General features: G+C 66.9%; 55 protein-coding genes and 2 tRNA genes. 29 read left to right on the forward strand and 28 right to left on the reverse strand.

The features are described 5' to 3' along the window. Positions 1-108 precede the first annotated feature (108 nt). Complete coding sequence (gene tpiA, locus BM397_RS01090) at positions 109-849, reverse strand: triose-phosphate isomerase (protein ID WP_092426406.1); 741 nt, start codon at positions 847-849, stop codon at positions 109-111. A 118-nt stretch (positions 850-967) separates the two neighbouring features. Beyond that, positions 968-1351, reverse strand: a complete 384-nt coding sequence (locus BM397_RS01095) for a HesB/IscA family protein (protein ID WP_092426404.1) — start codon at positions 1349-1351, stop codon at positions 968-970. A gap of 142 nt (positions 1352-1493) precedes the next feature. Here BM397_RS01095 and BM397_RS01100 point away from each other — a divergent pair, with 142 nt between their 5' ends. After that, entirely contained in the window at positions 1494-2039 is a 546-nt protein-coding gene (locus BM397_RS01100; protein ID WP_092426401.1) for a GNAT family N-acetyltransferase, read from the forward strand. A 10-nt stretch (positions 2040-2049) separates the two neighbouring features. Here BM397_RS01100 and BM397_RS01105 read toward each other — a convergent pair whose 3' ends face one another. From BM397_RS01105 to BM397_RS01115, 3 genes are all read right to left on the reverse strand, one after another. Continuing rightward, positions 2050-3711 carry a mechanosensitive ion channel family protein gene (locus tag BM397_RS01105; protein WP_092426399.1) on the reverse strand — a complete coding sequence of 554 codons (1662 nt, stop codon included), beginning with the start codon at positions 3709-3711 and terminating at the stop codon, positions 2050-2052. A gap of 153 nt (positions 3712-3864) precedes the next feature. Then, the gene (locus BM397_RS01110; protein ID WP_092426397.1) at positions 3865-4221 is read right to left on the reverse strand and encodes an SUF system Fe-S cluster assembly protein; all 357 of its coding nucleotides are present in this window, start codon (positions 4219-4221) and stop codon (positions 3865-3867) included. A gap of 117 nt (positions 4222-4338) precedes the next feature. After that, positions 4339-5082 (reverse strand): LytTR family DNA-binding domain-containing protein, encoded by a 744-nt coding sequence (locus tag BM397_RS01115; RefSeq protein ID WP_176806708.1) that lies wholly within the window; start codon positions 5080-5082, stop codon positions 4339-4341. Positions 5083-5713: 631 nt separating this feature from the next. Between BM397_RS01115 and BM397_RS01120 the strand changes: the two genes are divergently transcribed. From BM397_RS01120 to BM397_RS01145, 6 genes are all read left to right on the forward strand, one after another. Continuing rightward, positions 5714-5950 carry a hypothetical protein gene (locus BM397_RS01120; RefSeq protein ID WP_092426393.1) on the forward strand — a complete coding sequence of 79 codons (237 nt, stop codon included), beginning with the start codon at positions 5714-5716 and terminating at the stop codon, positions 5948-5950. A gap of 225 nt (positions 5951-6175) precedes the next feature. Beyond that, a tRNA-Asp gene (locus BM397_RS01125) sits at positions 6176-6252 on the forward strand. A 33-nt stretch (positions 6253-6285) separates the two neighbouring features. After that, a tRNA-Asp gene (locus BM397_RS01130) sits at positions 6286-6362 on the forward strand. Between the two features lie 258 nt (positions 6363-6620). Beyond that, entirely contained in the window at positions 6621-7652 is a 1032-nt protein-coding gene (obgE, locus tag BM397_RS01135; protein ID WP_092426391.1) for a GTPase ObgE, read from the forward strand. Then, the gene (gene proB, locus BM397_RS01140; RefSeq protein WP_092426389.1) at positions 7640-8746 is read left to right on the forward strand and encodes a glutamate 5-kinase; all 1107 of its coding nucleotides are present in this window, start codon (positions 7640-7642) and stop codon (positions 8744-8746) included. The genes obgE and proB overlap by 13 nt, the downstream gene beginning before the upstream one ends. 220 nt (positions 8747-8966) lie before the next feature. Continuing rightward, the gene (locus BM397_RS01145; protein WP_092426387.1) at positions 8967-10232 is read left to right on the forward strand and encodes a glutamate-5-semialdehyde dehydrogenase; all 1266 of its coding nucleotides are present in this window, start codon (positions 8967-8969) and stop codon (positions 10230-10232) included. A gap of 2 nt (positions 10233-10234) precedes the next feature. Here the strand turns inward: BM397_RS01145 and BM397_RS01150 are convergent, their stop codons facing one another. Further along, entirely contained in the window at positions 10235-10840 is a 606-nt protein-coding gene (locus tag BM397_RS01150) for a histidine phosphotransferase family protein (RefSeq protein WP_092426385.1), read from the reverse strand. Positions 10841-10866: 26 nt separating this feature from the next. Here BM397_RS01150 and BM397_RS01155 point away from each other — a divergent pair, with 26 nt between their 5' ends. From BM397_RS01155 to olsA, 3 genes are all read left to right on the forward strand, one after another. Further along, positions 10867-11049, forward strand: coding sequence for a DUF3553 domain-containing protein (locus BM397_RS01155; protein ID WP_092426805.1), 183 nt, complete (start codon positions 10867-10869; stop codon positions 11047-11049). Positions 11050-11192: 143 nt separating this feature from the next. Beyond that, positions 11193-11951 (forward strand): L-ornithine N(alpha)-acyltransferase, encoded by a 759-nt coding sequence (gene olsB, locus BM397_RS01160; RefSeq protein WP_092426383.1) that lies wholly within the window; start codon positions 11193-11195, stop codon positions 11949-11951. Beyond that, positions 11948-12805, forward strand: a complete 858-nt coding sequence (gene olsA / locus BM397_RS01165) for a lyso-ornithine lipid O-acyltransferase (RefSeq protein ID WP_092426381.1) — start codon at positions 11948-11950, stop codon at positions 12803-12805. The genes olsB and olsA overlap by 4 nt, the downstream gene beginning before the upstream one ends. 26 nt (positions 12806-12831) lie before the next feature. Here the strand turns inward: olsA and BM397_RS01170 are convergent, their stop codons facing one another. The 3 genes from BM397_RS01170 to BM397_RS01180 form a co-directional block, all read right to left on the reverse strand. After that, positions 12832-13452 (reverse strand): thiamine phosphate synthase, encoded by a 621-nt coding sequence (locus BM397_RS01170; RefSeq protein ID WP_092426378.1) that lies wholly within the window; start codon positions 13450-13452, stop codon positions 12832-12834. A 68-nt stretch (positions 13453-13520) separates the two neighbouring features. Further along, complete coding sequence (locus tag BM397_RS01175) at positions 13521-13850, reverse strand: TfoX/Sxy family protein (RefSeq protein WP_092426376.1); 330 nt, start codon at positions 13848-13850, stop codon at positions 13521-13523. Between the two features lie 81 nt (positions 13851-13931). Further along, entirely contained in the window at positions 13932-14447 is a 516-nt protein-coding gene (locus BM397_RS01180; protein WP_092426374.1) for a GNAT family N-acetyltransferase, read from the reverse strand. Between the two features lie 157 nt (positions 14448-14604). On the opposite strand from BM397_RS01180, the gene BM397_RS01185 reads away from it, so the two are divergent. From BM397_RS01185 to BM397_RS01195, 3 genes are all read left to right on the forward strand, one after another. Continuing rightward, entirely contained in the window at positions 14605-15348 is a 744-nt protein-coding gene (locus BM397_RS01185; protein ID WP_092426372.1) for an RNA methyltransferase, read from the forward strand. An 80-nt stretch (positions 15349-15428) separates the two neighbouring features. Then, the gene (gene ctaA / locus BM397_RS01190; RefSeq protein ID WP_092426369.1) at positions 15429-16571 is read left to right on the forward strand and encodes a heme A synthase; all 1143 of its coding nucleotides are present in this window, start codon (positions 15429-15431) and stop codon (positions 16569-16571) included. A gap of 1 nt (position 16572) precedes the next feature. After that, entirely contained in the window at positions 16573-18045 is a 1473-nt protein-coding gene (locus BM397_RS01195; RefSeq protein WP_092426367.1) for a carboxypeptidase M32, read from the forward strand. A gap of 73 nt (positions 18046-18118) precedes the next feature. On the opposite strand, the gene BM397_RS01200 is transcribed toward BM397_RS01195, so the two are convergent. From BM397_RS01200 to BM397_RS01220, 5 genes are all read right to left on the reverse strand, one after another. After that, positions 18119-18508 carry a hypothetical protein gene (locus BM397_RS01200; RefSeq protein WP_092426365.1) on the reverse strand — a complete coding sequence of 130 codons (390 nt, stop codon included), beginning with the start codon at positions 18506-18508 and terminating at the stop codon, positions 18119-18121. Positions 18509-18626: 118 nt separating this feature from the next. After that, the gene (locus BM397_RS01205) at positions 18627-19487 is read right to left on the reverse strand and encodes a LysR family transcriptional regulator (RefSeq protein ID WP_092426363.1); all 861 of its coding nucleotides are present in this window, start codon (positions 19485-19487) and stop codon (positions 18627-18629) included. A gap of 287 nt (positions 19488-19774) precedes the next feature. Continuing rightward, a complete protein-coding gene (purL, locus tag BM397_RS01210) occupies positions 19775-21934 on the reverse strand; it encodes a phosphoribosylformylglycinamidine synthase subunit PurL (protein WP_092426361.1) in 2160 nt (719 codons plus the stop codon). 64 nt (positions 21935-21998) lie between these two features. Then, on the reverse strand, positions 21999-22859 hold the full coding sequence (locus BM397_RS01215) for a class I SAM-dependent methyltransferase (RefSeq protein WP_092426803.1): 861 nt from the start codon (positions 22857-22859) through the stop codon (positions 21999-22001). A gap of 259 nt (positions 22860-23118) precedes the next feature. Further along, complete coding sequence (locus BM397_RS01220; RefSeq protein WP_092426359.1) at positions 23119-24024, reverse strand: LysR family transcriptional regulator; 906 nt, start codon at positions 24022-24024, stop codon at positions 23119-23121. A 165-nt stretch (positions 24025-24189) separates the two neighbouring features. Between BM397_RS01220 and BM397_RS01225 the strand changes: the two genes are divergently transcribed. The 4 genes from BM397_RS01225 to map all read left to right on the forward strand — a co-directional run bounded on the left by BM397_RS01225 (position 24190) and on the right by map (position 30222). Beyond that, positions 24190-27609: an indolepyruvate ferredoxin oxidoreductase family protein gene (locus tag BM397_RS01225; protein WP_092426801.1), complete on the forward strand. Its 3420-nt coding sequence runs from the start codon at positions 24190-24192 to the stop codon at positions 27607-27609. A gap of 265 nt (positions 27610-27874) precedes the next feature. Next, positions 27875-28687, forward strand: a complete 813-nt coding sequence (gene murI / locus BM397_RS01230; protein ID WP_092426357.1) for a glutamate racemase — start codon at positions 27875-27877, stop codon at positions 28685-28687. A gap of 170 nt (positions 28688-28857) precedes the next feature. Next, positions 28858-29313 (forward strand): cytochrome c maturation protein CcmE, encoded by a 456-nt coding sequence (ccmE, locus tag BM397_RS01235; protein ID WP_092426355.1) that lies wholly within the window; start codon positions 28858-28860, stop codon positions 29311-29313. A 159-nt stretch (positions 29314-29472) separates the two neighbouring features. Beyond that, entirely contained in the window at positions 29473-30222 is a 750-nt protein-coding gene (gene map, locus BM397_RS01240; RefSeq protein ID WP_092426353.1) for a type I methionyl aminopeptidase, read from the forward strand. A gap of 9 nt (positions 30223-30231) precedes the next feature. Here map and BM397_RS01245 read toward each other — a convergent pair whose 3' ends face one another. The 4 genes from BM397_RS01245 to xth all read right to left on the reverse strand — a co-directional run bounded on the left by BM397_RS01245 (position 30232) and on the right by xth (position 32361). After that, positions 30232-30732: a GNAT family N-acetyltransferase gene (locus BM397_RS01245; protein ID WP_176806707.1), complete on the reverse strand. Its 501-nt coding sequence runs from the start codon at positions 30730-30732 to the stop codon at positions 30232-30234. 20 nt (positions 30733-30752) lie between these two features. Continuing rightward, complete coding sequence (grxD, locus tag BM397_RS01250; RefSeq protein ID WP_092426347.1) at positions 30753-31118, reverse strand: Grx4 family monothiol glutaredoxin; 366 nt, start codon at positions 31116-31118, stop codon at positions 30753-30755. Between the two features lie 76 nt (positions 31119-31194). Next, entirely contained in the window at positions 31195-31437 is a 243-nt protein-coding gene (locus BM397_RS01255; RefSeq protein ID WP_092426344.1) for a BolA/IbaG family iron-sulfur metabolism protein, read from the reverse strand. 114 nt (positions 31438-31551) lie between these two features. Then, positions 31552-32361 (reverse strand): exodeoxyribonuclease III, encoded by an 810-nt coding sequence (gene xth / locus BM397_RS01260; RefSeq protein WP_092426342.1) that lies wholly within the window; start codon positions 32359-32361, stop codon positions 31552-31554. 329 nt (positions 32362-32690) lie between these two features. On the opposite strand from xth, the gene BM397_RS01265 reads away from it, so the two are divergent. The 7 genes from BM397_RS01265 to BM397_RS01295 all read left to right on the forward strand — a co-directional run bounded on the left by BM397_RS01265 (position 32691) and on the right by BM397_RS01295 (position 39174). After that, positions 32691-33026, forward strand: a complete 336-nt coding sequence (locus tag BM397_RS01265) for a DUF6749 family protein (RefSeq protein ID WP_092567347.1) — start codon at positions 32691-32693, stop codon at positions 33024-33026. A 137-nt stretch (positions 33027-33163) separates the two neighbouring features. After that, entirely contained in the window at positions 33164-34237 is a 1074-nt protein-coding gene (locus BM397_RS01270; protein WP_092426337.1) for a DUF6902 family protein, read from the forward strand. After that, positions 34234-35112 (forward strand): DMT family transporter, encoded by an 879-nt coding sequence (locus BM397_RS01275; protein ID WP_092426334.1) that lies wholly within the window; start codon positions 34234-34236, stop codon positions 35110-35112. The genes BM397_RS01270 and BM397_RS01275 overlap by 4 nt, the downstream gene beginning before the upstream one ends. Before the next feature lie 310 nt (positions 35113-35422). Beyond that, positions 35423-38098 carry an alanine--tRNA ligase gene (gene alaS / locus BM397_RS01280; protein WP_092426331.1) on the forward strand — a complete coding sequence of 892 codons (2676 nt, stop codon included), beginning with the start codon at positions 35423-35425 and terminating at the stop codon, positions 38096-38098. Between the two features lie 22 nt (positions 38099-38120). Continuing rightward, complete coding sequence (locus tag BM397_RS01285; protein ID WP_092426329.1) at positions 38121-38405, forward strand: DUF1330 domain-containing protein; 285 nt, start codon at positions 38121-38123, stop codon at positions 38403-38405. Continuing rightward, positions 38405-38692: a DUF1330 domain-containing protein gene (locus BM397_RS01290; protein ID WP_092426326.1), complete on the forward strand. Its 288-nt coding sequence runs from the start codon at positions 38405-38407 to the stop codon at positions 38690-38692. The genes BM397_RS01285 and BM397_RS01290 overlap by 1 nt, the downstream gene beginning before the upstream one ends. Beyond that, a complete protein-coding gene (locus BM397_RS01295) occupies positions 38689-39174 on the forward strand; it encodes an MOSC domain-containing protein (RefSeq protein ID WP_245696114.1) in 486 nt (161 codons plus the stop codon). Before BM397_RS01290 ends, BM397_RS01295 begins: the two co-directional genes overlap by 4 nt. A gap of 169 nt (positions 39175-39343) precedes the next feature. Here the strand turns inward: BM397_RS01295 and typA are convergent, their stop codons facing one another. Both typA and BM397_RS01305 read right to left on the reverse strand, forming a co-directional pair. Continuing rightward, positions 39344-41161, reverse strand: coding sequence for a translational GTPase TypA (gene typA / locus BM397_RS01300; protein ID WP_092426323.1), 1818 nt, complete (start codon positions 41159-41161; stop codon positions 39344-39346). 63 nt (positions 41162-41224) lie between these two features. Continuing rightward, positions 41225-41554, reverse strand: a complete 330-nt coding sequence (locus BM397_RS01305) for an SMR family transporter (protein WP_092426321.1) — start codon at positions 41552-41554, stop codon at positions 41225-41227. Positions 41555-41723: 169 nt separating this feature from the next. Here BM397_RS01305 and BM397_RS01310 point away from each other — a divergent pair, with 169 nt between their 5' ends. Together BM397_RS01310 and BM397_RS29185 are read left to right on the forward strand one after the other, a co-directional pair. Next, positions 41724-42347, forward strand: a complete 624-nt coding sequence (locus BM397_RS01310) for a hypothetical protein (protein ID WP_245696113.1) — start codon at positions 41724-41726, stop codon at positions 42345-42347. A gap of 128 nt (positions 42348-42475) precedes the next feature. Then, entirely contained in the window at positions 42476-44137 is a 1662-nt protein-coding gene (locus BM397_RS29185; protein ID WP_256218704.1) for a methyl-accepting chemotaxis protein, read from the forward strand. Positions 44138-44265: 128 nt separating this feature from the next. Here the strand turns inward: BM397_RS29185 and BM397_RS01320 are convergent, their stop codons facing one another. From BM397_RS01320 to BM397_RS01345, 6 genes are all read right to left on the reverse strand, one after another. Continuing rightward, on the reverse strand, positions 44266-45129 hold the full coding sequence (locus tag BM397_RS01320; RefSeq protein ID WP_092426318.1) for an ATPase: 864 nt from the start codon (positions 45127-45129) through the stop codon (positions 44266-44268). 103 nt (positions 45130-45232) lie between these two features. Then, a complete protein-coding gene (locus tag BM397_RS01325; protein WP_092426793.1) occupies positions 45233-46078 on the reverse strand; it encodes a DMT family transporter in 846 nt (281 codons plus the stop codon). 56 nt (positions 46079-46134) lie between these two features. Then, positions 46135-46407: a putative quinol monooxygenase gene (locus BM397_RS01330; protein ID WP_092426315.1), complete on the reverse strand. Its 273-nt coding sequence runs from the start codon at positions 46405-46407 to the stop codon at positions 46135-46137. Between the two features lie 257 nt (positions 46408-46664). Next, complete coding sequence (guaA, locus tag BM397_RS01335; protein ID WP_092426313.1) at positions 46665-48230, reverse strand: glutamine-hydrolyzing GMP synthase; 1566 nt, start codon at positions 48228-48230, stop codon at positions 46665-46667. Between the two features lie 92 nt (positions 48231-48322). Next, complete coding sequence (locus BM397_RS01340; RefSeq protein ID WP_245696111.1) at positions 48323-49273, reverse strand: delta-class carbonic anhydrase; 951 nt, start codon at positions 49271-49273, stop codon at positions 48323-48325. Positions 49274-49455: 182 nt separating this feature from the next. Further along, the gene (locus BM397_RS01345) at positions 49456-50139 is read right to left on the reverse strand and encodes a DUF2270 domain-containing protein (RefSeq protein WP_092426310.1); all 684 of its coding nucleotides are present in this window, start codon (positions 50137-50139) and stop codon (positions 49456-49458) included. Between the two features lie 193 nt (positions 50140-50332). On the opposite strand from BM397_RS01345, the gene BM397_RS01350 reads away from it, so the two are divergent. Beyond that, the gene (locus tag BM397_RS01350; protein ID WP_092426308.1) at positions 50333-51877 is read left to right on the forward strand and encodes a trimethylamine methyltransferase family protein; all 1545 of its coding nucleotides are present in this window, start codon (positions 50333-50335) and stop codon (positions 51875-51877) included. A gap of 16 nt (positions 51878-51893) precedes the next feature. Here the strand turns inward: BM397_RS01350 and BM397_RS01355 are convergent, their stop codons facing one another. Then, positions 51894-52178 (reverse strand): DUF6477 family protein, encoded by a 285-nt coding sequence (locus tag BM397_RS01355; RefSeq protein WP_092426305.1) that lies wholly within the window; start codon positions 52176-52178, stop codon positions 51894-51896. Between the two features lie 228 nt (positions 52179-52406). Here BM397_RS01355 and BM397_RS01360 point away from each other — a divergent pair, with 228 nt between their 5' ends. Together BM397_RS01360 and BM397_RS01365 are read left to right on the forward strand one after the other, a co-directional pair. Further along, positions 52407-53528 (forward strand): DUF6456 domain-containing protein, encoded by a 1122-nt coding sequence (locus BM397_RS01360; RefSeq protein ID WP_092426302.1) that lies wholly within the window; start codon positions 52407-52409, stop codon positions 53526-53528. A gap of 154 nt (positions 53529-53682) precedes the next feature. Further along, entirely contained in the window at positions 53683-54330 is a 648-nt protein-coding gene (locus tag BM397_RS01365) for a hypothetical protein (protein WP_092567349.1), read from the forward strand. 68 nt (positions 54331-54398) lie between these two features. Here the strand turns inward: BM397_RS01365 and BM397_RS01370 are convergent, their stop codons facing one another. After that, on the reverse strand, positions 54399-55913 hold the full coding sequence (locus BM397_RS01370) for a catalase (RefSeq protein WP_092426298.1): 1515 nt from the start codon (positions 55911-55913) through the stop codon (positions 54399-54401). Positions 55914-55995 lie beyond the last annotated feature (82 nt).

The following is a 55995-nucleotide window of genomic DNA, read 5'->3' on the forward strand; positions in this document are numbered from 1 at the left end:
TTGAAGGTGGGACCGCCTCCGGCGGGCGTATTTGCCAAAGAGAAGAAGCAGGGAACGGCGCGCCACCCCCTGCTTCTTCTCTTTTAAAATACGCAATGTCGTGCCGGTTCAGCCTGCGCCAAGCGCCTCGATGATCGGGACGAAATCATCCGCCTTGAGGCTCGCGCCGCCGACCAGCGCCCCGTCGACGTTGGACACGGCGAAGATTTCCCCGGCATTGCCCGGCTTCACCGAGCCGCCGTAGAGCAGCCGGACCGAACGGCCGACGCCTTCGCCGAAGCGTCTCTCGAGCTTGGCGCGCATGAAGTCATGCACTTCGCCGATCTGGTCGGTGGTGGGCACCTTGCCGGTGCCGATGGCCCAGATCGGCTCGTAGGCGACCACGAGGTTGTGGCCGGTCGCGCCGTCGGGGATCGAGCCTGCGAGCTGGCCGGCGATGATGTCGAGCGTGTTGGAGGCCTCGCGCTCGGCGAGGCTCTCGCCGACGCAGACCACGGCGCTCAGCCCGGCATCCCAGGCGGCGCGGGTCTTGTTGCGCACGTCCTCGTCGGTCTCGCCATGGTCGGTGCGGCGCTCGGAATGGCCGAGGATCACGTAGCTGGCGCCGGCGTCCTTGAGCATCTCGGCCGAGATGTCGCCGGTATGGGCGCCGGACGCCTTGGCGTGGCAGTCCTGGCCGCCGATGGCGATGTCGCCGGCCGCGGCGACCGCCTGCGATACCAGCGTGGCGGGCGGACAGATCAGCACCTCGGCGGCGCCGCCGGCGGCGCCGGACATGGCCTCGAGCTCATCCAGCGCGGCGGCCAGCCCGTTCATCTTCCAGTTTCCGGCGGCAAGTTTCCTGCGCATCGTCGCTCCTCTCGTTGCTGTTCGCGCGTATCATCGCGGCGCAGCCGTCAGCGTCAAGCTTGGTTGCGCAATCAAGGAGATAGGGCGCGACTCCGCGTAGGGGAGACCCGGCCGCCGCTTATTCCGAGGTGCGGCGCTCGGCTTCGAGTTCTTCGATGTCCTTGAACTTGATCGACTCGCCGCAGCCGCAGGCGTCGGTGACATTGGGGTTGTTGAACTTGAACCCCGATTCCAGCAGCGAGGTGTGGTAGTCGATCTCTGTGCCGAAGAGGAACATCTGCGCCATCGGCGCGATCAGCACCCGCGCGCCGTCCTGCTCCACGACCTCGTCGTTGGCTTCCGCCTCGTCGACGAAGTCCATGGTGTACTCCATGCCGGCGCAGCCGCCCTTCTTGACGCCGATGCGCAGGCCTGCGCGACCGTCGCGCTCCATCAGCTTGCGCACCTGCGTGACCGCGGCGGGCGTGATGGTGACTGCCTGTTTTCCGGGAATGCCGAACATTCGCATCTCCTATGAGCTTTGTCAGGAATTTAAGGCTCTGCCGCGCGGGAAACAAGGGGTGGTCAGCGCCGGCGCTTGCTTGACAGCCCGGCGGGCGGAGAGGATAGCCGAAAGCCCCGGCGGCGGCAGACAGGCGAGGCCCATGATCGAAACCGAACGCACCCTGATCGGCCCGGTGGCCGAGAGCGACGCGGCTGCGCTGCGGGCCTACTACCTGCGCAACGCGGCGCATCTGGCACCCTGGGAGCCGCGCCGCCCCGAGGGCTATCACGAGGCCGCGGAGTGGCAGGCGCGCGTGCAGGGCTACGTCACCGAGGCCGTCGAGGGGCGGGCCTACCGCTTCGTCGCGCGGCTGCGTGGCGATTCGGCGATTCTCGCTGTGGCGAATTTCACCAATGTCGTGCGCGGGCCATTCCTCGCCTGCATGCTGGGCTACTCGCTGGATGGTGCGCATGAGGGCAGGGGGCTGATGCACGAGGTGCTCTCGGCGGTGATCCCCTGGCTGGAGGAAGAGGCCGGGCTGCACCGGATCATGGCCAACCACCTGCCCGAGAACACCCGCAGCGCGGCGCTTCTGGCGCGACTGGGGTTCGAGGTCGAGGGGCGGGCGCGCGACTACCTGCAGATCGGCGGACGCTGGCGCGACCACGTGCTGACGGCGCGGATCAACGACACGCCGGCACCCTGAGCGGCTCTGTTCAGGCGGCCTCGGCCGGCGGCTGCTCGGGGAAGATCGGCTGGGCCGCACTGTCGAGTTCCTGCGCCGCTGCGAGCAGGCGCTCGCGCGCCTCGCATTCCAGCGACCAGGCGACATTGGGATCGGGGCAGGGGATGAGAAACAGCACTTCCTGCCCGAAGACGTCGTGCTGCGACACGTAGACCCCGCGCGATTCGGGGCGGTCTGCGAGCCCCTCCATGTCGTCGAGAATTTCCTCGTAGCGCTGGCGCAGCTTTTCGATCTTCGCGCTGTGCGACAGGCGCAGGACCACTTCTCGGATCAGGAAATGCTCCTGCATGGTCCAGTTCTCGAAGGGCTCGGCGACAAAGTCGACCACCGGCACCACCAGCCTTTGCCCGGTCCAGACGCGCAGCTGCACGTAGGTGAAATGGATGCGCTCGACCGAACAGAGGTAGCCCTTGAACATCACCTTGTCGCCGATCCGCGCCGACTGGTTCAGGGCGATCTGCATCGAGGCCATGATGTTGGTCAGCACGTTGCGCCCGGCATAGGCGAGAATGATCGTCGCGGTACCGGCCGAGGCGATCAGCGAGATGCCAAGCGAGCGCATCACGCTGGCCTCGCTGATCACGATGCCAGCGCCCACCAGCACCACCAGCACGATCACCGCGCGGCGCGCCGCCGAGACGCGCGTCGCGATGTTGCGCCGCTGCTCCTGGCCCTCGCCCATCTCGGCCAGCTCGTCACCGTCGAATTTCACCAGCCGGTTGAGGATCACGTCGGCGACGTTGATCACCAGCCAGAGAACGGTCGCGACGAAGCCGAGGATGATCAGCGGCGAGAGAATCGTATCGATCCGCCCGGAGAAGACGAAGACGTGCCTCGTGAGCAGCGACATGGAGGCGCTGACCACCGCCAGCGTTGCCGGCCCGCGCAGCGCCACCAGCATCGAGTAGGGCGCATCGCGCAGGGTGCGGTTCAGGCCGCGCGACATCAGGCCGTTCACGAGTATGCCGATCACGCCGGTGAGAATCAGCACCATCGGCAGCGCCACCACCTCCCACCAGCGCAGCCCCCAGAAGGCGCGTTCGCGCAGCGGCGCGGGCAGGGCTTCTTCGAGTTTCGTCGGGCCGAAGGCATCGGCGAGCGCGGGCAGCGCCTGCACGGTCTGGCGGGAAACCAGCCAGACCGGCTCGCCGGTGGCAGGTTTCACGCGGTTGATGCGGATCGGCACCGGGCGGTCGCCGAGCTTCACGTACCAGAGAAGCAGCGAGCGGCGCGGCTCGCCGGCCATGGGCGAATCCTTCGTCCGGGCATCGACGCCGTCGGGCCGGTCGCGCAGGTCGTACCAGTCGATCATGATCTTGCGATCCATGAGCGTGGCGAACTGGCGCGCCCGCTCGGGGCCCAGCTCGGCCTGCTCGCCGGGTTCGATGCTGGACAAATCGAGCAGATGCGCCGCGCCTTCCCAGTCCTCGGCATCGGCGCGGAAGAGGAAGCTCTCCAGCGCGGCCCTAGGTGTGGTCCGGTCGATGTTCTGCGGAGCGGAGCCGAGACCCGGGTTGACCATCTCGACCTCGTACCAGCGGTCGAGCGCCTCGTTCTGTGCGCGCGCTGAAACGGGCAGCGACAGCAGCACTGCAAGCAACGTCAGCGACAGGAGGCGGGTCAGCAGGATCATCGCCGCTCAACTCCCGGTGCCGCGTGCGGGTTCCCTCGCGCAGGGAGACGAGGCCACCGTGCGCGAACAAGGGCCGGACGCGGAGGGGCGCGGCAAAAAAAAGCGCGCCACGAGGGCGCGCCTTGCGTCGGTCGGGGTCGGTAGTCGGCGTGTTTACATGAAGCCCAACTCGAGCCGCGCCTCGTCGGACATCATGTCCATGCCCCAGGGCGGATCGAAGACCATGTCCACGTCCACGTCCTTGACACCCGGCACGGAGGCGATGGCGTCCTGCACCCAGCCCGGCATCTCGCCGGCCACGGGGCAGCCGGGGGCGGTCAGGGTCATGATCACCTTCACCTCGCCCTCACCGGCGATCTCGACGGTATAGATCAGGCCGAGGTCGTAGATGTTCACCGGGATCTCCGGGTCGAACACGGTGCGGCAGGCCTCGACGACCGAATCGTAGAGCGGGTGATCGGTGCTGGAGGGCGCGATCAGCGGGGCGCCTTCGAGCGGTGCGTCGGTCATGGCGGGTCCTTCCTCGGGGTTCCTGAGCGAAGATATAGGAAAAGCGCGCGCCGGGGTAAAGGGCAGCGCTGCGTCGCGCGTGCGCTCAATTCGCAGCGCGTCCGACCGTTGGTCCTGTCACTGCGGCCCGCCCAGATGTCCGGCGCACCACCGCTCTACCTCGTCGAGCCGGCCTCGCGCCACGGGCACCGCGACGCCGCCCTTCAGCAGCACGACCGGCTTGCCGCCGTGGTGCCCGAGGCCCTCGATGGCCCGGCGTGCGACCCACCAGGATCTGTGGGTTTGGACGCCATCTTCGGGCGCAGTCTGGGCCAGCACATCCGCCAGCCGGCTGCGCAGCGTCAGGGAGCCGCTGGCCAGTGCGGCGCAGACATGGTGCTGGCGGGCCTCGAGGTAGATCAGCTCGTCGAGCGGCACGGGGTGCGCTCCGATGTGCAGGACGCGCCTCTCCGGAGCGGGGGCGCCCGGGGTGTCCGGGGTGTCCAGGGCGTCTAGGGCGTCCTCGGGGTCCCGAGGGTGCTCCGGGCCCTCATCCGGGATGAACACGAACCTCATGAAGATGGTCTCGAACACCGCCGCGATGATCAGCAGGTAGAAGATGTTCGACAGCAGCTGTGGCGAGATCGAGGAGCCGAGGCCACGCCGCAGGACATGGTCGAGCAAAAGCAAAGTGGGGCCAAGCGCGAAGAAGGAGACGACCGGCCAGTAGACAGGCATACGCGGCAGGCTGCGGCGCAGCGCTGCGACGCCAAGCATCAGCAAGAACTGGCTGCCGAAATAGCTGCCAAGCCCGAACACCCAGGCGGAGAAGTAGGCGGCACGTGGCACGCGGTCCGAGACCGCCACCGGATCCGCGGCCAAAAGCACAATCAGGACCAGGGCAAGGTATCGCCAAGTCTGCCTTTGAGTGCATTGTGAGGCGAAAAGCGCCACGCATATGTGGATCCGCCGACCGGTCAAATCGATCAGACCGAGATCCTGATACAGAAGTGCCTTCAAACCGTACCGTTTGCGTATGTTGCTGCAATAACGTGATCTTTCTGTCGGTTCGGCGCGGGATGTACAAGGGGACATCGGCCGTGCAGACGTGCGCTCTCACCCGGTTGCAACGACGCGGCGCGCGGATCATCGGCAAAATAAGTCTTTTTCTGGGCGCGTATCATGCTATCCTGACGCTGACCCGCGTCAGGCGTTCTGCTGCCGCGGTCGCAGGAGCCGCTCCGGCGAATTCAGGTGCGGGCCGCATTTCGAGACACTGGACGGGGCAGGAGAGAGGACTTGCCCCTGAAGATCGGCAGGTCGGGTAGGGGAGCCCGAAAGAAAGATGCGAAGGTTTCGGGGCGCCATGCGATAATGAGCAATGCGACAATGAGCCATGCCACGAGCATGTACCACCCGAAGGTGGTGCTAGGTCGTGCCCGATGGCGGTGCCATCTGCCGAAACCTTTCGTTGCCGGACAGACGCGAGATTGTGTGAACAGGGGGTTGGGTAATGATTAATTCAGCGGGGGACACCGTTGTCGACGGCAACGCATTCCGGGAAGTGATCGAAATCGCGCATCAGATGCAGGGCAGCAGCGCCGTTTCGGAGCTGCTTCGCCTGTCCGCGGCGCTGCTCGAACATTGTGCCTACGAATTGGCGCGCAGCGACACCCGTGGGCAGGTCTCGCGGATCATTCTTATTTCGGCGGAATTGGAGCGCATGGCGCGCGACGCGGCGGTGCAGTGACTCCCGCACTGTCTAAGCCGCGCGCGCGAGATTCTGCGTAAGTCTTTGAAAAGCACATGCAAAGACCTGACGCCCCCCATCGTTTCGGGCCTGAGATCCATTCTGTCAGGGGAATTTTCGGGTCCCGCAGAAAAATCCGCAACTGCCCCTAGGAAAGCGCTTGACGGGGTCCGGCCCCCCGCCTAAAAGCGCCCCACGTTCGGGACACAGTCCAGACGGTAGCGAGCGGTTGTAGCTCAGTTGGTTAGAGTACCGGCCTGTCACGCCGGGGGTCGCGGGTTCGAGCCCCGTCAACCGCGCCACCGCTACCGTGAATAAAAGACCGGCAGAAAAGCGCGGTTGTAGCTCAGTTGGTTAGAGTACCGGCCTGTCACGCCGGGGGTCGCGGGTTCGAGCCCCGTCAACCGCGCCACTTTCTTCGGAACGCAGACGCCTCGCAGCCCTCGGGCCGCGCGGCGTTTCTGCTTTCTGGGGACCCGCCATGGGCACTGCGCCGTCGCTTGCGTTTCCACATGGCTGAAATATCCCGGGGGAGTCGCGCGCTGCGCGGCGGGGGCAGCGCCCCCATGACGCCCGGCCCGCAACTTGAGCCGCGCGTCGAGTCGCGCTAAACCGCGCCGCAACCGCACCGATTGCGGGTCGCGACGTCACCCAGCCGGAAAGCCCGACCATGAAATTCCTCGATCTTTGCAAGGTCTACATCCGATCCGGTCAGGGCGGCAAAGGCTGCACTTCCTTCCGGCGCGAGAAGTTCATCGAATACGGCGGGCCCGACGGCGGCGACGGCGGCCGGGGCGGTGACGTCTGGGCCGAGGCGGTGGACGGGCTCAACACGCTCATCGACTTCCGCTACCAGCAGCACTTCTTCGCCGGCAACGGCGTGCCCGGCATGGGTCGCCAGCGCACCGGCGCCGACGGCGACGACATCGTGCTGCGCGTGCCGGTGGGCACCGAGATCCTCGACGAGGACGAGGAGACGGTGATCGCCGATCTCACCGAGCTCGGCCAGCGGGTCCTGCTTGCCAAGGGCGGCAACGGCGGCTGGGGCAACCTGCACTTCAAGACCTCGACCAACCAGGCCCCGCGCCGCGCCAACCCCGGCCAGCCGGGGATCGAGCGCACCATCTGGCTGCGGCTGAAGCTGATCGCCGACGTCGGTCTGCTGGGCCTGCCCAATGCTGGCAAGTCGACCTTCCTCGCGGCGACCTCGAACGCGCGGCCGAAGATCGCCGACTACCCGTTCACCACGCTGCACCCGAACCTCGGCGTCGTCGGCGTGGACGGCAAGGAATTCGTCGTCGCCGACATCCCCGGCCTGATCGAGGGCGCGCACGAAGGCCGCGGTCTCGGCGATCTCTTCCTCGGCCACGTCGAGCGCTGCGCCGTGCTGCTGCACCTCGTCGACGGCACCTCGGGCACGCTGCTCGAGGATTGGCAGACGATCATCACCGAGATCGAGGCTTACGGCGAGGGCCTTGCCGACAAGCCGCGGGTCACCGTGCTCAACAAGATCGATGCGCTGGACGACGAGGAGCGGGCCTTCCTGAAAGAAGAACTCGAAGCCACGACCGGCGGCAAGGTCATGCTCATGTCCGGCGCGGCGGGCGAGGGGGTGACCGAGGTCCTGCGCGCGCTGCGCGCCCATATCGACGACAAGCGCCTGCGCGAGGCGCCCGAGGAAGACACCACATGGCGACCCTGAGCGAGGCGCGCCGCCTCGTCGTAAAGATCGGCTCGGCCCTGCTGGTCGACAAGCAGACCGGCGCGCTGCGCCAGGACTGGCTGAACTCCATGGCCGCCGACGTGGCCCGGGTAAAGGCCCGCGGTGCCGACGTGGTGCTGGTCTCTTCCGGTTCGATCGCGCTGGGGCGCGGCATCCTCAAGCTGCCGCCGGTGGCATTGCCGCTCGAGCAGAGCCAGGCCGCCGCCGCTGTCGGACAGATCCGCCTTGCCCGGGCCTGGGAAGAGGCGCTGGCGCCGCATGGGATCACCACCGCGCAGGTGCTGGTGACGCTGGAGGACTCCGCCTCGCGCCGCCGCTATCTCAATTCTCGGGCCACGATGGAAACGCTGCTCGGCTTCGGCGCCGTGCCCATCGTGAACGAGAACGACACCGTCGCCACCGATGAGATCCGCTACGGCGACAACGACCGGCTGGCGGCGCAGGTCGCCGTCACCGTTGGGGCAGACCAGCTGATCCTGCTGTCCGATGTCGACGGGTTCTATACCGCCAACCCGGGGCAGGACCCGAAGGCGCGGCGCTACGACGTCATCCACCAGATCACGCCGGAGATCGAGGCCATGGCTGGCGACGCCGGCTCGGGCCTGTCGAAGGGCGGGATGAAGACCAAGCTCATGGCCGCCAAGACCGCCACCGGTGCGGGCTGTGCCATGGCGATCACCGAAGGTTCGGTGCTGACCCCGCTCACTGCGCTCGAAGAGGGGGCGAACGCCACCTGGTTCACGCCGCAGATGGACCCGCACGCGGCGCGCAAGGGCTGGATCCTTGCGATGAAGCCCTGCGGCGTGCTGACCGTCGATGCCGGTGCCGCCGCCGCGCTGGCGCAGGGCCGCTCGCTGCTGCCGGTCGGCGTGACCCGCGCCGAGGGCGCCTTCGGACGCGGCGATCCGGTGATGATCCGTGACGCCGAGGGTCGCGCGTTGGGGCAGGGGCTGACCCGCTATACTGCCGAGGAAGCACAGGCGATCATCGGCCACCACAGCTCGGAGATCGAACAGGTTCTGGGCTATCCGGGCCGCGCCGTGCTGATCCACCGCGACGACATGGCGCTCTGAGCGCGCCTGCCCGGCGCCGCGGGTGCGGCGGGCGAAAAGGGCGTATTTGGAAAGAGAAGAGGGGCGCAGAATCGCCCGCCGCTTCTTCTCTTTGAAAATACGCATGGCCCGCCTCCGGCCATCCCTGCGATCCATCGGGACAGCGCGCAATCGGCTCTGTATCCCCCAAGGTCACGGCGCTATAAGAAGGCTCCAAACCCCAAACCTAGGGTAAAGAGCGATGAAAGACGTTACAGACATCCACGCGACCATGATCGACCTCGGCCAGCGCGCCAAGGCCGCTGCCGCGGAGCTCGCCTTTACCCCGCCAGAGCGCAAGACCGAGGCGCTGGAGGCGGCGGCGGACGCTGTCTGGGCGCGCCGCGCCGAGATCCTCGCCGCCAATGAACAGGACATGCAGTTCGGCCGCGACAAGGGCCTCAGCGAGGCGATGATGGATCGCCTGCTGCTCACCGAGGAGCGCCTGCAGGGCGTGGTCGACGGGCTGCGCGCGATCGCCGCGCAACGCGACCCGGTGGGCGAGGTGATCACCGAGTGGGACCGGCCCAGTGGCCTGCAGATCAAGCGCGTGCGCACGCCGCTCGGCGTCATCGGGGTGATCTACGAATCCCGTCCGAACGTCACCGCCGACGCCGGGGCGCTCTGCCTCAAGTCGGGCAATGCGGTGATCCTGCGCGGCGGGTCGGAGAGCTTCCACAGTTCCTCGGCGATCCACGCCTGTCTCGTCGACGGCCTGCGCAAGGCAGGCCTGCCGGAAGATGCGATCCAGCTGGTGCCGACGCGCGAGCGCGCGGCGGTGCAGGAGCTGCTGACCATGACCGACTATGTCGACGTCATCGTGCCGCGTGGCGGCAAGGGGCTGGTCGGCCTGGTGCAGCGCGAGGCGCGGGTGCCGGTCTTTGCCCATCTCGAAGGCATCGTACATATCTACATCGACCGCGCTGCCGACCCGGTGACCGCGCTGAAGGTGGTGCTCAATGCCAAGACCCGGCGCACCGGCATCTGCGGTGCCGCCGAATGCCTGCTCATCCACCGCGAGGCGGTGGAGACGATCGGGCAGGGCGTGGTCCGCGCGCTGCTCGATGCCGGGGTCGAGGTGCGCGGCGACGCGGGCCTGCAGCAGATCGACGGCGTCGTGCCGGCCACCGAGGACGACTGGGGCCGCGAGTATCTCGACAAGATCATCGCCGCCAAGGTCGTCGCCGACGAGGATGACGCCATCGCGCATATTCGTCGCTACGGCTCGCAGCACACCGATTGCATCCTGTCGCAGGACGAGGCGGCGGTCGACAAGTTCATCCAGCGCGTGGACAGCGCCATCGTCATGGTCAATTCCTCGACCCAGTTTGCCGATGGCGGTGAGTTCGGCATGGGGGCGGAGATCGGCATCGCCACCGGCAAGATGCACGCCCGCGGCCCCGTTGGCGCCGAGCAGCTGACCAGTTTCAAGTACGTGGTGCGCTCGGACGGTGCGGTGCGCGGCTGAGCTCAGCTGATCTCGATCGTGACCGCGGCCTCGCCCGTGGTCGCGGCGATGCTGCGCCCGCGCGCCTCTGCGAGGGCGGCGAAAATCGGAAAATGCACCTGCGCGCCCGAGAGGGCGGGCAGCTTGCCGGGCCGCGCCAATAGGGCCCAGACCGCCGTATCGCAGGCGACGCGCTTGCCGGTCCCGGTGACCCGCCAGCCATTGTCCAGCTCCTCGACGATGACCTGGCCGCCCATCGGCAACGCGCTTTCGCAGCAGAGCACCGCGAGCAGCGCGAGCTGCACCTCGGGGCGCGGGGCCTCGCTCTGGCGCCGCCAGTCGCAGCTCAGCCGTCCGCCCTGGCAATAGTCGCGCAGCAGGCGGCCAGCTTCGGAGGCGCCGATCATCTGTTCGCCCTCGGCATGGCCGAAGGCGACCCGGAACAGGCTGATGCGCGCCCGCGCCGCGGTGCAACTCTCGTTGATCAGGGCGAGCTCCGGCGTGTCCAGTGGGCTGCCGGAGAGCGTCAGAAGCTCGAGCCCGTTGGCAATGGCGCCGATCGGGCTGACAAGGTCGTGGCAGAGGCGCGAGGCTACCAGCGTCGCGAGTTTGGCGTTAAGCTGTTGCATCAAAGCCTCGTGGAAAGGGGATGGATATGAGCGATATCAACGCCTTGCTGGAGCCGGGAATGCTGGTGGAGCATCCCGACAGACCGGATTGGGGGATCGGGCAGGTGCAATCCAATATCGGCGGCCGTGTCACTGTCAACTTCAGGGAGCAGGGCAAGGTCGTGGTCGATGGTGAACGCGTGACCCTCCTGCCGGTGTTCGACGTATAGGCTTAGGGTGCAGTCGTTTACGAATGGTTAACCAAGCTTTCGGAAATCACCGCGACCGGGCGGGGGCGGGCCCTGAGCGGGGAAAAGCTGTTTTCCTTTGCGCCATGCCGCATTAGAACCTCGGCAAGCAGCAGAGGGCGGCCATGGCGCTGGACGACAGGAACTTGACAGTGCGATTGGCGCGCACGGAGGAGGAGATCGCGGCGGCGCAGCGCCTGCGCTACGAGGTCTTCGTTGACGAGCTCGGCGGCGGCGGCGCGCTGGTGGATCACGAGAACCGGCTCGAGCGGGACCGCTTCGATCCATTTTTCGATCACCTGCTTCTGACCGATGCCCGCAAGGGCGGCGCGGTCGTGGGGGTTTACCGGCTATTGCGCGACGACCAGGCGCAGGCCGCGGGGCAGTTTTACTCAGAGGACGAATATGACCTCGAGCTGCTGCGCGCCAGCGGTCGCCGGCTGCTGGAACTGGGGCGCTCCTGTCTGCATCCCGAGTATCGCGGCGGGCCGGGGGTCATGCTGATGTGGCAGGCGCTGTCGGATTACGTGGCCGAGCACGGCGTGGAGATCCTCTTCGGTACCGCCTCCTTCCACGGCACCGATGTGCAGGCGCTGGCGCATCCGCTGTCGCAGCTGCATGCCCGCCATCTCGCACCCGAGGAGCTGCGCGTGCGCAGCCGGGCGTTCCAGCCGATGGATCTGCTGCCCGAGGACCAGATCGACCGCCGCCGCGCCATGGTCGAGACGCCGGCGCTGATCAAGGGTTACCTGCGGCTCGGCGGCATGGTGGGGGATGGCGCCTTTGTCGATCATGCCTTCAACACCACTGACGTCTGCCTCGTCATGGACACCCGGCGGCTGAACGAACAGGCGGCGGCGCGGGTCCGGCGGGGGCGCGGGTGAGAGAGCCGACCGGCGGCGCTGGTCCGGCGGGCCCGACCTGGCGTGGGGCCGAGCCGCCGGAGATCGCGCTCGGCTGGGCGGATTACCTGCGGGCGACGGTGCGAGGGCTACTCATCGTGCTCCTGCTACTTTGCGGGATCGTGGTGAAACTCTTGGTGCTTCTGGTCGAACGGCTGTTCAGGGGCGGGCGCCGGGTCTGGTCTCCGGCCGTGACGCAGATCGTCTGCCGGCTGGTCTTTGTCATTCTGGGCATGCGCCACGCAGCGCGGGGCGCACGCATGTCCGGGCCGGGGGCCTATGTGGCCAACCACTCGTCTTGGCTCGACATCTTCACGCTCAACGCGCGGCGGAACGTGCTCTTCGTGTCGAAGGCCGAGGTAGCGGGCTGGCCGGGCATCGGCCTGCTGGCGAAACTCACAGGCACGGTTTTCATCAACCGCGATCGGCGCGAGGCAAGGGCGCAGCCCAAGGTCATCGAGGCGCGGCTTCTCGCGGGCGACCGTCTGCTGTTCTTTCCGGAAGGGACATCAACGGACGGACTGAGAGTTCTCCCTTTTAAAACAACACTTTTTGAGGCGTTCCTGTCAGATGGTCTGAGGGTGCATATGCAGGTTCAGCCGGTCACCGTCAGCTACCACGCGCCGCGTGGCGCGGATCCAGCCTTCTATGGATGGTGGGGCGACATGGCGCTGGGGCCGCATCTGCTGCGGGTTCTGGGCGCGCGCCGCCAGGGGTATGTGGAGGTGGTCTACCACGATCCGCTGCGGGTCGCGGAGTTCGCCAACCGCAAGGCGCTGGCGCGGGCGGCGGAAGCGCGGCTCAGGTCCGCGCATCCGTCCGAAGGTGTTGCCTGAGTATTCGTCCGTAACGCGCTGAAAGATCAGCCCATTGCGGCGATCAGGGACTTCAGCGTGGCGGCGGGATCTTCGGTGTTCCAGATCTCCTCACCGATGGAGATGAAGTCGGACACCGGGGCAAGCTTCGCCATCAGCTCCGGGGTCAGCCCGCCCTCGGCCACGACCGGCACCTCGATCATCTGCGACCACCATTCGAAGATCTCGAAATCGGCCAGCGTGCCGTCGCCGAGCGCCTCGCCGCTGAGCGGGCCGAAGGCGACGTAGTCCGCCCCCGCCTCGCCGGCGACCATGCCGTCATGGCGCGAGCTGCCGCAGAAGGCGCCGACGATGGCGTCGGGGCCGAGGTCCTTGCGCGCGGCGCGCACCGAGCGCGAGCCGTCGGTCAGATGCACGCCGTCGAGCCCAAGGCGCTGCGCCAGCACCACATGGGTGTCGATCACCAGCGCGATGTCGTAGCGATGTGCCAGCTCACGCACCACGTCCGCGGCGCGCAGCAACCGGTCCTCGTCGCGGGTGGCGAGCGAGAGCCGCATGCAGGCGATCTCGGCAGCATCGAGCACCGAGGAGAGCTTGTCCGGGAAGCTCGAGAGGTCGAACTCCGGCGGGGTGACAAGATAGAGCTGAGGCTGGTCTGCTTCGGCCATGGCGCGGCTCCTGACGTGAGAATTGCGCTCCTATATCGTGCCTTTAGGGCGCACGGAAGGGGGCAGCGTCATTTCGGTGGCAGGCTTCGAACGAAGCTCAGGGCAAGTGCGGTGAGCCGGGCGCGGGTGGCATCGTCGGCCATGGCCTCGGGGCTGGCCTCGACGTAGCCGCCCATGCGCCTGCCGCCCATGATCGCGGGGCCGACATCCGCGAGCGCGGCCGCCGCGTCCTGTGCCTCCTTGCCCACCCGGTAGAGCCCGCCCTCGGCCCGCACGCCGCAGATCATGTTGCCGTCGAGCAGGAAACACAGGGCACCGAACATGCGTTTCTCGCTCAGGCCGGGCAATGGGCCGAGGTCATCACGGACGATCTCGGCGAGGCCTTCATCGTAGCTCATACGTCCCTCCGATGCTGCGCCCAGCTTAGCCCTCGGAGGCCTCCGGCGGGGATATTTTTGCCATGTGGAAGCGCAGGGCGTTCAGTGCCGGGGGAAGGCGTAGCGGAAGACGTCGTTGGGATAGGCTTCTTCGCCGATGCGGAAGTAGGTCCGGCCGATCCGCTCGAAACCCTGCGCCTGGTAAAAGGCGATGGCGGGGGTGTTCTCGGAGTTGGTTGCCAGCCAGACGGAGGGTGCATCGAGCGCCAGCGCCGCGCCGAGACCGGCCTGCAGCAGGTTGCGGCCGATGCCGTGGCCCTTGTGGCGGGGCTGCACGTAGAGCGTGGTGATCTCGGTATCAGAGCAGCCGGGCAGCGGCCCGGGCGCGCCCTGCGAGAGCCGCAGGAAGCCGTCGATTCCCTCCTCGTTCTGGCTGACGATGAAACGCTCGGCGGGCAGCGCCAGCCAGCGCTCGAAGTTCGCCCGGGTGAAGGTATCCAGCGCATAGTCGGCGAATTCCGCCGTCACGCCGCGGCGGATATAGGTGCCGAGCCAGACCTCGATCGAGAGGGCGGCAAGGGCGGAGGCATCTTCGGGGCGGGCGTCTCTGAGGGTCATCGGGGCTCCGGTTATCGGCTCTCGTCCCTCTTGGCAGTCGCGGCGGTGCGCAGCAAGCTCTTGGGGCGAGGCGAGACAAATCGGGGCGGGGACCTGTCGCTTTCTTGCTCTTCGCGCCGCACGGGACTATGCGGAAGCCGGATTTACGGAGTTTGTCATGCCGAGCGAGACGAGGCAGCCCGCATTCGTGCTGGTGCGGCCGCAGATGGGCGAGAATATCGGGGCCGCGTCGCGGGCCATGTGGAATTTCGGGCTGGACCGGATGCGTCTGGTGAGCCCGCGCGACGGCTGGCCGAACCCGTCGGCCGTGGCCATGGCCTCGGGGGCCGGGCGTTTGCTGGACGAGGCGCAGCTGGTCGAGACCACGGCGCAGGCGGTCGAGGATTGCGACCTGGTGTTTGCCACCACCGCACGGATGCGCGGGCTCACCAAGCCGGTCTATTCGCCCGAGCAGGCGATGAAGGAGGCGGCGGAGCGCATCGCGCAGGGCGGCAAGGTCGCGGTGATGTTCGGCCCCGAGCGCGCCGGTCTGGAAAACTCCGACGTGGCTCTGGCCAATGCGCTGATCAACGTTCCGGTGAACCCCGAGTTCCCCTCGCTCAACCTCGCGCAATGCGTGCTGCTCTGCGCCTATGAATGGCAGCGGGCGTCCTCGGAGATCGAGGCGCTGCGGGTCGAGATGGCGGGGGCCGAATGGGCCAGCGGCATCGAGGTCGAGAAGCTGGCCGAGCACTACGAGGAGCGGCTCACCGAGGCGGGGTTCTTCTTCCCCGAGCACAAGGCCGAGAGCATGAAGCTCACGCTTCGGAATCTCTGGAGCCGCATGCCGCTGACCCGCGAGGACGTGAAGACCCTGCACGGGGTGATGCGCCAGATGGTGCGCTGGAAAGAGCGCGGCTGACCCGCGCAGGTTGCTTGAAGGCGGCTTGATGGGGCGCAGGCGCCCCCCTATCGTCGCCGCGACGGATGTAGGAGAAGACCATGGCCGGAAACCGCAAGCTCTTTGAAGAGGTTGGGGCGGAGACCCCGAAGGCCGCCCCGGCGGGCGGCATGATCGACAAGGGGCGCGGCGGCGCGCGCGGCGCGATCCGGGTCTGGTTGATGCTGCTCTTCGTACTGGTGATGGCGATGATCGTGGTCGGCGGGCTGACCCGGCTGACCGACAGCGGCCTGTCGATCACCGAATGGAAGCCGCTGCACGGCGCCATCCCGCCGCTGAACGAGGCCGAGTGGCAGGAGGAATTCACCCTCTACCAGCAGATCCCGCAATACGAGCTGATCAACAAGGGCATGACCCTGGCGGAGTTCAAGGGCATCTACTGGTGGGAATGGGGCCACCGGCAGCTCGGCCGGGTGATCGGCCTGGTCTGGGCGCTCGGCTTCCTCGTCTTCCTCGTGGCACGGCAAATTCCGACAGGCTGGACCGGCCGGCTGCTGCTTCTGGGCGCGCTCGGTGGGCTGCAGGGAGCCGTGGGCTGGTGGATGGTCTCCTCGGGGCTCGTGGGCGACATGATCGCCGTGGCCTCCTACCGGCTGGCGACACACCTTGGTCTCGCCTTCATCATCCTCGGTTTCATCGCTTGGGACATCTTCCTGCTGGGTCGGCAGGAGCGGGACCTGATGCAGGCGCGCCGCCTGCGCGAGCCGAAGCTCTTTTCCATGTCGACCGGCCTGCTGCACGCCGCCTTCCTGCAAATCCTTCTGGGTGCGCTGGTGGCCGGGATCGACGCGGGCCGCTCGTTCACCGACTGGCCGCTGATGGCGGGCGGCTTCTTCCCGCCGCAGCCCTTCGACCTGGTGCCGGTCTGGCGCAACTTCTTCGAGGACCCGGGCCTCGTGCAGTTCATGCACCGGATGATGGGTTATCTGGTGTTCATCTTCGGCGTGGTGGTCTGGCTGCGGGGCCGCAAGTCGGCCAATGCCGACACCCGCTTCCGCTTCAATGCGGTCATGGCGATGCTCTGCGTGCAGGTGGTGCTGGGCATCGCCACGGTGCTCTACATCGCGCCCTGGCACATCGCGATCACCCACCAGCTCGGGGCCGTGGTGCTCTGGGTGCTGATCCTGCGCGCGCGGTTCGGCGCGCAATTCCCGAAAACCCAATCGATCCGCGAGGCCCGCTGAGATGAGTGCATTTGATGATCTGATGGCGTTCCAGCGCGAGACCGGGGCGCTGGCGCAGGTGGCCGGACGCCTTGGCTGGGACCAGGAGACCACCATGCCGCATGGCGCGGCGGAGCAGAGATCCGAGGAAACCGCGGCGCTGGAGAGCGTGCTGCACGCCCGCCGGACCGATCCGCGCGTCGGCGAGTGGCTGGCGGCGATCGACGCCGGGGCGCTCGACGAAGTGGGGCAGGCGCAGCTGCGGCACATCACGCGCAGCTTCACACGCGCGGGCCGCGTGCCGGGCAAGCTGGCGGCGGATCTGGCGCGGCTGACCAGCCGGGCGCATCGCATCTGGGCCGAGGCGCGGGCTGATGACAATTTCGCCGCCTTTGCGCCGGTGCTTCGGGATGTCGTTGCACTGAAGCGCGAAGAGGGCGCGGCGCTGGCGGCGGGCGGTGATGTCTATGACGCGCTGCTCGACGACTACGAGCCCGGCGCCACGGCGCAACAGCTGTCGGACATGTTCGGCGCGTTGCGTCCGCGTCTCGTGGCGCTGCGGCAGGCAATCCTCGAGCGGCCCGCGCCGAAGCCGCTCAGCGGTACCTATGACGACGCCGCGCAGATGGCTCTGGCGCAGAAGCTGGCCGAGACTTTCGGCTACGACATGTCCCGGGGGCGGCTCGACAAGGCGGTGCACCCGTTCAGCTCGGGCAGCGGCGACGACGTGCGGATCACCACGCGGACCAATCCGCTCGATCCCTTCAACTGCATCTACTCGACCATCCACGAGACCGGCCACGCCGCCTACGAACAGGCGATTGCTCCGGCCTACCGCTTCACGCCGCTCGGCGAGGGCGTGTCGATGGGCGTGCATGAAAGCCAGAGCCGCATCTATGAGAACCAGCTTGGCCGCTCGCGCGCCTTCACCGGCTGGTTGCACGGGCAGATGCGGGCGCAGTTCGGCGACCTGGGGCTCGATCCCGAAGCGTTCTACGCGAGCGTCAATTCGGTGCAGAACAATTACATCCGAACCGAGTCCGACGAGGTTCAGTACAATCTCCATGTGTTGCTGCGTTTCGATCTCGAGCGCGCGCTGATCTCAGGTGATCTGGCCGTCGACGATCTCGAGGCGGCGTGGAACGAGCGCTTCGCGGCGGACTTCGGCTTTGCCGTGGACAAGGCCTCGGACGGGGTGCTGCAGGATGTGCACTGGTCGGCCGGGCTGTTCGGCTACTTCCCGACATATAGCCTTGGCAATGTCTACGCCGGCTGCCTGAACAAGGCGCTGCGGCAGGCCGTGCCGGACCTTGACGCGCAGATGGCGGCTGGTGATCTCGGCGCGGCGACGGGCTGGTTGCGCGAGAACGTGCAGCGCCACGGTGGGCTCTATACCCCGCGCGAGGTGATCGAGCGGGCCTGCGGCTTCGCTCCTTCGGAGGCCCCGCTGCTGGAGTACCTGGAAGCCAAGTTCGGCGATCTCTACGCGCTTTGACAGGCATCCGGACAGGACGGAAAAAGCGGCCCCTCGGGGCCGCTTTTGGTTTTCCGTGAGTGGTAGTTTGTTCTCAGGCGGGCTCCGGCGGGAGAGCCGCGTTGAGACTGAACCTGCCGCCGCCGAAAATGATCAGCGGAAGGGCCAGGAAGACGACGATGAACGACCCGTGCATGGCTGTGATCTGCGGCACGCCGGGAGCTGCGAGCAGCATGTCATGGGCCAGGTAAAGAGCTGTCCCAGAAAGCGCCACGGTCCGCGTGCCGACGCCGAGGATCAGCCAGATCGCGATGGAGGCCAGCAGGATGCACATGATCGACGCCGCGAGGCCGGGCAATCTGACCGCGAAAGCGTCTGACAGGGCCGGGTCACTGACAAAGATATCGAGCGCGACAGTGTGGCCGAGAATTGCCGCAAGCATCACACGCAATGCGCACTGAAAAGAAGGAATTAAGCCAACCATAGTCCTGCTCTCGTAGACCGGAATCAAATGGTCCGGTTCTTTACACATTCACAGTGTTACATTCGATCATCACAAAACCAAGCAGGAATTGTTCAATGCTAACTTTGCGTAAACCAACCTAGAAGTCTTCTCCCCCCTGTTCTGGTTGAGCTTCAAAGCGTTCAAAACATTGAATAATCCAGTCTACGGCCCGGCGCATCCCGGAGTCGGAGCGACGGCTCTCGTGATAGAACAGCCAACATTCCAGAGTCTCGGGAGCGATGTCGGGGTGCAGCGGTTCTAGACCGGGGGTCTTGCGCGCAAGGAGATCCGGAAGCGGCCCGGCCATTTGCGTGCTCTGCATGAGCGCGTGCAGGGCGATGAAGTTGTCCACCCGGATTTTCGGGTCCTTGCCGAAGGCGTCGTAGGCTTGCCGCAGGATGCGCGAGCGGCTCGGGGTGACGTTCAGCCCGGCCCATTCTCCGTCCGGCTGGGAGTTGACGAACCGATAGGGGCGAAATCTCATCTTGCCGGCCTTGCGGGCCACGATGCGGCCCTGGTCGGGGCGGCCGAACTGAACCACCAGATCGTTCTCGCCCAGGCCTTCGCGCTGCCGGCGTTCGGTCACGGTCAGCTGGACACCGGGCAACAACTCTGCCTGAGCTCCGAGGCTGGGAAACAGCACCAGAGAGGCGATGATCGGCGACGCACCCAGGCTCAGTGTGACCGTGTCGACGTCGAGCCCGACACCATGGTTGTTCAGGGTGGACTTGAGCTGACCGTCGAAGTTTTGCGCGACATTGATCAATTCGCGCACCGCCTCCGAGGGGCGCCAGCCGTCTGCGGTTTTCACGAAGGCCGGGACGCCGAGCGTCTCCGACAGGCGCTCGATCCGGCGGGAAACGGTCGCGGTGTTGGTCCCGAGGAGCTTGGCTGCAGCGGTCATCGTGCCGGTCTTGGACAGTGCGACAAGGAACCGGAGGTCGTCCCAATTGTTCATGGTATCTTATGTAACTCGGAATTCTGGGTCGGCTGAGCACGCGGCCGTCTACCTGTGATTGTGAAGACGTTGGTTTGCGCTCTTATTGGTGGTGCATGATTAATCTAGGACATTGCTTCAAGCGTGCAAGGTTGGGAGCTTGAGAGATTTGTCGTGTTTTGTGTCAGATTGACGTTTGGGAAAGAAAAACGCCGCGTCCCAATGGAAACGCGGCGTCTGAGGGGCGAGAACCCGCCGAAAGCGACGGCACCAATGAGCCGGACCCCGCCGAAGCGGAGCCGTCGGTCTCAGCCGAAGAACTCGGCGAAGCTGCCACGGTAGGCGGCGGCAAGCTCCGAGAGCGGCGCTTCGCTGCTGCCGAAGCGCACCGTGTCGCCGGTGAACTTGCCGACCGTGGTCAGTGTCACGCCAGCGGCGGAAGCTGCGGTCATCAGCGCCTCGGCGGCGTCGAAGTTGCAGGCGATCAGGTAGCGGCCCTGATCCTCGCCGAAGAGAGTCGGAGTGTCCGCCACGTCGAGCTGAACGCCGACGCCCGAGGCCTCGGCCATCTCGAAGGCCGCCATGGCAAGCCCGCCGTCCGACAGGTCGCAGCAGCTGCGGATCCAGTCACGGTTGGCTAGGATGAACTCGCCGTTCCGGCGCTCGGCCTCGAGGTCGACCGCCGGGGCGTCGCCTTCCTCGCGGTTGAAGACCTCTGCGAGCAGGGCCGACTGACCGAGGTGGCCGGCGGTATCGCCGACCAGCAGTGCGACGTGGCCTTCGCGGGCATAGCCGAGGATCGGCTCTTCGCCGGCGGCGATCAGGCCCACGGCGCCGATGGTCGGCGTCGGCAGGATCGGCTCGCCGTCGGTCTCGTTGTAGAGCGAGACGTTGCCCGAGACGATCGGCGTGTCGAGCGCGAGGCAGGCCGCGCCGATGCCGTCGATGGCGCCGACGAACTGACCCATGATCTCGGGCTTCTCGGGGTTGCCGAAGTTCATGTTGTCGGTGGTCGCCAGCGGGCGCGCGCCCACGGAGACGAGGTTGCGGTACGCTTCCGCCACCGCCTGCTTGCCGCCCTCGACCGGGTTGGCGCGCACGTAGCGCGGCGTCACGTCCGAGGAGAAGGCCAGCTTCTTGTCGGTGCCATGCACGCGGATCACGCCGGCACCGAAGCCGGGGATGCGCACGGTGTCGGCCATGACCTGGCTGTCGTACTGCTCGTAGACCCATTCGCGCGAGCAGTAGTTCGGCGAGGAGACCAGCGCCTTCAGACCGTCGATCGGATCGACACCCGGCACATCGGCCAGCGGTTCGGCGGCGGGGGTGGGGACCCAGGGGCGGTCATACTCGGGCGCGGTGCCCGAGAGCGCCTTGAGCGGCAGATCGGCTTTCACTTCACCGTTCAGCACGATGAGGAAACGGTCCTCGGCGATGGTCTCGCCGACGATGGCGAAGTCGAGGTCCCATTTGTCGAAGACCGCCTTGGCCTCGGCTTCCTTCGCCGGGTCGAGCACCATGAGCATGCGCTCCTGGCTCTCCGAGAGCATCATCTCGTAGGCGGTCATGTTCTTTTCGCGCACCGGCACCTTCTCGAGGTCGAGGCGCACGCCGAGGTTGCCCTTGTCGCCCATTTCCACGGCCGAGCAGGTCAGGCCCGCAGCGCCCATGTCCTGGATCGAGATTACCGCGCCGGTCTGCATCAGTTCGAGCGTGGCTTCCATCAGGCGCTTTTCGGTGAACGGGTCGCCGACCTGAACGGTGGGGCGCTTCTCCTCGATGGTCTCGTCGAATTCTGCCGAGGCCATGGTCGCGCCGCCAACGCCGTCACGGCCGGTCTTGGCGCCGAGGTAAACCACCGGGCGGCCGACGCCCGAGGCCGCGGAGTAGAAGATGGCGTCGGTGTCCGCGAGGCCCGCCGCGAAGGCGTTGACCAGGCAGTTGCCGTTATAGGCGGGGTGGAAACGGACTTCGCCGCCGACGGTCGGAACGCCGAAGCAGTTGCCGTAGCCGCCGACACCCTCGACCACGCCGTGCACCAGCTGACGGGTCTTGTGGTGGTCCTTCTCGCCGAAGGACAGGGCGTTCATCGCCGCGATCGGGCGCGCACCCATGGTGAAGACGTCGCGCAGGATGCCGCCCACGCCCGTCGCCGCGCCCTGGTAGGGCTCGATGTAGGAGGGATGGTTGTGGCTTTCCATCTTGAAGATGACGGCCTGACCATCGCCGATGTCGACGACGCCGGCGTTCTCGCCCGGGCCGCAGATGACCTGCGGGCCCTTGGTCGGCAGCTTGCGCAGGTGGATCTTCGAGCTCTTGTAGGAGCAGTGCTCGTTCCACATGGCCGAGAAGATCCCCAGCTCCGTGAACGTCGGCTCGCGGCCGATGATCTGCAGGATCCGCTCGTATTCATCGGGTTTGATCCCGTGGGCGGCAATGAGCTCTTCGGTGATGGACGGTTCCTGCATCCTGACTCCCCTTAGCGTGGTTGGTGCGCTCTTTAAGGCAAGGGCGGCAAAGGGGGAAGAGGGGTCAAGGCCTTCGGGCGGTCACAAGGTTCATTCTTGCGGGCACTTTGGCCCCTTCGGGCGTCTCATAGGGGGCAAAGGCCTCATGAATGTCATTCTGAATGGCCTGCGCCTGCGCTTCGGTGGCGCCCTTGTCGCGCATGTGCCGCACGGCGGGGCCGATGCGCGTGGCGAGATCGGCGGCCTTCATGCCCTGCGGCAGACGCAGTTCGGCTTCCACCGTCTCTATAGAGATGTCGGAAAACCCCGCGCGGGAGAGAATGCCGCGCACCCGCTCCGGATCGCGAAAGGCCATGGGGCCGGGAGCATCGGGATCGCCGGGGGCGGGCGGGCCGAGGTGTTCCACTGCAGCCTTCATCGGAAGGTCGAACCACGGGTTCTCGTCGATTCCGCGCCAGCAGATGAACGCGAGACGTCCGCCGGGCTTCAGGAACTGCAGGATATTGGCGAAGGCCGCACCCGGATCGTCGAAGAACATCACGCCCATGCGGGACAGGCACAGGTCCACGGGGGCCTGCGGCCGCCAGACCTGCGCGTCGGCATGGATGAAATCGGGACGGATGCCGTCCAGCGCCTCGGCGCGGGCGCGGGCCACCTCGAGCAGCGAGGTCGAGACGTCGATGCCGGTTACATGTCCCTCGGGGGCCACCGCCTCGGCGAGCGCCAGCGTCGTCGCGCCCGCGCCGCAGCCAAGATCGAGGACCAGCTCGCCGGGCTGCGGCGCGGCGCGGGTGAGGACCAATTCGGAGAGATGTGAATGCAGCGTGTCGAGCTCCTCCCGCATGGCGACCCAGTTGAGGCCGGGTCCTTCGGTCCAGAAGGCCTGCTGCGCCGTGTTGCCCGGGGAAATCTCATCCGCTGCCATCTCGTCCTCCCTGTTCATGCGGAAGGGTAGCGCAAGACGCGGTCCCGCCGAAGCAACCTGTTGCGATTCGGCAAAAAAAAGGCCGAGCACAAAGCTCGGCCGAAGTCCAACAGGGAGGTTGAAGATGATGCGCACTAGGGCGCTTCAAGCTTCGTGTGCTGAATATGTGATCAGTCTTGAGTCGATCAAGGGAAGAAACGGCCTCAATCGGACATTGCTGCCATGCATTGTTTGCATGGCGCCTGATTTTTGGGCGCCGTCAGTCGGCGCCCATCGCTTTCAACTGCCGCCGATGGGCGAAGATCTCGTCCTGCACGAAGTCGCGGAAGGCGGTTACCCGCTTGGAATGACGCAGTTCTTCGGGGTAGGCGAGGAAAACGGGCACCTCGTTGCTCTCCACGTCGGGGAGCACCCGGACCACATGCGGGAAATCCTCGATGATGTAGTCGGGCAGCACGCCGATGCCGAGATTGGCGATCACCGCCTGCAGAACCCCGAAGTAGTTGTTCACCGTGAGACCCGTGCGGATGTCATAGGTGAGCAGCTTCTGCACCAGCGCCTTGCCCGAGAGCACCTGCGCGGAGTTGGGATTCTGGCAGATCAGCCGGTGCGACGAGAGATCCTCGAGCGACTCGGGCAGGCCATTCGCCTCGAGGTATGCTGGCGAGGCATACATGCGCATGCGGATCGACATCAGCCGCTTGCGGATCAGGTCCGCCTGGCTGGGTTCCTTCATGCGGATCGCCACGTCGGCCTCGCGCATCGGTAGGTCGAGCACGCGCTCTTCGAGCATGAGGTCGATCTTCAGGTCCGGGTACTTCTCGTAGAGCTTGGTCAGGCGCGGAGCCAGCCAGAGCACACCGAAGCCGTGGGTCGTTGTGACCTTCAGTTCGCCGAAGACCTCTTCCTCGCTGTCACGGATCCGCGCGGTGGCGCTGTCGATGCGCTTCACCATCGAGGCGGTGGCGTCGAACAGCAACTCCCCCTGCTCGGTGAGAATCAGTCCCCGGGCGTGACGGTGGAAAAGAGTGGTATCGAGCGCCTCCTCCAGCGCACGAATCTGCCGCGAGACCGCGGATTGCGACAGATGCAGCGCATCTCCCGCATGAGTCAGGCTGCCCGCATCTGCGACAGCGTGAAAGATCCTGAGCTTATCCCAATCCATGGCGGCATCTTATTCAACTTTGGCGCCCTGTATACGACAGGAACGATTAACGGAAACACATCTTACCCGAGTGTGGGAAAATAACGAAAATTTCCCTATCCGGGTCAGCATGTGTGACCTATCATGGGGCACGGCTGCAAGCACTATGAGCGATGGGAGGCGCGCATGAGCAAGCAAGCAATTTCCCTGCAGGACAGGTTCGATCTAAGCAAGAGTCCGGTCCTTTTGAATGGGACACAGGCGCTGGTTCGCCTGATGCTGATGCAAAAAGAGCGCGATCGCGCCGCCGGGCTGAACACGGCCGGCTATGTGACAGGCTACCGCGGCTCGCCGCTGGGCGCCGTCGACATCCAGATGAAGCGCGCTGGAAAGCTGCTCGTCGAGAACGATATCCGTTTCCAGGAAGGTCTGAACGAGGACCTGGCCGCGACCGCCCTCTGGGGTGCGCAGCAGGCCGAGCTGCGCGGCGAGGGCAGGTACGACGGGGTCTTCGGCCTCTGGTACGGCAAGGGCCCCGGCGTCGACCGCTCGGGCGACGTGATGCGCCACGCCAATATGGCGGGCACCTCGACCCACGGCGGCGTGCTGATGGCCATGGGGGACGATCACACCGGCGAAAGCTCGACGGTGCTGCACCAGTCCGAATGGGCGCTGGTTGATGCCTACATGCCGGTGGTCTCGCCCGCGGGCGTGCAGGAGGTGCTGGACTTCGGCATCTACGGCTTCGCCCTGTCGCGCTTCTCCGGCCTCTGGGTCGGCCTTAAGACCATGAAGGACACGGTCGAGGCCACCGCCGTCGTCGACGGCCGCCCGGACCGCATGTCGCTGGTCACCCCGGAGTTCCTGATGCCCGAAGGCGGGCTGAACATCCGGCTCGGCGACACGCCGCACCTTCAGGAAGCGCGGATGATCGACTTCAAGCGCTTCGCGGCCGAGGAGTTCTCCCACGCCAACAGGATGGACAGGCGCGTCTGGGGCAAGCCCGGCGCCAAGATCGGTCTCGTCGCGGCGGGCAAGAACTGGCTCGACCTGCAGCACGCGATGTCGCTGCTCAACATTGACGAGGCCGAGGCCGAGCGTCTGGGGATCACCACCTACAAGGTGGGTCAGACCTTCCCGCTGGACATGAAGGGTTTCCATGACTGGGCCGAGGGGCTCGATCTGATCGTCATCGTCGAGGAAAAGCGCAAGCTGATCGAGGTCCAGGTCAAGGAAGCGATCTTCGACGACCGTCGCGGCCGCCGCGTCTACGGCTGGTACAAGGGCGGGGCAGGTGGCATGCACCGCGAAGAGCTTTTCCCCACCCGCGGCGCGCTCGATCCGGTGTGGATCGCCCAGAAGCTCGGCGAGATCTTCGTCGAGGAAGGCCGCGGCACCGACGGCATCAAGGCCGGGCTGACCGCGCTCGACGAGGCGCGCAAGGCCGACAATGCCCCCGACCTCGCGGCACGGCTGCCCTACTTCTGTTCGGGCTGTCCGCACAACACCTCCACCAAGCTGCCCGAGGGCTCGCGCGCCTACGCCGGGATCGGCTGCCATTACATGGTGCAGTGGATGGACCGCGAAACCACCGGCTTCACCCACATGGGCGGCGAAGGGGTGAACTGGGTCGGCGAGGCGCCCTTCTCCAAGCGCAGCCACGTCTTCCAGAACCTCGGCGACGGCACCTACAACCACTCCGGCTCGCTGGCGATCCGCGCCGCGCTCGCCGCGGGCACCAATATCACCTACAAGCTTCTCTATAATGACGCCGTCGCCATGACCGGCGGCCAGCCCAACGAGGGCGGGCTGACGGCGGATCGCATCGCGCGCGAGCTGAAGGCCATGGGCGTCGAGCATCTGGCGGTGGTCTACGACGAGAAGGAAGAGGTGAACTTCGACCTTTTCCCCGGTGGCATCGAGACCTTCGAGCGCTCCGAGATGGAGGCCGTGCAGAAGCGCTTCGAGAAGATCGGCGGCGTCTCGGTCATCCTCTATATCCAGACCTGCGCCGCTGAAAAACGCCGCCGCCGCAAGAAGGGCGCCTTCCCGGACCCGGACAAGCGGGTGTTCATCAACACCGACGTCTGCGAGGGTTGCGGCGATTGCGGCGTGCAGTCGAACTGCGTGTCCATCGTGCCCGCCGAAACGGAGCTTGGCCGCAAGCGCGCCATCGACCAGTCGAGCTGCAACAAGGACTACTCCTGCCTCAAGGGCTTTTGCCCTTCCTTCGTCACGCTCAAGGGCGCGAAGATGCGCAAGGGCGAAACCACCGACCTCGACCTGCCGCATCTGCCACAGCCGCAGCTGCCCGTGATCGACAAGACCCACAACGTGGTGATCACCGGCGTCGGCGGCACGGGTGTCGTCACGGTCGGCGCGGTGCTGGCGCAGGCGGCGCAGATCGCCGGCATGGGCGCGGGCATGATGGAGATGGCCGGGCTCGCGCAGAAGGGCGGCGCGGTGCACATCCACCTGCGACTGGCCAAGCGCCCCGAGGACATTTCGGCGGTGCGCGTGGCCACCGGCGAGGCCGACGCGCTGATCGGCGGCGACTTGGTGGTCAGCGCCGGGGCCAAGACCCTCGGCCTCACCAAGCGCGGTCGCACTGGGGCGGTGGTCAACGGCCATGAGATCATCACCGGCGAGTTCACCCGCGACACCGAATTCCAGCTGCCCTTCGACCAGCTGCGCGTGGCGCTCGAGGCGCGGATGCAGGACCGGCTGGCGATCTTCGACGCCACCGAACTGGCGCGGATCACCATGGGCGACTCGATCTTCTCGAACATGATGATCCTCGGCGCGGCATGGCAGCAGGGACTCCTTCCGCTGCCGCATGATGCCATCGAGGAGGCGATCCGCCTCAACGGCGCGGCGGTCGAGCGCAACCTGCGCGCCTTCGAGATCGGCCGCTGGGCGGTGCTCCATCCCGCCGAGGCGGCAGCCCTGAGTGCGCCGAAGGTGGTCGAGAAGCCGAAGTCGCTCGACGAGAAGGTCACCTTCCGCGCCGATCACTTGGCGGTCTACCAGAACAAGCGGCTGGCAAAGAAATACCGCGGTTTGGTCGAACCGATCGCCGACCCGCGCCTGCGCGAGGCGTTGGCGAAGGGCTATCACAAGCTGCTCGCCTACAAGGACGAGTACGAGGTGGCCCGCATGCATCTCGAGACGCGGAAGAAGGCCGAAGAGACCTTCGAACCCGGCTTCGAGATGAGCTTCCACCTCGCCCCGCCGATGCTGGCCAAAGAGGGCTCGGACGGGCGGCCGGTCAAGAAGACCTACGGCGAGTCGATGCTGAAGACCTTCGGCCTGCTGGCGCGGCTCAAGTGGCTGCGCGGCACGGCGCTCGATCCCTTCGGCCGCACGGCAGAGCGCAGGATGGAACGCGCCCTCATCGCGCAATACGAGCGCGACATGGCCGAGGTGCTGCCCAAGGTGACGCCCGAGACCCTCGATGCGATCGTGGCGCTGGCCGAACTGCCGCTGCGCATCCGTGGCTACGGCCCGGTGAAGGAAGCCAACGAGCGCGAGGCGGCCAAGCGCCGCGAGGAACTGCTCGCGGTCATCCGCGCCGGTGGCGCTCCTCTGGCGCAGGCTGCGGAATGACCCTCCCGGGCGAGGCGGAAAAAGCGCTGCCTCGCCCCTTCCTCTAGACCCAAATATCCCGGGGGCGCGGGGAAAGCGCCCGCGTCTCTTTGCGGCCTCTTCGCCGCAATCTGGGAACGGCGAACGATGTCGTGAGCCCGCGGCAAGGCGCAATGGACCTCCAAAGCAAAGCGCCGTAAGACCTTTGCCCAAGGCTTCCGCGGCGTGAGTCGCTGCGGTGCCAGCGCGAAAGACCGGGCAGAGATCCCGGCAAGGAGGGCAGAGAATGGCGGTTGGTGTGTTCGATTCCGGGCTTGGCGGGCTCACGGTCCTCGACGCCGTGGCCAAGCGGCTGCCCGAGGTTCCCTTTGTCTATTACGCCGACAGCAGCCACGCACCCTATGGCGTGCGCGACGCAGATGACATCTACAAGCTGACCGTCGATGCGGTGAATGCGCTGTGGGATGCCGGCTGCGACCTCGTGATCCTCGCCTGCAACACGGCCTCGGCGGCGGCGCTGCGGCGCATGCAGGAGGGCGGGCTGCCCAAGGGCAAGCGCGTGCTCGGCGTCTTCGTGCCGCTGATCGAGGCGCTGACCGAACGGCAATGGGGCGATAACTCGCCGCCGCGCGAGGTGGCTGTGCAGCACGTGGCACTCTTTGCCACGCCGGCCACCGTGCGCTCCCGCGCCTTCCAGCGCGAGCTGGCTTTCCGGGCCATCGGCGTCGATGTCGAGGCGCAGGCCTGCGGCGGGCTGGTGGATGCCATCGAGGAAGGCGACATGATCCTCGCCGAGGCACTGGTGCGCAGCCATGTCGAGGCGCTGAAGCGCAAGATGCCCGAGCCGCAGGCGGCTATCCTCGGCTGTACCCATTACCCGCTGATGCAGGAAGTCTTCCAGGACGCGCTGGGGCCCGAGGTGAAGGTCTATTCGCAGGCCAACCTCGTCGCCTCCTCGCTCGCCGACTACCTCGAGCGCCATCCCGACATGTACGGGCCGGGCAAGGACAGCCGCTTCCTGACCACGGGCGATCCGCGCAAGGTCTCGGTCCATGCCACGCAGTTCCTGAAACGGTCCCTGACCTTCGAAGCGGCCTGACATCGCTGCAAGCGCGTCGGGCGGGGGTGCTGCCCCCGCACCCCGGGGATATTTTCCTCTAGACGAAGGAGGAAGGCCGCGGCGCGGTGACGCAATTTGATTTGGTGCGGTTCTTTCGGGCACGTAAGATGCCATATAGGGAGAACGGCATTCGTGCTTGGGAGAGCAAGATGGGTCTTAAATCGCTGAAGAAGCAGCGGCGCATCCAGATCGTGGCGCTCGCCGCGGTGGCGCTGGTCGTGTCGACCGGGCTGATCGGCTACGCCATGCGCGACGGCATCAACTTCTTCCGCTCGCCGAGCCAGGTGGTCGAGGCGCCGCCCTCGCCGAGTGAGACCTTCCGCATTGGCGGGCTGGTCGAGGAAGGATCGCTGGTGCGCGGCCAGGGGCACGAGATCAGCTTCTCGGTAACCGACGGCGGCGCTTCGGTGCCGGTGGTCTTCGAGGGGGTGCTGCCCGATCTCTTCGACGAGAACCAGGGCATGGTCGGCACCGGCCGCTATGTCGACGGCGTGTTCCGTGCCAGCGAGATCCTTGCCAAGCACGACGAGACCTACATGCCCAAGGAGGTCATCGACGCGCTGAAGGAGCAGGGCGTCTACGAGGACCCCAACGCCGGGAGCTGACCTGTGCAAGGGCCGCAGACGCAGGGCGTGCCGCTGGCGCGCCCTTTCTGTTGGCGGTTTGCAGCGGGTGCAACCGGGCTGCTCACATCTGGCGGGGGACAGCGCCGCCGGTCCCCGCTAGTCTGGGCCATCGAACCGCGCGAGAGCTGAGGGCCGAATATGACGATCAACGACATGGACGATCTTGCCGGGTTGAAGGACATCGGCCGCATCGTCGCCAATACCCTGCAGGGCATGGCAAAGGCGATCGAGCCGGGAATGACCACGCGTGAGCTCGACGCGATCGGGCGCGAGATGCTCGAGCGCGAAGGCGCCGAATCCGCGCCGGAGGCGACTTACAGCTTCCCCGGGGCCACCTGTATCAGCATCAACGAAGAGATCGCCCATGGCATCCCGGGCCCTCGGGTCATCAAGCGCGGCGATCTGGTGAACATCGACGTCTCGGCGTCGAAGAACGGCATCTTCGCCGATACCGGTGCGACCTTCCGGGTCGATCCGGTGAAATCGCCACTCGACCGGCTTTGCCGGGACGGCAAGAAGGCGATGCAGATCGGTATCTCGCAGGTCGGCGCCGACCGTCCACTCGCGGGCATCGGCAATGCCATCGGGCGTTTCGCCGGCGAGAAGGGCTATACGCTGATCCGCAATCTCGCGAGCCATGGCGTCGGCCATTCGTTGCACGAGTATCCCGAGGAAATTCCCACCTGGCCGGTGCGTGGCGAGCGCCGCCGGATCACCAAGGGGCTGGTGCTGACCGTCGAGCCCTTCCTGTCCATGGGCGGGCTCTGGGCCAGCGAGGGCGAAGATGGCTGGACGCTCTACAGCGAGCCCTGCGCGCCGGTGGTGCAATACGAGCATACTGTGGTGGCGACCGAGAGCGGCGCCCTCGTGGTCACGCTTCCGGGGTGATCCTGCCGCTCAGGGACGGCGTTCGAAGAAGCGCAGATGCGGCAGCGCCTGCTCGGGGATCGGCTGGTAGGGGCCGCGCTCGACGAACCCGAGCTTGGCATAGAGGTGGCAGGCGGCGCCCAGCGTCTTCATCGTGTCGAGCCGCATCTGCGGCACGCCGACAGCGCGGGCACGGGTTGCCAGCTCTTCCACCAGCAGCCCGGCGAGCCCGTGGCCGCGCGCTTCGGGGGCGACATAGACCCGCTTGATCTCGGTGCTGCCGTCGGGCAGCCGCTGCGACATGGCGCAGCCGACGGGCGCGCCGCCAAGGTCTGCCAGCAGCACGGCGTCATGCTTGCCGGGCAGGGCGTCCAGCAGGTCAGAATAGGCGGGATCGGGATAGAAGAGATCCACCAGCGCCGGGGCGGCGGGATGGTGGCTGCGCAGGTCCTCGCGGTAGGCGAGGCAGAGCCTGCGCACGGCGGCGAAGTCGTCGGGACTCGCCGCCGTGCGGATGGTGATCTCGGCCACGGTCGGCATCGCCGACCGGATCAGGCGTTGGCTTCGCGGATCTTCTCGGCGGCGTCCTTGTCGTAGGTCACGCCGCTGGTCTCGAACAGCGTGTCGAGCTCGCCCGAGAGGGTCATCTCGGTGACGATGTCGCAGCCGCCGACGAATTCGCCCTTGATGTAGAGCTGCGGGATCGTCGGCCAGTCCGAGTAATCCTTGATGCCCTGGCGGATGGCGTCATCGGCCAGCACGTTCACGTCGAGGTAGTCGACGCCCATGTAGTTGAGCACACCCGCGACGCGGCTGGAGAAGCCACATTGCGGCATGGTCTTGGTGCCCTTCATGAAGAGCACCACGTCGTTCGCCTTCACCGTTTCTTCGATCTGGGTGGTCGCGTCGGTCGTCATCTCTGTCTCCTGTCTGCGCGCGCCCCTTGCGTGTTGGCCGGGCGCGGCGTGGATGTCTGTGTCTGGTCCGGTGGTCTTACTCGGGGGCCTTGGTGGTGAGCGCCAGCGCGTGCAGCTCGCCATGGTTGCCGTCCATCTTGCCCTTCAGCGCGGCGTAGACGGCGCGCTGCTGCTGGACGCGGTTCTGGCCGCGGAAGCTTTCGTCGATGACCTCTGCGGCGTAGTGATTGCCGTCTCCGGCAAGGTCGGTGATGGTGATCTTGGCCTCGGGGAAGGCGGCGCGGATGAGCTGTTCGATCTCCGTCGCTTCTATTGCCATGTGGGCGGACTCCGCTGTCAGACTGTTCTACTCAGATGTAAGACGGGCGCCGCGCGGGTGCAAGCGCGGGCCTGTGGCTTGGCATGGGGGCGTGGCGGTTCGAGGCGGGGCGGCTCAGATATCCAGCTCGACCCAGACCGGCACGTGGTCCGACGGCTTGTCGCGGCCGCGGATGTCGCGGTCGATGCCGCAATCCACCATCAGATCGGCGCAGGAAGGGGTCATCAGCACGTGGTCGATGCGGATGCCGTTGTTCCGTTGCCACGCCCCGGCCTGGTAATCCCAGAAGGAATAGTGCCCCGGCCCCTGCACGCGGGCGCGGAAGGCCTCGGTGAATCCGAGGTTGAGGATGCGGCGGAAGGCGTCGCGGCTCTGCTGAAGATAGAGCGCGTCCTTCTCCCAGGCCTGCGGCTTGGCAGCATCCTCGGCCTGCGGGATGATGTTGTAGTCGCCCGCCATCAGGGCGGGGGTCTCATCGGCCAGAAGCTGCTGCGCGCGGGCGTGCAGCCGGTCCATCCAGTCCAGCTTGTAGCCGTATTTGCCATCGCGGATCGGCTGACCCTCTGCGTCGAACTCCACCGGGTTGCCGTTGGGCAGGTAGAGCCCGCAGAGGCGCACGGCTTCCTTCTCGCCCACGACCGTCGCCTCGATCCAGCGCGCCTGCTCGTCGCTGTCGTCGCCGGGCAGGCCGCGGCTGACATCCTCGAGCGGGTGCTTGGAGAGGATCGCCACGCCGTTGAAGCTCTTCATGCCGTGGGTTTCGACGTTGTAGCCGCGCTCCTCGAAGAGTTCGCGCGGGAAGGCCTCGTCGACCGATTTGATCTCCTGCAGCAGCGCGACATCGGGCTGCGCCTCGTCGAGCCAGTCCCCGAGCGCGCCGACGCGCGCCTTGATGCCGTTGATGTTGAAGGTGGCGATCTTCATCTGGTGCCCTCCGGAAGTTGCGCCAGCTATCGCGCAAAGCCGGCAGAGGGACAAGTCCGGCTGTCCGGATTACCCGGCGATTCGGGCGAGTCGCACTGCGATTCGGGGCCAATTCACGGTCTTGGCTGACGCGAAGGAAACTATCCCCAGAAAAGATCTTTCTGTGGGGAAGCGAGATTGTCGCCAAGAGCGTATGAATTGTAAGTTATTGTTTCTGTGAAAAACTCCTGTATTAATCTACCTTAACAAGAAACCATATTGCCTGAAGCACGCATCGCAAGAAACCCTGAAGCACGTTTCTCGTGCCAATCCAACCAGGGAGCTCTTCCATGACTGCTCAACTCAAGCAAACCGTGACCGAAGCAACTCAGGCATCTGTCGAACACGACCTGTTCGCCGGAGAGGGCTGCGCCATGTTCACCTCGGGTGCCGCGCCCTTTGGGAGCGAAACGCTGCTCGGCCATGGGGCGGAGATGTTCACCTCGGGGGCCGCTCCCGCGGGGGCCGAGATCGCCTCGGGCGAGGGCGCCGCGCTCTTCACCTCGGGGGCCGGGCCGGTGACCTCCGCGGGCGAGGCCGTGGGGCTCTTCACCTCGGGCGCCGCGCCGCGCGGCTCGGAGATCGGTGCGGGCGAGGCCACCGCGCTCTTCACCTCGGGCGCCTGACGCCTCGCGGAACGGGCGGGCACCGCTGTGGTGCCCGCCTGTCCCCCGGCGCACGTCGCGCGCGGCCCGCCAGTCCGGCCCCGTGACCCGCGCCCTGCTTCTTTTTCCGCTCTTCCGCGCGCAGAAAGGCCCCTCGCATGTCCAATATCGTCGCTTTTCGCCCGGCTCCCCGCGTTGCCGCCCCGAACGATCGCGTCGCAGCGCTGATCGCCTGTTTCGCGCATCATCGACGCCACGAGGAGGATGTCTTCTGGCTCAAGGAAAACGCGGAACTGCTGAACATCCTCGAATGCACCGGGGCGAAAGCGCGGGGCTGGGTCCGCCCGAAGGCGCTGCTGCCGCATGCGGAGTTCTACGCCTCCGCCGAGGAGCGGCTGTCCTTTTTCCCGCAGTACTATCGCTTCCTGCTGTCCATGGTGCTCGACCTCGAAGACCTGGGCATGTCCGGGAACGCAGGTGCACGCATGGCCGAAACCGTCCGCTCCGCGGGGCTGCCCGGGGCCGAACTTTCGGACCTGCAGCGCATGGAGGCGCGGCGACTGCTGGCGCGTCGCGGCGTCGCGGGCCCGGCGGACCCCGGCCTGGAAGACCGGCTGCGCGCCTTTTGCGCCCGGCCCGGCACCTTTGCGCTGCCCAACAAGAAGGCGGCCTACGAGCTGACCCACATCGTTTTCTACCTCAGCGAATACGGGCGCCGCGATCCGGGGCTGGGACAAGAGGCGCTGACCAGCCTTCAGTTCACCGGCCACCTCGCCTTTCTCGAGCAGAATTCCGACCTGCTGGCCGAGGTCTGCATCGCGCTGCACTACGCCGGGGAGAAGCCGCCCTCGCTTTGGACCCGCTGGCTGGGTCGAGAGACGGATCTCTTCAGGTCGGATCAGGCCACGCAGGGACCGCTGCAGGACGGCTACCACGACTTTCTCGTCTGCAACTGGCACCTGGCGTCCATGGGCGAGGAGCCTTTCCGCAAGGCGCTTGAGCCGGGGCCGATGCGTTTCGAGCGGGCGCGGGGGCGCGTCGCCCCGCTGCGCGAGCTGTCGCGGGCGCTGCTTGCAATGAAGGGCGGGCGCTGCGCCGACTGGCCGGTGATGCGCCGCCGCATGCACGGGGTGCTGCCGCCCATGGTGCTCGATCTGCTCGATGCCATGGCGCGCGAGACGGCGCAATTCGACGCCTTCTTCGAAGGCTTCGCCCGGGCGGGCCGGACATGAGAGCGGCGCTTACCGGCGCCGCGCTGGTTGCGCTCTACACCGCGCTCATCGCCGCGGCGGACGGGATCACCAAGCTGATCGCCGGCGGCTATGCCGCGCCGCAGTTCTTTGCCCTGTCCTCCGGGATGGTGCTGGTCTTCGCGTTCGGCGCGGCGCTGAGGCAGGGGCCACCGCGCTTGGTGCTCGGCGTGGCGAGCCAGGGGACAATGGCACTGCGCGCGCTGTTGACCGTGCTCGCCGCCGTCGGTTTCTTCCAGGCATTCCGCCTGTTGCCCTTCGCCGATGTCTTCCTCTTCATCGGGCTGATGCCGCTCATTGCCGCTGCGCTCTCGGGCGCGGCCCTGGGCGAGCCGGTGCGTCCCGCCGCCTGGCTGGCTTTGGGGGCAGGGGCCTGCGGCATCCTCTTCCTGATGCCCGAGGGCCGGGCGGGACTGGACGCGGGTCATCTCTGGGCGCTGCTGGCGGCGCTGTCGGGGACGGGCTCGATGGTGGCCGCCCGCGCCATCGCCCGGCGCGAACGCAAGCCGTTGGCGCAGGTCTTCTGGCCCAACCTTGCACTGGCGCTGGCCATGGGCTTGGCGCTGCCCTTCGTCTGGCAACCGATGCCGCTCGCGGACTGGCTCTGGGTGACGGGCTACGCGCTCGTCCTTTTCGGCGCGCGCTATGTCTCGGTCGAGGCGCTGCGACTGCTGCCGGCCTATGTGGCGACGCCGCTGATGAACCTGCAGTTCATCTGGATGGTGGGCATCGGCTTTTTCGGTTTCGGCGAGCTGCCGGGCCCCGGCGCCATGCTCGGTGCGGCGCTGGTGATCGGTTCGGGGCTTTGGCTGGTGGCCGACGAGGCCCTGCCGGGGCAAAGAGTGCGCCGCGTGTAGGCCATACGCGGGTCGGTCCGGAAGCAGGGCCAAGGCTCGCCGGGTCAACGCCTGCCGGTCCCGGCGGGCGCATTGGCTCCTCCGCACGACGTGCACGCACTCTCTTGAAGTGGAAGCAACCGAAGGCTGAACTCATCCTGTGCAGCGCCACCTTGAGCGCAGGGGCCCACCGGCCCGCGCCGCACCTTTCGATCGGGGTCTCTCGGCAGCACCTCATACCCTAACGCTTTTCGCGGGCGGCTTATGGACAGGGGCGGGATGGGGATATACACCCGTCCGGAACCCGCAGACGAGGCGCAAGAGAACACCCATGCCCACGCTGAACGACATTCGCTCGACGTTTCTGAACTACTTCGCCAAGCAGGGCCACGAGATCGTGCCCTCGAGCCCGCTTGTCCCCCGCAACGACCCCACGCTGATGTTCACCAACTCCGGGATGGTGCAGTTCAAGAACTGCTTCACCGGGGTGGAGAACCGCGACTACAAACGCGCCACGACCGCACAGAAATGCGTGCGCGCCGGCGGCAAGCACAACGACCTCGACAACGTGGGCTACACCGCGCGGCACCACACCTTCTTCGAGATGCTCGGCAACTTCTCCTTCGGCGACTACTTCAAGGCCGAGGCGATCCCCTTTGCCTGGGAACTGGTAACCAAGCACTTCGACATCTCGCCCGAGCGTCTCTACACCACCGTCTATCACACCGATGACGAGGCCTTCGAGCTGTGGAAGAAGATCGGCGTGCCGGAAAGCCGGATCATCCGCATCGCCACCTCGGACAACTTCTGGCAGATGGGGCCGACCGGCCCCTGCGGCCCCTGCACCGAGATCTTCTTCGACCACGGCGAGAAATTCTGGGGTGGCCCTCCGGGCTCGCCCGAGGAGGACGGCGACCGCTTCATCGAGATCTGGAACGTCGTTTTCATGCAGAACGAGCAGTTCGAGGACGGCTCGATGCGCGCGCTCGACATGCAGTCGATCGACACCGGCATGGGCATCGAGCGGGTCGCGGCGCTGCTGCAGGGCACCAATGACAACTACGGCACCGACCTGATGCGCGCGCTGATCGAGGCGTCGGCCGACGCCACCAGCAGCGATCCGGACGGCCCCGGCAAGACCCACCACCGGGTGATCGCCGACCACCTGCGTTCGACCTCCTTCCTGATCGCCGACGGCGTGATGCCCTCCAACGACGGCCGCGGCTACGTGCTGCGCCGGATCATGCGCCGGGCCATGCGCCACGCGCACATGCTGGGCGCCAAGGACCCGGTCATGCACCGTCTGGTGCCCGCTCTGGTCCGCCAGATGGGTGCGGCCTATCCCGAACTGCATCGCGCGCAGGCGCTGATCGAAGAGACGCTGAAGCTGGAGGAAACCCGCTTCAAGCAGACGCTCGACCGCGGCCTCAAGCTGCTCGACGACGAACTTGTCGGTCTCGGCGAGGGCGCCAAGCTGCCCGGCGAGGCGGCCTTCAAGCTCTACGACACCTATGGCTTCCCGCTCGACCTGACGCAGGACGCCCTGCGCGAGCGTGGCCGCGAGGTCGACACCGAGGGCTTCGACAAGTCGATGGCCGAGCAGAAGGCCAAGGCCCGCGCGGCCTGGTCCGGCTCGGGCGAGGCTGCGGATCTCACCCTCTGGTACGACATTGCCGAAGAGAAGGGCGCGACGGACTTCCTCGGCTATGATGCCGAGACCGCCGAGGGTCAGATCCTCGCGCTGGTCAAGGACGGCGCCGCGGTCGACAAGCTGGCGGAAGGCGAAAGCGGCTGGGTCGTGCTGAACCAGACGCCGTTCTACGGCGAGAGCGGCGGCCAGGTCGGCGACAAGGGCTGGCTGCGCCGGCTCGAGGATGAAGACGATCAGGCCGAGGTCACCGACGCGCAGAAGCTGGCGGGCGGCAAGCTCACCGGCCACATGGTGACGGTGAAATCGGGCACCTTTGCCAAGGGCGATACGGTGGCCGTCGAGGTCGATCACAAGCGCCGCGGCAAGATCCGCGCGAACCACTCGGCGACCCACCTGCTGCACGAGGCGCTGCGCCGCGCGCTGGGCGATCACGTCGCACAGCGTGGCTCGCTGAACGCGCCCGACCGCCTGCGTTTCGATTTCTCGCACACCAAGGCACTGAGCGCCGCAGAGATCGCGCAGGTCGAAACCGAGGTGAACGCCTTCATCCGCCAGAACTCGGCGGTGAGCACCCGCATCATGACCCCCGACGACGCCCGCGCCCTCGGCGCACAGGCACTCTTCGGCGAGAAATACGGCGACGAGGTGCGCGTGGTCTCCATGGGCACGCTCTCGGGCTCCGGCAAGGGCTCGGACGGCCAAACCTATTCGCTCGAGCTCTGCGGCGGCACCCATGTCGCGCAGACCGGTGACATCGGCATGTTTGCCCTGACCTCGGAATCGGCGTCCTCGGCCGGCGTTCGCCGCATCGAGGCGCTGACCGGCGAAGCCGCCATGGCCGCGCTGCGCGGCCGCGACAAGGCGCTCTCGGGTATCGAGGGGCTGCTGAAGGTCACTGGCGAAGAGGCGGTCACCCGTGTCTCCGCGCTGCTCGACGAGCGCCGCAAGCTCGAGAACGAGGTCGCCCAGCTGCGCCGCGATCTCGCCATGGCCGGCGGTGCCGGGCAGGGCGGCGGTGCCGAAGCGCGTGAAGTGAACGGCATGAAGTTCGTCGGCCAGGTGCTCTCGGGCGTCTCCGGCAAGGACCTGCCGCCGCTGATCGACGAGCACAAGTCGCGGCTTGGCTCGGGCGTGGTGCTGCTGATCGCCGACACCGGGGACAAGGTGGCCGTGGCCGCCGGCGTCACCGAGGACCTCAAGGCCACCGTCTCGGCGGTGGACGTGGTCAAGGCGGCGGTCGCGGCGCTCGGAGGCAAGGGCGGCGGTGGCCGTCCCGATCTTGCGCAGGGCGGCGCCAAGGACGCCAGCGAGGCCGAGGCGGCCATCGCGGCGGCCGAGGCGGTGCTGGCAGGCTGATCACAGGCTTAGGGAGGAGCTTATGACCGCTTATATCATCGCCCGCATCGAGGTCACCGACCCCGAGGAATATGCCGTCTATGCCGGCCAAACCGTTGCGCTCGCCGAGGAATTCGGCGGGCGCTTTCTCGTGAAGGGCGGCCCGCAGGCCTTCGTCGAAGGCGAGGGGCCGGGCCGGCACGTGGTGGTGGAATTCCCAAGTCGCGTCGCCGCTGAACGTTGGTACAACTCGCCCGAGTACCAGCGCATCCTGCCCGTCGCCCTGCGCGCCTCGACGCGCGATCTCGTCATCGTGGAAGGAGTCTGATGCCCGCTCTCTGGATCGCCCATGTCACCGTCTCCGACGAGGAGGCCTACGGCAAATACGCCAAGCTCGCCGGTCCCGCGATCGCCAAGCACGGCGGCGCCTTCATCGCCCGCGGCGGCCGCTACGTGCAGCTCGAAGGCAAGGACCGGCCGCGCAATGTCGTGGCGAAATTCCCCTCGGTCGAGGCCGCCGAGGCCTGCTACCATTCGCCCGAGTACCAAGAGGCGCTGAGCCACGCGCGCGGCGCGTCGGAGCGCGAGCTGCTGATCGTCGAAACCAGCGAGTGAAAAGCTCCGGTGAGCCGGGGAGCCTGAAGGCCCTGCTGGCAACACATCACGCGCCGGGCCGGCTCGACTGGATCGGCCTGCGCGCAGCCCGGCTCGCGCCGTTACAGTCCGTCCGCGCGGTACGGATCACCGAGGCCGGGCTGGACGGCGACCATGGCCGCACCGGCAAGCGCGCGGTCACGCTGATCCAGGCCGAACACCTGCCGGTCATCGCGGCGCTCTGCGGCCTCGAGGCAGTGACACCCGCCGTGCTGCGCCGCAACCTCGTCATCTCAGGTATCAATCTTTCGGCCCTGCGCGGGCAGGAGATTCTCCTTGGCGAGGTGCGCCTGCGCCTCACCACGGTCTGCGCGCCGTGCTCGCGGATGGAAGCGGCACTGGGGCCGGGAGGCTACAATGCCATACGCAGCCACGGCGGCTGGTGCGCAGAGGTGATCTCGGGCGGCGGCATCTCCCTTGGCGACAGCCTGCTCCCAGCCTGACCGTCACCGCCTCGCACGCCACAAGTAGCCACGATGGACGGAAAAAGCGCGGCCTTGAAGGACCGCGCTCACATCTTCTTCTCTTTCCAAATACGCCCGGGGGGCCGGGGGCGGAGCCCCCGTTCTGCCCGGTGTCCGGGGGCAGGGCCCCCGAGATCGTGGCGCGGCCTTACTGGCTGCGCGACTGGCGCTTGCGCTCGTGCGGGTCGAGGTAGCGCTTGCGCAGGCGGATCGCGTTCGGGGTGACTTCCACCAGCTCGTCGTCGTTGATGTAGGCGATGGCCTCTTCCAGCGACAGGGTGATCGGCGTGGTCAGACGGACCGCTTCATCGGTGCCCGAGGCCCGGACGTTGGTCAGCTTCTTGCCCTTCAGCGGGTTCACTTCCAGGTCGTTGTCGCGGCTGTGCTCGCCGATGATCATGCCGGTGTAGACCGGTGCCTGCGCCCCGAGGAACATCTTGCCGCGGTCCTCGAGGTTCCACAGCGCGTAGGCCACGGCCTCGCCGTTCTCCATAGAGATCAGCACGCCGGCGCGGCGGCCTTCGATCGGGCCCTTATGCGGGGTCCAGCCGTGGAACACGCGGTTGAGAACGCCGGTGCCGCGGGTGTCGGTGAGGAATTCGCCGTGGTAGCCGATCAGGCCGCGCGACGGCACGTGGCCGACGATGCGGGTCTTGCCGGCGCCGGCGGGCTTCATCTCCACGAGCTCGCCCTTGCGCGGGCCGGTGAGCTTCTCGATGACCGCACCGGTGTACTCGTCATCCACGTCGATGGTGACTTCCTCGACCGGCTCCATGCGGGTGCCGTCTTCTTCCTTCATGATCACCTGCGGGCGCGAGATCGACAGCTCGAAGCCCTCGCGGCGCATGTTCTCGATGAGGACGCCCATCTGCAGTTCGCCGCGGCCGGACACCTCGAAGGCCTCGCCGCCCGGGGTGTCGGCGATCTTGATCGCGACGTTGCCCTCGGCTTCCTTCATCAGGCGCTCGCGGATGACGCGCGACTGCACCTTCTTGCCGTCACGCCCCGCAAGCGGGCTGTCGTTGATGCCGAAGGTCACGGTGATGGTGGGCGGATCGATCGGCTGCGCGTCGAGCGGCTCATCCACGGCGAGCGCGCAGATGGTGTCGGCCACGGTCGCCTTGGTCATGCCGGCGAGCGAGACGATGTCGCCCGCGAGACCCTCGTCGATGTCCGCCTGCGCGAGGCCGCGGAAGGCCTGAACGCGGGTGACGCGGAACTGTTCGATCTTCTGGCCGACGCGGCTGATCGCCTGCACGGTCTGACCGACTTTGACCCGGCCGGTCTCGATGCGGCCGGTGAGCAGGCGGCCGACGAAGGGGTCGCTGCCCAGCGTGGTCGCCAGCATGCGGAAGTCTTCGTCCTGGTGCTTGATCTGCTTCGGCGCCGGCACGTGGTTGACGATCAGGTTGAACAGCGCATCGAGGTTCTTGCGCGGGCCGTCAAGCTCGGCATCCGCCCAGCCGTTGCGGCCCGAGGCGTACATGTGCGGGAAGTCCAGCTGGTCTTCATCCGCGCCGAGCGAGGCGAAGAGGTCGAAGCATTCGTCGAGCGCGCGGTCGGGCTCGGCGTCGGGCTTGTCGACCTTGTTCAGCACCACGATCGGACGCAGGCCGAGGGCAAGTGCCTTGGAGGTCACGAACTTGGTCTGCGGCATCGGGCCTTCGGCGGCGTCCACCAGCAGCACCACGCCGTCGACCATGCTCAGGATACGCTCGACCTCGCCGCCGAAGTCGGCGTGGCCGGGGGTGTCGACGATGTTGATGCGGGTGTTCTTCCACTCGACCGAGGTCGGCTTGGCGAAGATGGTGATGCCACGCTCGCGCTCGAGATCGTTGCTGTCCATGGCGCGCTCGGCCACGGCTTGGTTCTCGCGGAACGCGCCGGACTGTTTGAGCAGCTCGTCCACCAGCGTGGTCTTGCCATGGTCAACGTGTGCGATGATCGCGATATTGCGCAGGTCCATAGGAATGCCTTTGAAGGGAGGTTTGCGCGCGAGTTAGCCGGGGAAGGGGGAAATTGCCAGCACTTAATGCGGCGAGGCCCCCGAAAACAGGTGAATCACGAGGATCCCGGCGACAATCAGCCCCATTCCGAGAACTGCCGCAAGGTCCAGCTTCTGCCCGAAGGCGACGAGGCCGATCAGGGAGATGAAGACGATCCCCAGCCCGGACCACATGGCGTAGGCCAGACCCACGGGCATGGCGCGCAGCACGATCGACAGCAGGTAGAAGGCCGCAGCATAGGAGATGACGACGATCGCCGAGGGCAGCGGCCGGGTGAACTGCTGGCTGGCCTGCAGCGCGGCGGTGCCGATGGTTTCGGCCAGAACTGCGAGGGCGAGGGTGAGGTAGGGCATGACGGTCTCCGGCGGCTGACGGCCCTTTCTGGACCGGCGCGTTGGCGCCTGCAAGCGGACGGCGAGGGACGCAGAGGGAAACGTTCGTGCCCGGAAATCGGCGCGCCTTAACTTCACGTGAGGAAATCATCTCTAGACGGAGGCAGGAGAGTTTTTGCGGAGGTGTCCCATGTCAAACCGTCGCCCGCCCAACCGGCGTCACCGCCCGCGCCACGCGCGATACGCGGCCCTCGCCCTTGCCGTGGCGCTCCTGCCAATTGCGTCGCCGCCCGCCCGCGCCGAGGCGCTGTCGCCGCAACTGCAGGCGATCGTGACCCAGTACGTGGGGCCGTTGGTCGGTGATCCGGCGCTGATCGCCGCGGTGCGCGCGCAGAACGCGGAAACTGCCGACTACGACGAGGCCGGGATCGCGGCGCTGGACGCCCACTGGAAATCCGAGATCGGCGCATCCGAGATTCCGACCATCTCGAAGGTCTGGGGCAATGCCGTGGCCGACCAGCTGCGTGCGCAGGTCGAAGCCTCCGGCGGGCTGATCCGCGAAGTCCTTCTGATGGATGCGCGCGGGCTCAATGTCGCCGTCTCGCACCTGACCTCCGACTACTGGCAGGGTGACGAGGACAAGTATCTCGAAACCTACCCGCACGGGGCCGGGGCGGTGCACCTAGGCCCGGTGGAATTCGACGAATCGAGCCAAGTTTACATGCAGCAGCTGTCGATGACCGTCAGCGATCCGCAGAGCGGCGAGCCGCTGGGGGCGCTGACCATCGGGCTCGACGCGGAGCGGCTCCCATGAGGGTGCGTGCATTTTGGCGGCGCAAGCGAGGGAACAGGACAGGGGGAGAGACGCGGGCCGAGCCAAGGACTGGTGCGGGATTTCGGCGCTCCCTTGGGTCGGTCTTCGCGCAGGTGGCGGGGCTTGTGGTGCTGTCGAGCCTGGTCGTCGCCCTGGTGCTCGCGGTGCAGGTATGGCGTCTCAGCGACAAGGTGACCGGGAGCGGGATCGCCGCGCTGGCACGGCAATCGGTCGAAGCCACGGCAGCCAGCCTCCTGCCTTCGGTGCGGTTCCGCGACGATGCGCGGCTGGAACAAATCCTGCAGGAGAAAGCCAGGACTGCCGCAGGGGACCTCCTGGGCGGCCTGGTGCTGGGCGCGAATGGCGAGGTGCTCGCGCGGACGGGCGACCTGGGCGAGCGCGAGCCCGACCTTCTCGCATCGGCGCAGAAGGCCCTGGCGGAGGGAGGGGAGCACGGCAACTTGCGAAATTTCGTTGCGACCGAGTCGATCGCGCTGCGGGGAGAGGGCGCGCCGCTCGGTGCGCTGGTCATGGCCTGGACCGATGGCGCCATGCGCGCGTCGATCCTCCGCGACAAGCAGATCATGCTGGCCAGCGCGGCAGCCAGCCTGTGCATCATGCTGGGCGTGGCGCTGGTGCTCCTGCGTCGTATTGTGCTTGCACCGCTGAGCGCGCTGCGTCGGGGGATGTCGCGGGTTGCAGCGGGGGACTACGACGTCACCCTGCGCGCCGAGCGGCGCCGCGACGAGTTTGGTGAACTGGCGCGCAATTTGGCCGACCTCACCAAGACCCTGGCACGTGGCCGAGATGCGCAGGAGGCGCGCGGACGCGCCCATGAGGCGCAGAACCAGGTGGTGTGCCACCTGAGCGATGCGCTCGATGCGCTCGCAGGCGGATCGCTGCGCCATGTGATCGCCGAGGAGTTCCCCGATGAATACGAAGAGTTGCGCGGCAATTACCACCGCGCGGTCGAGAGCCTGCGCGCCACCATGACCGAGGTGAATTCCGGCGCGCTCAACATTCACAGCAGCGCCGAGGAAATCGCCCGCGCGTCCGACGACCTGTCGCGGCGCACCGAGACCCAGGCCGCCACGCTCGAACAGACAGCCGCCGCGCTCGAGGAGATGCTGTCCCGGGTCCGCGAGGCGGCGCAGTCGGCCCGGGAGGCCGAAGGCAGCGTGCAGACCGCTTCTAAACTCGCGGATCAGAACGGCGAGGTCATGCGCTCGGCGATCGAGGCCATGGGCGGCATCGAGCGCAGCTCGCAGCAGATCAACGAGATCATCGGGGTGATCGACGACATTGCCTTTCAGACCAATCTCCTGGCGCTCAACGCCGGGGTCGAGGCGGCGCGCGCCGGGGCTTCGGGGAAGGGGTTTGCCGTTGTGGCCTCCGAGGTGCGCGCGTTGGCGCAGCGCAGCTCTGACGCGGCGCAGCAGATCAAGACCCTGATCAGCGGCTCGGCCGACCGCGTCCGCGACGGGGTGGAACTGGTCGAGCGCTCGGGCGAGGCCCTGGGTGAGGTGGTCGCCCAGGTGAGCCAGATCGCGACCTTGGTCACAAACATCGCCGGGGTCGCGGCCGAACAGGCGCAGGGGCTCAACGAGATCAACGTCGGGGTCAGCAATCTCGACCGTGTCACGCAGCAGAATGCCGCCATGGTTGAACAGAGCACCGCGGCGGCGCACATGCTGCGGGGAGACGCGGGGCGGCTCTCGGACCTGATGCGCGGCTTCAACGTCGGCGATGCCCAGGCTGCGCAGCCGGCCGGCAGAAGCGCCGCCGTCTGACCCCGAGCGGCCCGGTGGATGCACGGTGCCAGGGCCCAGTGCAGGGCTTGGCATCGAGATCACAGCTCAACCGCCTGTTCAGGCCTTGGGGGGCGATGGCTGCTCTGCTTGTGCTGGGCCGCCGGGCCTCAGGCTCTGGCGTCGATGGCTGCGGCAACCACCGCGACGAAATCCGCCTCGTCACGTACCGTGGCCATGTCAGAGGCCTCGACCGTCACGCCCCAGTTGCGCGCCATCTCCTCGTAGCGTGGCTGCCGGTGGGCCAGCGCCTGGGCGTAGGTCCAGCGGATGAAGTCATCCGGATCGACCGCGGTCTCGGAGATGCCCTTTTCATCGAGATAGCGCGTCCAGGCCGCTTCGAGGAACTCGGGCTGGTAGGCCATGGGCTTTGGCGCACGGTCGAAGCGCCGGATCAGCTCTTCGGTGTGCGCCTCGCTGCCGCGGATCCAGACCATCAGCGCCTGGCGCGACAACTCGCCCAGGATCGGGTCGCGCGGATCGCCGGCGTTCACCCATTCGCAGATCGACCCACCGGTGTCGCAGACGAAATGCGGGTAGCCGTAGAGCTGTTGCGCGCGCTCGATGAAATATCCCGTATCCAGAAGCGCCTGTTCCTCGGCGCGGCGGAACTGGTCCTGGCGGATGCGGTAGCTGTCCATTGCCATGCCGCCCTTGGCCGGATCGCCGGGCTTGCCAAGGTAGGTGGAGACCGGGGTCAGATTCTCGAAGGTGATGTTGGAGCCGATATAGATCGAATCCGACAGCAGCAGTTCGCGCAGGAACGGGTTCTTCATCGCCTCTGCCTTGGCATTGTCGGCGATGTATTCGCCCATGTAGCGCGTGCCGATGCGGTAATCGATCGAGTAGTGGAACCAGTCGCCGGATTGCCGCAGCATTGACGAGACATGGGTCTTGCCGAGTCCCGACATGGCAAACAGCACCACGTGCCTGCGCGCGGCGTCGCGCCAGTCGGCGGCGGTTTCATACAGCATGGGTCGGCTCCTGGTTCGTCTGTCCCGACAGGTACTTGCGCCCGCGTCCGGCGTCAAACCCTGCTGTCATCCCTGCGGCCAGTCCCGGCGATGCCCGCGCGTCTCATCCTGCGGACGGCCGGGCCGCGCGGGTCTCGCGCAGGATGTTGGCGTAGTTGGCGGCAAAGATCAGCGCCGCGCCCAGCAGCACCCAGGGGTCCAGCGGCTCGGCGTAGAGCAGCATGCCGACGATGGCGATGACCGGCAGGCGGGTGAAGTCGATCGGCATGACCACCGAGGCCGGAGCGAGGCCGAGCGCGGTGGTCAGGCAGTAGTGCGCGCAGAGCCCGGCGACGCCGATGACGATCACTCCGGGCACCGCCTCGGCCGAGGGCAGCGCGATGTCGCCGTCGAAGCCGGCGCAGACCAGGCCCATGACCGCCTGCGTCAGCGTCAGCCAGAACAGGATGCACAAGGTGCTGTCGGTGCGGGTGAGCTTGCGGGTGAAGATCGCCGAGCCGGCAAAGCCGATCGCCGCGCCCGCGGCGGCGAAGAGGCCGGGCGAGAGCGTCTCGGGCGAGGGGCGGGTGACGATCAGGATGCCGAGGAAGCCGACCAGCGCGGCGAGGCTGCGCGGCCATGTCAGACGTTCTCCCAGTACCAGCGTCGCCAGCAGCATTGCCCAGATCGGGCCGGTGAACTCCAGCGCGAAGACCTGCGCCAGCGGGATCACCGTGATCGCGTAGAACCACAGGTTCTGACCGGTGAAATGGCTGATATTGCGGATGATATGGGTGCCGATATGGCGGGTTGCGACGGTCCGGCGCTTGCCCGTCAGCGTCACGATACTGCTGATGATCACCACCCCGAGCAGCGAGCGGTAGAGCATGATTTCAAAGGTGTCGAGCCCGGTGCTGACGTAGCGTCCGGCCACCGCCATTGCGCTGAACGAGACAATCGAGCCGACCATCCAGAGCGCGGCCCGCGGCACGGCGCCGGGGGCGGTTCCGGGGGCAAGCGGCGCGCTCACAGGTCGGCCACGTCGTAGTCGCGCGGCAGGTCGCCGGTGATGCGAAACCAGGCGCTGGCGCGGGTGCGGGTCTGATGCGCGTCGAAGGCGGCGCGGCTCTGGAACAGCTCCGAGACCTCGAAAACTCCGTCCTCGGTCTCGCGCAGCTCGAAGAAAAGGCAGCCGGCCTCGGCGCGGGTCAGGCGGATGTGTTCATCCATTGCGGCGCGCACCTCGTCGCAGCGCTCGGGCGGCGCGGTCATGCGGCCGGTCAGCTGCACGGCGCTCATGTCGCGCTCCCGGCCGATTGATGCCTGGAAAACCTGTACTTGGGGAAACGGTGCGGCTGCACGAAAACTCTGGTCGTCATGGGGGTCCTCTCCGCTGCGGACACTGGCTCGGTGATCCGGCAGGGGCAAGGGGCAATCGCCCGAGTGCGGCCCGAGGGGCGGCGCGATGTGCTCTGGATGTCCATACCCCGCACGGCAGCGTTGCGAGCGAATACAAAAGGGGCCGGGTTTCCCCGGCCCCGAATGTTACGGCGCGATCATTCCCACTCGATGGTGCCCGGGGGCTTCGAGGTGATGTCGTAGGTGCAGCGATTGATGCCCTTCACCTCGTTGATGATCCGCGTCGCGGTCTCGCCGAGGAACTCGTGGCTGAAGGGATAGTAATCCGCCGTCATGCCATCGACCGAGGTCACCGCGCGCAGGGCGCAGGCGTAGTCGTAGGTGCGGCCGTCGCCCATCACGCCCACGGTGCGCACCGGCAGGATCGCCACAAAGGCCTGCCAGATCTCGTCGTAGAGACCGTGCTTGCGGATCTGGTCGATGTAGACCGCATCCGCCTTGCGAAGGATGTCGAGCTTCTCGCGGGTGATCTCGCCGGGGCAACGGATTGCCAGACCCGGGCCGGGGAAGGGGTGGCGGCCGATGAAGCTGGCCGGCAGGCCAAGCTCGTGACCCAGCGCGCGCACCTCGTCCTTGAAGAGTTCGCGCAGCGGCTCGACAAGCTTGAGGCCCATCTTCTCCGGCAGGCCACCGACGTTGTGGTGCGACTTGATGGTGACCGAGGGGCCACCCGAGAAGCTGACGCTCTCGATCACGTCGGGGTAAAGCGTGCCCTGCGCGAGGAAGGTCGCGTCCTCGATCTGGTCGGCGTATTTCTGGAACACGTCGATGAACAGCTTGCCGATGATCTTGCGCTTGGTCTCGGGGTCGGAAACGCCCTCCAGCTCGCCAAGGAACAGGTCCTGCTCCTGCGCGTGGATCACCGAGAGGTTCATGTGGTCGCGGAACATCGCCACGACCTCGTCGGCCTCGTTCAGGCGCAGCAGGCCGTGATCGACGAAGACGCAGGTCAGCTGCTCGCCGATCGCCTCGTGCAGCAGGGCCGCGGTGACCGAGCTGTCGACGCCGCCCGAAAGCGCGCAGATGACCTTGGACTCGCCCACCTGTTCGCGGATCTTGCGCACCGCTTCCTCGCGGTAGGCGTCCATCGTCCAGTCGCCGGTGAAGCCGGCTTCCTTGACGAAGTTCTCGTACAGGGTCTTGCCGTTCGGGGTGTGATGCACCTCCGGGTGGAACTGCACGGCGTAGAACTTGCGGCTCACGTCGGCGGTGATCGCGAAGGGCGCGCCGGGGGAGGTCGCGTAGACCTCGAAGCCGGGGGCGATCTCCGAGACGTGGTCGCCGTGGCTCATCCACACCTGTTCGCGGCCGGTGCCGTCGAGGAACCAGCCTGCCAGCAGGTCGAGGCGGTCTTCCTTGGGCGTCACGTAGGCGCGGCCGAATTCGGCGGTGTGGCTTTGGCCGGCTTCGACCTTGCCGCCGAGGTCGTGCATCATGACCTGCTGGCCATAGCAGATGCCGAGGATCGGAACGCCGAGCTCGTAGGCGGATTTGGGCGGGCGAGGCGAGCCCTCGCGCGTCACGCTGTCGGGGCCACCGGAGAAGACGATGGCCTTGGGGGCGAAGTCCTTCAGGAACGCATCTGTGACGTTCTGATAGGGGTGGATCTCGCAGTAGACGTTCAGCTCACGCAGGCGCCGCGCGATGAGCTGCGTCACCTGGCTACCGAAGTCGATGATAAGGAGGCGATCATGCTGGGTCATGCGGCTGCTTTAGGCGGGCCGCGCCTCGCGCGCAAGAGGCTGGGTGCCGGGCGGACGCAATTGCCGCCCCCGGCTTGTGCCGTAGCGCGGGCTCAGTCGATCTGGCTGAGCAGGGACGGGGCGGTGACCAGCCGGCGCACGCCATGGCTGTGGCTTTCATCGAAGACATTGCCCATGGCGGCCCAGGCATCCAGCGACGAGATGTCGAGCCGGGCGCAGCGCGGACGCACCGACCACGTGACCTGCAGCGGCGAGCAGGTCTGCTGGTCGTAGCTGGGCCCGGTGGTCGAGCCGCGGAACACCACCGGCGCGCCGGTGCCGGTCGGCAGCGCACGGGCCTGATGGCGACCCTGGCGCATGGTGCCGAGGTAGATGAAATCCCGGAAGTCGAGTGCATTGGGGTCGTTGACCACCAGGAAGACCTGCGCCTCCACCCGCAATTCCGGGTTCGAGCAGCTGTCGGACAGGCAGGCGCCGAGCCCCGGGCCGGGCGTTACGTCGCAGGACGTATGGACCCAATGCACCTCGATCGTATCGCCGGGTTCCACGCCCTCGAACCGGGCGGGGCCTCCCTCAGGTCGCGACAGCTCGGCGGCGCTCAGCGAGGCCGAGCCGGCGCATTTGAAGCCGCCGTTCTCTTCGGGGCCGGCGTAGATGGAGAAGCCGGGTCCGAGGTGCTCGGCATTGGTATGGGTGTGGATGTTGCACAGGTTCAGCTCATCCGGCGGCGGGGCCAGCCCGAAAGAGACGGGGTTGCTGCCGAACGCATTGCCGATGTCGCGCGGCGTCTGCGGGCCGAAGCCCTGGCAGAGCGCGCCGGACTCCGGAGCCGGGGCATGGCTGTCGGCGCTCGCCTGGACGGCGGCTGCATGCCTGGTGTCGCCATGCGCGGGCGCCGCCGCGCCATGATCCGACGTGCCATGATCCGATGCGGCGGCGGGTTCCGCGGGGGGATAGGTCACCTTGCTCTCGGCCAGCGCCGGCAGCGCAAGATGGGGCGCGCAGGCCGCTGCGAGGAGGAGTGTGGTTGCGAGCGGTTTCAAGGGAACTCTCCTTCGTTCTGGAGCGGCTGGGTCGCCGCCTGTGCGGGGTGTCCTGAAGCCACTGTGCTTCCTGTGGCTCTCTCCATTAGGCCGGGTGACTGCTGCCTGCGATCTGGTGCCGGCGTGGCGATCCTGCAGCGCAGGTCTGAATCCACGATTAATGAGCTCCCGCAGAGCGCGGGTCAGTAGATCGCGTCGGGCAGCGAGAGCCCTTGTTCGCGCCGAGCCGTGCGGTCGACCGAGAGGGACCAGAGCGCCAGCGCGGCGAAACCACCGGCGTAGATCGCCCCGCCAAGCGCCATCGCCTCGCCAGGGATCGCACCGACCGCGGCACGCTGCATCGCCTGCTCGAAGCTCTGGACCGTGCTGGGATGCACGGTGATCTTTCCCACGAAAGCCAGCAGCTGGATCAGCATGATCCACAGGTAGCTGCGCCGGATGCGCCGCCCCATGGCGTGCAGGTAGGAGATGCCGAACTCGGGGTGCGCGTAGTCCTGTTGCAGCGCGATGGCCCAGTCCGGTTGCGCTGATGTCCGGTCTCCGAGGATCGGGCCGTAAAAATTCACCTCCATGCTGCGGAAACGCTCGCGCCAGAGGTCGCAATAGCGGTAGCGCCGTGCCTCGAGGGTGAGGAAGAACAGGTTCGAGATACCCACGAGCACCAGCGGAAGCGGCGAGGCATCCGGGGCGGCATAGGCGATGGAGAGCGCGACGCCCAGTGTCACCACAGCCCAGTTGGTTGTCGTGTCCAGGCGGGTGCGCCAGACGGTACAGCGGTGAACCTCGCTGCGGTAGAGATGCGCCAGCGCACCGATTTCGGCGCCGTCGAGCGGCCGGCCGCTGATTTCAAGCTGCGTGTCCTTCATCTGATCCCCCGGTCTGCCGAACGCGGCCACCCACCCGGAAAAAGATCTCTAGCCGATACATGTTAAGGGGACGTTTCCTCGTCCGCGGGGCGCGGCATGTCGCATTTGGCCGCGAGGGGGCGCAAACTCGTCTCTGGTCACCCGGGGGCTGGGCTACTACTGATCGGGCATGCGAAGGAACGGGAGAGGCGCCATGTCTGAGACGGAAACGCGGAAACGGACACGCAGCGGCGGCGGGGCAGCACGGCGCGCGGCACGCGGCTCGGCCCGGGTCGAGACGGCCCGTTTCATCGAGCGCAACATTCCCAACTTCGAGCTGTTGACCGAAGAGGCGCTGGAGATGATCGAGGCCGGTGCCGAGACGGTGCTGGAAGAGATCGGCGTCAACTTCGTCAACAATCCCGGTGCGTTGGCGCTGTGGAAGGAAGCAGGGGCCGAGATCGAGGGCGAGCGCGTGCGCATCCCGCGCGGTCTGGCGCGGCGGCTCTGCGGCCATGCGCCCTCGCGCATCACCCAGCACGCCCGCAACCCCGAGCGCAGCGTCGAGATTGGCGGTCGCTCGCTGGTGCTTGCGCCGGTCTACGGACCGCCCTTCGTGCATGACGCCGAGAACGGGCGGCGCTACGGCACGATCGAGGATTTCCGCAATTTCGTGAGGCTCGGCCAGATGTCACGCTGGCTGCACCATTCGGGGGGCACGGTCTGCGAGCCTACCGACCTGCCGGTGAACAAGCGCCACCTCGACATGCTGCACGCGCACATGACCCTGTCCGACAAGCCTTTCATGGGCTCGGTGACCGAGCCGAGCCGGGCGCAGGACAGCGTGGACATGTGCGGCATCCTCTTCGGCGAGGAGTTCGTGCAGCAGAACACCGTGATGACCTCGCTGATCAACATCAACTCGCCGTTGACCTTCGACGACACGATGATGGGCGCGCTCGAGGTCTATGCGCGCAACAATCAGGCCTGCATCGTCTCGCCCTTCATCGTCGGCGGCGCGATGGCGCCGGTCTCCGTGGCCGGCACGCTGACGCAGGTGCTGGCCGAGGCCATGGCGGGCATCGCTTACGCGCAGTTGGTGCGCAAGGGCGCGCCGGTGATCTTCGGGGCCTTCGTCACCTCGATCGACATGAACTCCGGCGCGCCCACCTTCGGCACGCCCGAGGCCTCGCAGATCAGCTACGGCGTCGGCCAACTGGCGCGGCGGCTGGCGCTGCCCTACCGCTCGGCGGGCGGTTTCTGCGGTTCGAAACTGCCGGATGCGCAGGCCGGCTACGAGAGCGCCAATTCGCTCAACATGGGGTTGCAGGCCGGGGTGAACTTCATGCTGCATGCCTGCGGCTGGCTCGAAGGCGGGCTGGTGGCCTCCTACGAGAAATTCGTGATGGATGCCGACCAGCTCGGCGCCCTGCACAAGATGGCGCAGGGGGTTACCGTCGACGAGGCGACGCAGGCGCTGGGCGCGATCCGCGAGGTGGGGCCGGGCGGGCATTTCCTCGGCTGCGCCCACACGCAGGAGAACTTCAAGACCGCCTTCTGGCGCTCCGAGCTGTTCGACTACAAGCCCTTCGAGACATGGTCCGAAGAGGGCGCGCGCGACACCATGCAGCTCGCATCGGCGCGGGTGAAGGCGCTGCTCGACAGCTACGAGCAGCCCGCGATGGACCCGGGCGTGGCCGAGGCGCTGGCCGACTACGTGGCGCGCAAGAAGGCCGCGGTGCCCGACGCTTTCCTCTGAACCGCCGCGCAGGTCGTCAGGCTGGCGCCTGAAGCGCGCGAGCCTCGCCGATGATCGCCGCCAGCACCTCCACGTGCCGCGCCGCCGAGTAGCCTGCTGCGCGGGCCAGTCGCCCCGCGTCGATCTCGGCTTCCAGTTCCATCAGGCGCAGCAGCGCAGCGCCGTGGCGCGTCGGACCGGGCGCGCCAAGCAGCCTCGGCAGATGCGCGTCGCGCTGGTACTCCACCGCGCCGTAGCGCGCTGCGCGGACCAGAAGGCGGGGGCGGCGCAGCGCGCCGAGAAGGCTCTGGATGTCCTGCATCGATCGTCTCCCATGCGATGAACAGGGACACAGACTGGCACAGGATCCGGGGATGTTGCCGCAGCGAAACCTGCTGCGCGCGCGGGCTTAACCGAAGTTTATAATTTGTGGATAACTCTCGTAAATTACGAAAAAGATTAACTTTTAGATAACTTCGAGGCGAGCAGTTTTCAGGTTCACTTTCGTAAATCCTGCGCAAGCAGGGGGTTAACCTAGGGGACTTGTTCAATGATCCGATGCCACGAACTTGCCAAGAAGCCCAGCCTTCCGACGTGGGTGCCAGAGATGGCCCGCCTCTATCTTGCGCACACAGAAGAGGGGCAGGGCATCCGCGCGCTGGCGCGGTCCGCGGGCTGCCATGCGTCGACCGTCCTGCGCCAGGTGCGGCGGATGGAGACGCTGCGCGACGATCCTCTGGTGGACGAGGCGCTGCGCAGGCTGGGGGCCGGACATCCGGCCACAGCCAAGCTTTCCGAGGAGGTCGTCAGGATGAAGCAGACGCAGCAAGCCCCCGGGGCGAAGGAGGCGACGCCGGATGCGGCCACGCTGGCGCGCGAGGCGCGCCGCGTGCTGCGGCGCCTGTGCGAAAGCGGCGCCGTGCTGGCTGTGGCGGCGGAAATGGACAAGGCGGTGGTGGTCCGTGACACCGGGGAGGGCGGCTCGGCCCGCACGGCCGTGGTCGAGGCGCCGGTGGCCGAGGCCATGGCGCTCAAGGGATGGATCCGCTGCGACGCGCCGGGCCGCATCTCGCGCTATCGCATCACCCCTGCGGGGCGCAGCGCACTGGGGTTGCTGCTGGCTGAACAGGAGAGCCGGCTGCGCGGCTTCGCCGAGGCGCAGGCCGGTTTCGACAGTGGCCGCGAGGCCGAAGTGGCATTGGCCGAGGAAGAGGCCGACCCGCGGGGCCGTCGCCGCTACGCGGTGTCGGAAAGCCCGCTGGCCGCGCTTGCCCGGCGGCGCGACCGGGATGGCCGGCGCTTTCTGGACGACGCCCTTGTACGCGCCGGCGAGCGGCTGCGCGAGGACTTCGAACTTGCGCAGATGGGCCAGCGCATGACGCAGAACTGGGATCATTTCCTGACCGCCGGTGTGAGGCCGGGAGCGGCGGACCTCTCGCCGCAGGGTGCCGAGGCGGCACGGGCGCGGTTCACCGGCGCGCTGCGCGACCTGGGTCCGGGGCTCGGCGACGTGGCACTGCGCTGCTGCTGCTACCTCGAGGGGCTGGAGGAGACCGAACGCAACATGGGCTGGGCGGCGCGCTCGGGCAAGGTGGTGCTGCGCATCGCGCTGCAACGTCTGCGGCGGCACTACCAGGAAATGGAAGCCTCGGGCGGCGGGCTGATCGGCTGAGACCCCGCGCGCCCCCGCCGATCACCGCGGGGGCGCTGTTGCGCGCGAGGCGCAGTCTCTATGCACTTCTGCAAGGGTGACGTTGTTTTTATGAAAACTCACTCCGACTTGCGACAATCTCTTTGGTTGTGAAGGGCTAAACCGGGGGTGCGTCGTGAGCCGCAGGGATATCGTTATCTGGGTGATCTTGCTGGATGCCCTCTGGCTGGGCGCCATGTTGCGGCCCGACTGGATTTCCTGGGTTGTCGCGCTGAATGCGTCGGTGACCTTCGGCGCCTGTACATTGGTGCGCTGCGTGATGGACAGGCGAGCGCGGTCTCGCGTCGCCGAGCCCCAAATCAGCGGCAATCCGTCCGGTCCACTCCGCTTCCCGGTTTCACGGCGGATCATGCGCAGCCTGGGCTGGGCCCTTTGGGGGATGGGCCTTGCCGGCTTCGTTCTGATCGGGATCGAGGGGGTGGCAAACACCGAACTCAAGGTCGTGCTTGCGACGTTTCTCTTGTGCCCGATGGGGCTGTTCCTTCTCAAGGGCGGCAGAAACGTGCGTGAGATCGAGGTCAATGGACAGGAAGTCCGCTTCCGTCCGGTGGGCGCCGCGGTGCCGCTGGGCGAGGTGGCGGCGCTCAGGCCCGCACAGGCGGGCAAAGCTGCAAGCCTAATAGAACTGGACATGAAATCCCCGCGCGGTCGCTACATTCCCGGCGCGATCCTGCAGTGGAAAACCGGCTGCAAGCTCAATGTCGTGGGCTGCGATGCCGCGGCGGTGCGCGCGGCCCTGGAGCAGCGGGTCTCCGGCCACTAGGCCGCCGCGAAGGAAAAAGGGGCGGAGCCAATGGCACCGCCCCCTCCGCATCGCGGTCCGTGAGTGGATTATTCGGCCGCACGCACCGGGGTGTCGCCCGTGACGGGAATCCCCGGGTAGTCGTCGATATTGCCGCTCTCGAGGTCGCTGGCGGCCTTCTTCACACCGGCGAGGTAGTCGGGGTGGACGCGCTCCAGAACCGCGTACCAGCGATCGCGCACGCTGTCCGACACCGGAGCCATGGCGCGGGCCATGTTGAGGTGCAGGCGCTTGCGCTCGTCATCGCCGAGCACCTCCTTGTAGAGCGCCCGCGGCTGGACATAGTCGGCGTCCTTGTCCTCCTGCGCATAGCGGTCGGCATCGCCCGAGATCTTCAGCGGCGGTTCCATCACCGAGGGGTCGGCCTTGGCCGATTCCTCGTATTGGTTCGGCTCGTAATAGGCGTCCGGATGGCCGGTCTGCTGCGGGAAGAAGCGCATCGAGCCGTCCTTGTGGTAGGTGTGGACCGGGCATTTCGGCGCGTTGGCGGGCAGCGCCTCGTAGTGTGTGCCGAGGCGGTAGCGGTGCGCGTCGGCATAGGCGAAGACCCGGCCCTGCAGCATCTTGTCCGGCGAGAAGCCGATGCCCGGCACCTTGTTCGACGGCGAGAAGGCGGCGTTCTCGATCATCTGGAAGTAATTGTCCGGGTTCTTGTTGAACTCGAGCATGCCCACCGGGATCAGCGGGAAATCCTTGTGCGACCAGACCTTGGTCAGATCGAAGGGATTGAAGTCGAGCTCGGCGGCCTGTTCCTCGGGCATCACCTGGATGTTCAGCTCCCACTTCGGGAAGTTGCCCTCGTCGATCGCGTTGTAGAGATCTTCCTGGTAGCTCTCGCGGGTCTCGCCGACGATCTTCTCGGCCTGCTCGTTGGTGTAGTTCTTGATCGGCTGCTGGCAGCGGAAGTGGAACTTCACCCAGAAGCGCTCGCCCTTGTCGTTCCACATCGAGAAGGTGTGCGAGCCGTAGCCGTGCATGTGCATCGGGTTCTGCGGAATGCCGCGGTCCGACATTAGGATGGTGACCTGGTGCACCGACTCGGGCTGGCCGGCCCAGAAGTCGAACATCGCCTCGGGCGAGCGCAGGTTGGTCTTGGGGTGGCGCTTCTGCGTGCGGATGAAGTCGGGGAACTTGTAGGCGTCGCGGATGAAGAAGATGGGGGTGTTGTTGCCCACCATGTCCCAGTTGCCTTCCTCGGTGTAGAACTTCACCGAGAAGCCGCGCACGTCGCGCTCGGCATCCGCGGCGCCCTGTTCGCCCGCCACGGTGGACCAGCGCGAGAGGATGTCGCAGCTGTTGCCGACCTTGGAGAAGAGCTTGGCGCAGGTGTACTGGCTGATGTCATGAGTCACTGTGAAGGTGCCCTGAGCGCCCCAGCCCTTGGCGTGCACGACGCGCTCGGGGATGCGCTCGCGGTTCTGGTGCGCCAGTTTCTCGATCAGCTGGTAGTCTTCCAGAAGCACCGGGCCGCGCGGGCCGGCGGTGGCCGAGGTCTCGTTCGTCGGGACCGGGGTGCCGGCGGATGTGGTCAGTCGCTTGCTCATGAGAACCTCCGTGGGTGTGGCGATAGTACCTTGCTGTCCGATCAACTAGAGGGGCCGAAATAAGTTCCCAATTGCGGATTCC

It is taken from the genome of Alloyangia pacifica, from assembly GCF_900116195.1.
GTDB lineage: Bacteria > Pseudomonadota > Alphaproteobacteria > Rhodobacterales > Rhodobacteraceae > Salipiger > Salipiger pacificus.

Bases quoted from the DNA above. Each gene is read 5' to 3' on its own strand.
- BM397_RS01155 (WP_092426805.1), top strand. From the start codon at position 10,867: ATGAGCGATATCAACGCCTTGCTGGAGCCGGGAATGCTGGTGGAGCAT.
- olsB (WP_092426383.1), top strand. From the start codon at position 11,193: ATGGCGCTGGACGACAGGAACTTGACAGTGCGATTGGCGCGCACGGAG.
- murI (WP_092426357.1), top strand. From the start codon at position 27,875: ATGGCGGTTGGTGTGTTCGATTCCGGGCTTGGCGGGCTCACGGTCCTC.
- obgE (WP_092426391.1), top strand. From the start codon at position 6,621: ATGAAATTCCTCGATCTTTGCAAGGTCTACATCCGATCCGGTCAGGGC.
- alaS (WP_092426331.1), top strand. From the start codon at position 35,423: ATGCCCACGCTGAACGACATTCGCTCGACGTTTCTGAACTACTTCGCC.
- BM397_RS01285 (WP_092426329.1), top strand. From the start codon at position 38,121: ATGACCGCTTATATCATCGCCCGCATCGAGGTCACCGACCCCGAGGAA.
- BM397_RS01270 (WP_092426337.1), top strand. From the start codon at position 33,164: ATGTCCAATATCGTCGCTTTTCGCCCGGCTCCCCGCGTTGCCGCCCCG.
- BM397_RS01180 (WP_092426374.1), bottom strand. From the start codon at position 14,447: ATGACCCTCAGAGACGCCCGCCCCGAAGATGCCTCCGCCCTTGCCGCC.
- BM397_RS01350 (WP_092426308.1), top strand. From the start codon at position 50,333: ATGTCTGAGACGGAAACGCGGAAACGGACACGCAGCGGCGGCGGGGCA.
- BM397_RS01110 (WP_092426397.1), bottom strand. From the start codon at position 4,221: ATGACCGACGCACCGCTCGAAGGCGCCCCGCTGATCGCGCCCTCCAGC.
- BM397_RS01100 (WP_092426401.1), top strand. From the start codon at position 1,494: ATGATCGAAACCGAACGCACCCTGATCGGCCCGGTGGCCGAGAGCGAC.
- BM397_RS01220 (WP_092426359.1), bottom strand. From the start codon at position 24,024: ATGGATTGGGATAAGCTCAGGATCTTTCACGCTGTCGCAGATGCGGGC.
- BM397_RS01120 (WP_092426393.1), top strand. From the start codon at position 5,714: ATGATTAATTCAGCGGGGGACACCGTTGTCGACGGCAACGCATTCCGG.
- BM397_RS01345 (WP_092426310.1), bottom strand. From the start codon at position 50,139: ATGAAGGACACGCAGCTTGAAATCAGCGGCCGGCCGCTCGACGGCGCC.
- BM397_RS01215 (WP_092426803.1), bottom strand. From the start codon at position 22,859: ATGGCAGCGGATGAGATTTCCCCGGGCAACACGGCGCAGCAGGCCTTC.
- map (WP_092426353.1), top strand. From the start codon at position 29,473: ATGACGATCAACGACATGGACGATCTTGCCGGGTTGAAGGACATCGGC.
- BM397_RS01355 (WP_092426305.1), bottom strand. From the start codon at position 52,178: ATGCAGGACATCCAGAGCCTTCTCGGCGCGCTGCGCCGCCCCCGCCTT.
- BM397_RS01275 (WP_092426334.1), top strand. From the start codon at position 34,234: ATGAGAGCGGCGCTTACCGGCGCCGCGCTGGTTGCGCTCTACACCGCG.
- BM397_RS01325 (WP_092426793.1), bottom strand. From the start codon at position 46,078: ATGGTCGGCTCGATTGTCTCGTTCAGCGCAATGGCGGTGGCCGGACGC.
- ccmE (WP_092426355.1), top strand. From the start codon at position 28,858: ATGGGTCTTAAATCGCTGAAGAAGCAGCGGCGCATCCAGATCGTGGCG.
- BM397_RS01360 (WP_092426302.1), top strand. From the start codon at position 52,407: ATGATCCGATGCCACGAACTTGCCAAGAAGCCCAGCCTTCCGACGTGG.
- proB (WP_092426389.1), top strand. From the start codon at position 7,640: ATGGCGACCCTGAGCGAGGCGCGCCGCCTCGTCGTAAAGATCGGCTCG.
- grxD (WP_092426347.1), bottom strand. From the start codon at position 31,118: ATGACGACCGACGCGACCACCCAGATCGAAGAAACGGTGAAGGCGAAC.
- BM397_RS01225 (WP_092426801.1), top strand. From the start codon at position 24,190: ATGAGCAAGCAAGCAATTTCCCTGCAGGACAGGTTCGATCTAAGCAAG.
- BM397_RS01265 (WP_092567347.1), top strand. From the start codon at position 32,691: ATGACTGCTCAACTCAAGCAAACCGTGACCGAAGCAACTCAGGCATCT.
- BM397_RS01330 (WP_092426315.1), bottom strand. From the start codon at position 46,407: ATGAGCGCCGTGCAGCTGACCGGCCGCATGACCGCGCCGCCCGAGCGC.
- BM397_RS01370 (WP_092426298.1), bottom strand. From the start codon at position 55,913: ATGAGCAAGCGACTGACCACATCCGCCGGCACCCCGGTCCCGACGAAC.
- BM397_RS01150 (WP_092426385.1), bottom strand. From the start codon at position 10,840: ATGCAACAGCTTAACGCCAAACTCGCGACGCTGGTAGCCTCGCGCCTC.
- BM397_RS01145 (WP_092426387.1), top strand. From the start codon at position 8,967: ATGAAAGACGTTACAGACATCCACGCGACCATGATCGACCTCGGCCAG.
- BM397_RS01290 (WP_092426326.1), top strand. From the start codon at position 38,405: ATGCCCGCTCTCTGGATCGCCCATGTCACCGTCTCCGACGAGGAGGCC.
- BM397_RS01255 (WP_092426344.1), bottom strand. From the start codon at position 31,437: ATGGCAATAGAAGCGACGGAGATCGAACAGCTCATCCGCGCCGCCTTC.
- typA (WP_092426323.1), bottom strand. From the start codon at position 41,161: ATGGACCTGCGCAATATCGCGATCATCGCACACGTTGACCATGGCAAG.
- BM397_RS01205 (WP_092426363.1), bottom strand. From the start codon at position 19,487: ATGAACAATTGGGACGACCTCCGGTTCCTTGTCGCACTGTCCAAGACC.
- BM397_RS01095 (WP_092426404.1), bottom strand. From the start codon at position 1,351: ATGTTCGGCATTCCCGGAAAACAGGCAGTCACCATCACGCCCGCCGCG.
- xth (WP_092426342.1), bottom strand. From the start codon at position 32,361: ATGAAGATCGCCACCTTCAACATCAACGGCATCAAGGCGCGCGTCGGC.
- BM397_RS01305 (WP_092426321.1), bottom strand. From the start codon at position 41,554: ATGCCCTACCTCACCCTCGCCCTCGCAGTTCTGGCCGAAACCATCGGC.
- tpiA (WP_092426406.1), bottom strand. From the start codon at position 849: ATGCGCAGGAAACTTGCCGCCGGAAACTGGAAGATGAACGGGCTGGCC.
- BM397_RS01185 (WP_092426372.1), top strand. From the start codon at position 14,605: ATGCCGAGCGAGACGAGGCAGCCCGCATTCGTGCTGGTGCGGCCGCAG.
- BM397_RS01200 (WP_092426365.1), bottom strand. From the start codon at position 18,508: ATGGTTGGCTTAATTCCTTCTTTTCAGTGCGCATTGCGTGTGATGCTT.
- purL (WP_092426361.1), bottom strand. From the start codon at position 21,934: ATGCAGGAACCGTCCATCACCGAAGAGCTCATTGCCGCCCACGGGATC.
- BM397_RS01105 (WP_092426399.1), bottom strand. From the start codon at position 3,711: ATGATCCTGCTGACCCGCCTCCTGTCGCTGACGTTGCTTGCAGTGCTG.
- guaA (WP_092426313.1), bottom strand. From the start codon at position 48,230: ATGACCCAGCATGATCGCCTCCTTATCATCGACTTCGGTAGCCAGGTG.
- BM397_RS01310 (WP_245696113.1), top strand. From the start codon at position 41,724: ATGTCAAACCGTCGCCCGCCCAACCGGCGTCACCGCCCGCGCCACGCG.
- BM397_RS01170 (WP_092426378.1), bottom strand. From the start codon at position 13,452: ATGGCCGAAGCAGACCAGCCTCAGCTCTATCTTGTCACCCCGCCGGAG.
- BM397_RS01175 (WP_092426376.1), bottom strand. From the start codon at position 13,850: ATGAGCTACGATGAAGGCCTCGCCGAGATCGTCCGTGATGACCTCGGC.
- BM397_RS01195 (WP_092426367.1), top strand. From the start codon at position 16,573: ATGAGTGCATTTGATGATCTGATGGCGTTCCAGCGCGAGACCGGGGCG.
- BM397_RS01320 (WP_092426318.1), bottom strand. From the start codon at position 45,129: ATGCTGTATGAAACCGCCGCCGACTGGCGCGACGCCGCGCGCAGGCAC.
- ctaA (WP_092426369.1), top strand. From the start codon at position 15,429: ATGGCCGGAAACCGCAAGCTCTTTGAAGAGGTTGGGGCGGAGACCCCG.